Source organism: Actinomycetes bacterium (genome assembly GCA_022599915.1).
Lineage (GTDB): Bacteria > Actinomycetota > Actinomycetes > S36-B12.
The window spans coordinates 1-57,671 of sequence record JAHZLH010000053.1 but is presented as its reverse complement, the minus strand read 5'-3'; the positions used below and the strand labels follow the sequence as shown (position 1 = coordinate 57,671).

53 protein-coding genes and 1 other RNA gene (1 of these 54 running past the window's edge) are annotated in these 57,671 nt (G+C 59.7%); 19 read left to right on the top strand and 35 right to left on the bottom strand.

Features of this window, described 5'->3' with window-relative positions; all coding sequences use genetic code 11:
* The 3 genes in view from K0U62_08965 to K0U62_08955 are tightly spaced (at most 52 nt apart) and all read right to left on the bottom strand, a layout consistent with a single transcriptional unit that may run on beyond the window.
* Positions 1-400 carry the start of a DNA polymerase III subunit alpha gene (locus K0U62_08965; protein MCH9801641.1) on the bottom strand. 3,365 nt of this gene lie to the left of the window's left edge, so only the first 400 of its 3,765 coding nucleotides appear in the window; it begins with the start codon at positions 398-400; its stop codon lies beyond the left edge, outside the window.
* A 5-nt stretch (positions 401-405) separates the two neighbouring features.
* A complete protein-coding gene (locus tag K0U62_08960; GenBank protein MCH9801640.1) occupies positions 406-834 on the bottom strand; it encodes a hypothetical protein in 429 nt (142 codons plus the stop codon).
* A 52-nt stretch (positions 835-886) separates the two neighbouring features.
* Complete coding sequence (locus tag K0U62_08955; protein MCH9801639.1) at positions 887-1,186, bottom strand: hypothetical protein; 300 nt, start codon at positions 1,184-1,186, stop codon at positions 887-889.
* A gap of 264 nt (positions 1,187-1,450) precedes the next feature.
* On the opposite strand from K0U62_08955, the gene K0U62_08950 reads away from it, so the two are divergent.
* The 4 genes from K0U62_08950 to crtI all read left to right on the top strand — a co-directional run bounded on the left by K0U62_08950 (position 1,451) and on the right by crtI (position 5,531).
* Positions 1,451-1,963: a hypothetical protein gene (locus K0U62_08950; protein MCH9801638.1), complete on the top strand. Its 513-nt coding sequence runs from the start codon at positions 1,451-1,453 to the stop codon at positions 1,961-1,963.
* A 50-nt stretch (positions 1,964-2,013) separates the two neighbouring features.
* Complete coding sequence (locus K0U62_08945) at positions 2,014-2,769, top strand: carotenoid biosynthesis protein (protein MCH9801637.1); 756 nt, start codon at positions 2,014-2,016, stop codon at positions 2,767-2,769.
* A complete protein-coding gene (locus tag K0U62_08940; protein ID MCH9801636.1) occupies positions 2,762-3,922 on the top strand; it encodes a glycosyltransferase in 1,161 nt (386 codons plus the stop codon). The genes K0U62_08945 and K0U62_08940 overlap by 8 nt, the downstream gene beginning before the upstream one ends.
* 109 nt (positions 3,923-4,031) lie before the next feature.
* Positions 4,032-5,531, top strand: a complete 1,500-nt coding sequence (gene crtI / locus K0U62_08935; GenBank protein MCH9801635.1) for a phytoene desaturase — start codon at positions 4,032-4,034, stop codon at positions 5,529-5,531.
* Positions 5,532-5,571: 40 nt separating this feature from the next.
* On the opposite strand, the gene K0U62_08930 is transcribed toward crtI, so the two are convergent.
* Together K0U62_08930 and K0U62_08925 are read right to left on the bottom strand one after the other, a co-directional pair.
* Positions 5,572-6,183 (bottom strand): MarC family protein, encoded by a 612-nt coding sequence (locus K0U62_08930; protein MCH9801634.1) that lies wholly within the window; start codon positions 6,181-6,183, stop codon positions 5,572-5,574.
* Positions 6,184-6,302: 119 nt separating this feature from the next.
* Positions 6,303-7,274, bottom strand: a complete 972-nt coding sequence (locus tag K0U62_08925) for an NAD(P)-dependent alcohol dehydrogenase (protein MCH9801633.1) — start codon at positions 7,272-7,274, stop codon at positions 6,303-6,305.
* A gap of 90 nt (positions 7,275-7,364) precedes the next feature.
* Between K0U62_08925 and K0U62_08920 the strand changes: the two genes are divergently transcribed.
* The gene (locus K0U62_08920; GenBank protein MCH9801632.1) at positions 7,365-8,057 is read left to right on the top strand and encodes a TetR/AcrR family transcriptional regulator C-terminal domain-containing protein; all 693 of its coding nucleotides are present in this window, start codon (positions 7,365-7,367) and stop codon (positions 8,055-8,057) included.
* Here K0U62_08920 and K0U62_08915 read toward each other — a convergent pair.
* From K0U62_08915 to K0U62_08880, 8 genes are all read right to left on the bottom strand, one after another.
* Positions 8,054-8,698, bottom strand: a complete 645-nt coding sequence (locus tag K0U62_08915) for a hypothetical protein (protein ID MCH9801631.1) — start codon at positions 8,696-8,698, stop codon at positions 8,054-8,056. The two genes, K0U62_08920 and K0U62_08915, sit on opposite strands and share 4 nt — an antisense overlap.
* Entirely contained in the window at positions 8,688-9,224 is a 537-nt protein-coding gene (locus K0U62_08910; GenBank protein ID MCH9801630.1) for a hypothetical protein, read from the bottom strand. The genes K0U62_08915 and K0U62_08910 overlap by 11 nt, the downstream gene beginning before the upstream one ends.
* A 28-nt stretch (positions 9,225-9,252) precedes the next feature.
* Positions 9,253-10,458 (bottom strand): acyl-CoA dehydrogenase family protein, encoded by a 1,206-nt coding sequence (locus K0U62_08905; protein ID MCH9801629.1) that lies wholly within the window; start codon positions 10,456-10,458, stop codon positions 9,253-9,255.
* A gap of 67 nt (positions 10,459-10,525) precedes the next feature.
* Positions 10,526-11,071, bottom strand: a complete 546-nt coding sequence (locus K0U62_08900) for a hypothetical protein (protein MCH9801628.1) — start codon at positions 11,069-11,071, stop codon at positions 10,526-10,528.
* Positions 11,072-11,170: 99 nt separating this feature from the next.
* Entirely contained in the window at positions 11,171-12,142 is a 972-nt protein-coding gene (locus tag K0U62_08895; GenBank protein ID MCH9801627.1) for a WYL domain-containing protein, read from the bottom strand.
* On the bottom strand, positions 12,139-13,029 hold the full coding sequence (locus tag K0U62_08890) for a WYL domain-containing protein (GenBank protein MCH9801626.1): 891 nt from the start codon (positions 13,027-13,029) through the stop codon (positions 12,139-12,141). The genes K0U62_08895 and K0U62_08890 overlap by 4 nt, the downstream gene beginning before the upstream one ends.
* Positions 13,030-13,349: 320 nt before the next feature.
* Entirely contained in the window at positions 13,350-14,150 is an 801-nt protein-coding gene (locus K0U62_08885) for a hypothetical protein (protein MCH9801625.1), read from the bottom strand.
* Between the two features lie 15 nt (positions 14,151-14,165).
* Positions 14,166-15,581, bottom strand: a complete 1,416-nt coding sequence (locus K0U62_08880; GenBank protein MCH9801624.1) for an amidase — start codon at positions 15,579-15,581, stop codon at positions 14,166-14,168.
* A 115-nt stretch (positions 15,582-15,696) separates the two neighbouring features.
* On the opposite strand from K0U62_08880, the gene K0U62_08875 reads away from it, so the two are divergent.
* Genes K0U62_08875 through K0U62_08865 form a run of 3 tightly spaced genes read left to right on the top strand, consistent with a single transcriptional unit; the run spans position 15,697 to position 18,187 of the window.
* Positions 15,697-16,650: a hypothetical protein gene (locus tag K0U62_08875; protein MCH9801623.1), complete on the top strand. Its 954-nt coding sequence runs from the start codon at positions 15,697-15,699 to the stop codon at positions 16,648-16,650.
* Positions 16,599-17,135: a DUF309 domain-containing protein gene (locus K0U62_08870; GenBank protein MCH9801622.1), complete on the top strand. Its 537-nt coding sequence runs from the start codon at positions 16,599-16,601 to the stop codon at positions 17,133-17,135. The genes K0U62_08875 and K0U62_08870 overlap by 52 nt, the downstream gene beginning before the upstream one ends.
* 29 nt (positions 17,136-17,164) lie before the next feature.
* The gene (locus K0U62_08865) at positions 17,165-18,187 is read left to right on the top strand and encodes a DUF4436 domain-containing protein (GenBank protein ID MCH9801621.1); all 1,023 of its coding nucleotides are present in this window, start codon (positions 17,165-17,167) and stop codon (positions 18,185-18,187) included.
* Here the strand turns inward: K0U62_08865 and K0U62_08860 are convergent.
* The 3 genes from K0U62_08860 to K0U62_08850 form a co-directional block, all read right to left on the bottom strand.
* Positions 18,184-18,990: an alpha/beta hydrolase gene (locus K0U62_08860; GenBank protein MCH9801620.1), complete on the bottom strand. Its 807-nt coding sequence runs from the start codon at positions 18,988-18,990 to the stop codon at positions 18,184-18,186. The two genes, K0U62_08865 and K0U62_08860, sit on opposite strands and share 4 nt — an antisense overlap.
* Positions 18,991-19,076: 86 nt before the next feature.
* The gene (locus K0U62_08855; protein MCH9801619.1) at positions 19,077-20,735 is read right to left on the bottom strand and encodes an ABC transporter permease; all 1,659 of its coding nucleotides are present in this window, start codon (positions 20,733-20,735) and stop codon (positions 19,077-19,079) included.
* Positions 20,735-21,631, bottom strand: a complete 897-nt coding sequence (locus tag K0U62_08850) for an ABC transporter ATP-binding protein (GenBank protein ID MCH9801618.1) — start codon at positions 21,629-21,631, stop codon at positions 20,735-20,737. Before K0U62_08850 ends, K0U62_08855 begins: the two co-directional genes overlap by 1 nt.
* A 204-nt stretch (positions 21,632-21,835) precedes the next feature.
* Here K0U62_08850 and K0U62_08845 point away from each other — a divergent pair, with 204 nt between their 5' ends.
* A complete protein-coding gene (locus tag K0U62_08845; GenBank protein ID MCH9801617.1) occupies positions 21,836-22,828 on the top strand; it encodes a hypothetical protein in 993 nt (330 codons plus the stop codon).
* A gap of 85 nt (positions 22,829-22,913) precedes the next feature.
* On the opposite strand, the gene K0U62_08840 is transcribed toward K0U62_08845, so the two are convergent.
* Positions 22,914-23,417: a hypothetical protein gene (locus K0U62_08840; protein ID MCH9801616.1), complete on the bottom strand. Its 504-nt coding sequence runs from the start codon at positions 23,415-23,417 to the stop codon at positions 22,914-22,916.
* A 437-nt stretch (positions 23,418-23,854) separates the two neighbouring features.
* On the opposite strand from K0U62_08840, the gene heR reads away from it, so the two are divergent.
* On the top strand, positions 23,855-24,637 hold the full coding sequence (heR, locus tag K0U62_08835) for a heliorhodopsin HeR (protein MCH9801615.1): 783 nt from the start codon (positions 23,855-23,857) through the stop codon (positions 24,635-24,637).
* Between the two features lie 92 nt (positions 24,638-24,729).
* Here the strand turns inward: heR and K0U62_08830 are convergent, their stop codons facing one another.
* Positions 24,730-26,907, bottom strand: coding sequence for a fibronectin type III domain-containing protein (locus K0U62_08830; protein MCH9801614.1), 2,178 nt, complete (start codon positions 26,905-26,907; stop codon positions 24,730-24,732).
* Positions 26,908-27,097: 190 nt separating this feature from the next.
* Positions 27,098-27,856, bottom strand: a complete 759-nt coding sequence (locus K0U62_08825) for a pentapeptide repeat-containing protein (GenBank protein MCH9801613.1) — start codon at positions 27,854-27,856, stop codon at positions 27,098-27,100.
* 256 nt (positions 27,857-28,112) lie between these two features.
* Here K0U62_08825 and K0U62_08820 point away from each other — a divergent pair, with 256 nt between their 5' ends.
* The 5 genes from K0U62_08820 to K0U62_08800 all read left to right on the top strand — a co-directional run bounded on the left by K0U62_08820 (position 28,113) and on the right by K0U62_08800 (position 33,804).
* A complete protein-coding gene (locus K0U62_08820; protein MCH9801612.1) occupies positions 28,113-29,129 on the top strand; it encodes a putative sulfate exporter family transporter in 1,017 nt (338 codons plus the stop codon).
* A 206-nt stretch (positions 29,130-29,335) separates the two neighbouring features.
* Entirely contained in the window at positions 29,336-30,037 is a 702-nt protein-coding gene (locus K0U62_08815; GenBank protein ID MCH9801611.1) for a DUF1211 domain-containing protein, read from the top strand.
* Positions 30,038-30,532: 495 nt separating this feature from the next.
* A complete protein-coding gene (locus tag K0U62_08810; protein MCH9801610.1) occupies positions 30,533-30,871 on the top strand; it encodes a hypothetical protein in 339 nt (112 codons plus the stop codon).
* Entirely contained in the window at positions 30,868-31,863 is a 996-nt protein-coding gene (locus K0U62_08805) for a sensor domain-containing diguanylate cyclase (GenBank protein ID MCH9801609.1), read from the top strand. The genes K0U62_08810 and K0U62_08805 overlap by 4 nt, the downstream gene beginning before the upstream one ends.
* A gap of 282 nt (positions 31,864-32,145) precedes the next feature.
* Complete coding sequence (locus tag K0U62_08800; protein ID MCH9801608.1) at positions 32,146-33,804, top strand: DHA2 family efflux MFS transporter permease subunit; 1,659 nt, start codon at positions 32,146-32,148, stop codon at positions 33,802-33,804.
* Between the two features lie 91 nt (positions 33,805-33,895).
* Here the strand turns inward: K0U62_08800 and K0U62_08795 are convergent, their stop codons facing one another.
* From K0U62_08795 to ssrA, 3 genes are all read right to left on the bottom strand, one after another.
* Positions 33,896-34,573: a disulfide bond formation protein B gene (locus K0U62_08795; GenBank protein MCH9801607.1), complete on the bottom strand. Its 678-nt coding sequence runs from the start codon at positions 34,571-34,573 to the stop codon at positions 33,896-33,898.
* Positions 34,567-34,719 (bottom strand): hypothetical protein, encoded by a 153-nt coding sequence (locus K0U62_08790; protein MCH9801606.1) that lies wholly within the window; start codon positions 34,717-34,719, stop codon positions 34,567-34,569. The genes K0U62_08795 and K0U62_08790 overlap by 7 nt, the downstream gene beginning before the upstream one ends.
* A 204-nt stretch (positions 34,720-34,923) precedes the next feature.
* Positions 34,924-35,289, bottom strand: a transfer-messenger RNA (tmRNA) gene (gene ssrA / locus K0U62_08785).
* Positions 35,290-35,591: 302 nt separating this feature from the next.
* Between ssrA and K0U62_08780 the strand changes: the two genes are divergently transcribed.
* Positions 35,592-35,984 carry a VOC family protein gene (locus tag K0U62_08780; GenBank protein MCH9801605.1) on the top strand — a complete coding sequence of 131 codons (393 nt, stop codon included), beginning with the start codon at positions 35,592-35,594 and terminating at the stop codon, positions 35,982-35,984.
* Between the two features lie 200 nt (positions 35,985-36,184).
* Positions 36,185-36,919 carry a hypothetical protein gene (locus K0U62_08775; GenBank protein ID MCH9801604.1) on the top strand — a complete coding sequence of 245 codons (735 nt, stop codon included), beginning with the start codon at positions 36,185-36,187 and terminating at the stop codon, positions 36,917-36,919.
* A 264-nt stretch (positions 36,920-37,183) separates the two neighbouring features.
* Here the strand turns inward: K0U62_08775 and smpB are convergent, their stop codons facing one another.
* The 7 genes from smpB to K0U62_08740 all read right to left on the bottom strand — a co-directional run bounded on the left by smpB (position 37,184) and on the right by K0U62_08740 (position 48,365).
* Positions 37,184-37,660 (bottom strand): SsrA-binding protein SmpB, encoded by a 477-nt coding sequence (smpB, locus tag K0U62_08770; protein ID MCH9801603.1) that lies wholly within the window; start codon positions 37,658-37,660, stop codon positions 37,184-37,186.
* A 46-nt stretch (positions 37,661-37,706) separates the two neighbouring features.
* On the bottom strand, positions 37,707-38,993 hold the full coding sequence (locus tag K0U62_08765; protein MCH9801602.1) for a peptidoglycan DD-metalloendopeptidase family protein: 1,287 nt from the start codon (positions 38,991-38,993) through the stop codon (positions 37,707-37,709).
* Between the two features lie 57 nt (positions 38,994-39,050).
* The gene (gene ftsX / locus K0U62_08760) at positions 39,051-39,959 is read right to left on the bottom strand and encodes a permease-like cell division protein FtsX (protein MCH9801601.1); all 909 of its coding nucleotides are present in this window, start codon (positions 39,957-39,959) and stop codon (positions 39,051-39,053) included.
* Between the two features lie 28 nt (positions 39,960-39,987).
* Positions 39,988-40,677 (bottom strand): cell division ATP-binding protein FtsE, encoded by a 690-nt coding sequence (gene ftsE, locus K0U62_08755; GenBank protein MCH9801600.1) that lies wholly within the window; start codon positions 40,675-40,677, stop codon positions 39,988-39,990.
* Between the two features lie 415 nt (positions 40,678-41,092).
* Positions 41,093-42,205 carry a peptide chain release factor 2 gene (gene prfB / locus K0U62_08750; GenBank protein ID MCH9801599.1) on the bottom strand — a complete coding sequence of 371 codons (1,113 nt, stop codon included), beginning with the start codon at positions 42,203-42,205 and terminating at the stop codon, positions 41,093-41,095.
* 32 nt (positions 42,206-42,237) lie between these two features.
* Positions 42,238-47,121: an NAD-glutamate dehydrogenase gene (locus K0U62_08745; protein MCH9801598.1), complete on the bottom strand. Its 4,884-nt coding sequence runs from the start codon at positions 47,119-47,121 to the stop codon at positions 42,238-42,240.
* 83 nt (positions 47,122-47,204) lie between these two features.
* Positions 47,205-48,365, bottom strand: a complete 1,161-nt coding sequence (locus tag K0U62_08740; protein ID MCH9801597.1) for a hypothetical protein — start codon at positions 48,363-48,365, stop codon at positions 47,205-47,207.
* Positions 48,366-48,599: 234 nt separating this feature from the next.
* Between K0U62_08740 and K0U62_08735 the strand changes: the two genes are divergently transcribed.
* Positions 48,600-49,094 (top strand): DUF2505 domain-containing protein, encoded by a 495-nt coding sequence (locus tag K0U62_08735; GenBank protein ID MCH9801596.1) that lies wholly within the window; start codon positions 48,600-48,602, stop codon positions 49,092-49,094.
* On the opposite strand, the gene K0U62_08730 is transcribed toward K0U62_08735, so the two are convergent.
* The 5 genes from K0U62_08730 to K0U62_08710 form a co-directional block, all read right to left on the bottom strand.
* On the bottom strand, positions 49,081-50,295 hold the full coding sequence (locus tag K0U62_08730; protein MCH9801595.1) for a glycosyltransferase 87 family protein: 1,215 nt from the start codon (positions 50,293-50,295) through the stop codon (positions 49,081-49,083). The two genes, K0U62_08735 and K0U62_08730, sit on opposite strands and share 14 nt — an antisense overlap.
* 50 nt (positions 50,296-50,345) lie before the next feature.
* A complete protein-coding gene (gene pruA, locus K0U62_08725) occupies positions 50,346-51,974 on the bottom strand; it encodes an L-glutamate gamma-semialdehyde dehydrogenase (protein ID MCH9801594.1) in 1,629 nt (542 codons plus the stop codon).
* 176 nt (positions 51,975-52,150) lie between these two features.
* Positions 52,151-53,146 carry a patatin-like phospholipase family protein gene (locus K0U62_08720; GenBank protein MCH9801593.1) on the bottom strand — a complete coding sequence of 332 codons (996 nt, stop codon included), beginning with the start codon at positions 53,144-53,146 and terminating at the stop codon, positions 52,151-52,153.
* Positions 53,147-53,213: 67 nt separating this feature from the next.
* A complete protein-coding gene (locus tag K0U62_08715) occupies positions 53,214-54,632 on the bottom strand; it encodes a wax ester/triacylglycerol synthase family O-acyltransferase (GenBank protein ID MCH9801592.1) in 1,419 nt (472 codons plus the stop codon).
* A gap of 606 nt (positions 54,633-55,238) precedes the next feature.
* On the bottom strand, positions 55,239-56,366 hold the full coding sequence (locus K0U62_08710) for a hypothetical protein (GenBank protein MCH9801591.1): 1,128 nt from the start codon (positions 56,364-56,366) through the stop codon (positions 55,239-55,241).
* Between the two features lie 65 nt (positions 56,367-56,431).
* Here K0U62_08710 and K0U62_08705 point away from each other — a divergent pair, with 65 nt between their 5' ends.
* Entirely contained in the window at positions 56,432-56,650 is a 219-nt protein-coding gene (locus tag K0U62_08705; GenBank protein MCH9801590.1) for a helix-turn-helix domain-containing protein, read from the top strand.
* 39 nt (positions 56,651-56,689) lie between these two features.
* On the opposite strand, the gene K0U62_08700 is transcribed toward K0U62_08705, so the two are convergent.
* Positions 56,690-57,247: a hypothetical protein gene (locus K0U62_08700; GenBank protein MCH9801589.1), complete on the bottom strand. Its 558-nt coding sequence runs from the start codon at positions 57,245-57,247 to the stop codon at positions 56,690-56,692.
* Between the last annotated feature and the right edge of the window lie 424 nt (positions 57,248-57,671).

Below are 57,671 nucleotides of genomic sequence, written 5' to 3'. Positions count from 1 at the left end.
CTCCCCGCTGACCCGATAAATGCGCTGCCGAGACCAACCGGCATAACGATGCCCAGCCCTGTTGCCCTTGGGCGAGCAGCACTACCCGCGGATGATCGGGCTCAACCCAGGCGCCGCCCTTAGCTGGAGTGCGACGTGACGATGGCTGCGGTGTGGATCGACGCAGCAACCCACTGGGGGCGACCGCCAGGTCTACTCCTAGCACCGGCGAAATGTCAGCCGCCATGCACTCAATCGCGAATCGCACTGCACCATATAAGCCGCCTCGGTCAGTCAATGCCAGCAGTGGCTGCCCTAGCTCGGCAGCTCGTTCCACTAACGCTGCGGGCTGAGAGGCGCCATATCGCAGCGAATATGCCGATGCCGTGTGCAGATGCGCGAACGGCTCTCCTACTACCACCGCGATCACACCAATTCGGTGCTACGAGGGCCGCGCGACAGCGTGACCACTACTCGTTCGAGAAACAGGTGGGCATCACGAATCATGTCGTCGGCTTGCCGAGTAGACACCGCATTCAGCACTCCAGCCTCTGCCGCGATGCACACTCCTGCGGTTGCAGTGAAAAACTGTGCCCATTCATTAAGCCCTGGCGCTACTTCCGGCAGTAACTGCCAGACATCACGCGGTCGATGTCCCCGAACTCCCACTGGCTGCGCCCATGCTGCTAAGACCGCAGCCGCAGCTCGACGAGCGGCTAGTTGCGCCCGGGAGTAACGCAACGTTGCAGACGGTTCAACTAATGCCGCTTCCACCTCGTTAACCGCCGAGGTTAGTAACTCCGCACTGGCCAGCGGGATCGCTCGACCAGGCACGGCAGAATCTGGTGCTCTCATCTATTCCTCCTTAGGTAGTTCCGACTAAGTGCTGGTTGTTCATGTGAACTGTTCAATCGAATGCTCGGATGAGAAACCAGGCAGAACCAGGTCGATGACGGAGTTCAAACACGCCAGTGGCGGTGCCCCTACGGGATGCGGCTACTCGCCAGACCATCGCATCGGCAGGAAATCGGTCGGAGCCGTGCTCTGCCCAGCGCCACCACTGTTCCGCCTCAGTCCAACGAGCTAGCACCTCAGTCACTCGGTAGCGGCGACCACGCCAGTGAAAAGACTGCGGCGGTTCCGGTTCGACTGGATCCGCCGGTGGGGAAACCATGACTCGGATTTGGTCGCTATAGCGACGACTCATGACTACCTCCTTTTAGGCATGACGGGTCGATCGGTGGGGCTAGGCCCCGCCGGGGAAGGTCGGCCCAGACGCATGTTCAGTGACTGCATCCGATGGTGATCACCGTGGCGTGATACTTGGTATCTGCCCGATGAGTACCTGGGTTTTATCGAACATATGTTCGATGTAGTGAACGCTACGTCAGTGGTCCGACAACGGTCAAGACCTACTGTCGGGAACACCCGATTGGTCCCTTTTCTCCCCAGTACCCACTACGCTGCGATCATGGATGAGCGGGAGTCAGCCGCGCCACCAGCAGTGGTGACGCGAGTTGTGGCTCGACTGACAGAGCTCGGTTGGCGCGGTGACGCGACACCAATCAGTCAGGCCCGCGAGATTGTCAGCAACTCCCCCGGTCAACTAATAGTGACCAGCCACCTGTTTCACAGCAACGCTGATCACTTCTTTTTAGTGCTACTACCCGAGGGGCACGATGCAGATCCCATCCAACTCAACGGAGTGCTTGGTGAATCAGGCCTTGTCGAAATGACCCCCGAATCAGTCGAGGAACGCACTGGCCACGTCGCCGGTGGAATCGCCCCAGTCGCAACCGAAACCCGCAGTCACGTCGTCTTGGATATTTCACTGTCACGCTCCACCACCATGTGGGTTCCGGCGGGCGACCCCAATTGGGTATTCCCGAGCAACTACGCTCAACTTCTACGCCTTACTGCTGGCACCGCCGCAGAAGTAGGTGACCTACCAACCAACCAGGACCGAACACCACCAGCATCGTGAGCACCACCTCCCCCGCCATCCAGCAGCAGCGATCCCACCGCGGTAAGCGGGTGGGCAGCATTATTGGCTGGACACTGACCGCGCTGTGGGTACTTTCGAACATTCTGTGGATTCTCACCGAGGGCACGACCCGTGATGCGCTAACCATCGCGGGGGTCACACTGCTCTTCGCCGCGTCACTGACCCACAGCCTGAGCAGTCGAGGGGCAGCATGGACGCTGGCCTGCTTCGCGATTGCTTGCAGTTTCGGCTGGACGATTGAGGCACTAGGCACCAATACCGGGTGGCCGTTTGGTGAGTACGAATACACCGATCGATTGGGGCCACACCTAGGCGCTGTGCCGTTACTCATCCCGATGGCGTGGGCGATGATGGCCTACCCCATCCATGCAGTAGTCGAACGTACTGGCTGGAATCGACTGGCACGCATCGCATTGGGTGCCGGACTTCTGGCGACCTGGGACCTGTTTCTCGACCCGCAGATGGTTGCGGAAGGTCACTGGGTATGGAGTAGTACCGAACCAGCGATCCCGGGACTGCCGGGCATCCCGATAAGTAACTACCTGGGCTGGGTCATCGCGGCACTGATTCTCATGTCGCTGCTCACGATGCTGCTCCCGGCGCGACCAGGAGCACCGATCGCGCAACCCATGACCGCGCTGACGTGGGTATATGTCGGAAATGTCATAGCCAACGCCGTATTCCTCGGTCGCCCGGCAGTTGCGCTAGTCGGTGGCGTCGCGCTGGGAATCCCGATGGCGATACTGGTACTGCGACTACGAACCCTGCAACTTGACGATGGCTAGTCGATGGGGCGGGCGCACCGCCGTCGCGTTAATAGCCACTGCCACAGCAGTGGCTAGCGCCGGCCTGCTCCACGCAAGGCGTAACTCGAAGTTGCTGCGACACCTAGCCACTGCGCCGCCCGCAACCACTGCGGAACCGGTCGCAGTTCTTGTCCCCGCTCGCGATGAGGCAACCCACATTGCTGGCTGTATCGAGTCACTGCGCCAGCAGCAAGGGATCGCGAACCTGACTGTTCGAGTACTCGACGATGACTCCAGTGACGGCACTGCCGAACTAGCACGACAGACGGCCGCTGACGATCCCCGTATCAAGATTGAGCGCGGCACCGGGGACCCGCCGGCAGGATGGTTAGGAAAGCCGTGGGCTTGTCACCGACTCGCAGCCACTACTGACGCATCGGTAGTTGTGTTCGTGGACGCAGATGTTCGATTGAAACCCACAGCGGTCGCTGCCGCCGTGGGCGAACTACGGCAACGAGACCTGCAGTTACTATCTGCCTGGCCGCAGCAACAAGCCACCACCCCTCTTGCTCGACTCTTGCAGCCGCTGCAGCAGTGGTCATGGCTCACCACGCTGCCACTGGATCTGGCAGAGTCTCGATCAGATCCCAGCCTGGCCGCAGCTAACGGTCAATTCCTGATCTTTGATGCAGCTGCCTATCACGCCATTGGTGGCCATGCCGCGGTCCGCGGTGAGGTGCTCGATGACATCGAACTCGCCCGAGCAGTGAAGCGCCGCGGCTATCGCGCCGGGCTAGCCGATGCCGCAACGGTCGCTCATTGTTTGATGTATCGCAGCGATGCCGAGGTTGTGGCCGGCTACAGCAAGTCGCTGTGGCGAGCCTTTGGTGGACCGAAACGAGGTCTGGCCGTCAGCGCCGGATTGGTTGCGATCTATGTGCTGCCATTGGCGGGATTGGTGAGCCGCTCTTGGCGACTACAAACGCTGGCAGTCACCGGCTACCTGGCCGGAGTGGCCAATCGGACGATAGCCGCCCAAGCAACCGGTAGCCGCGGCTGGCCAGATGTGGCGCTGCATCCGCTATCGGTGGCCGCATTCGCCGCGCTGACGACCCGTTCAGTACTACAACACCGCCGCGGCACCAATACCTGGCGCGGTCGACCGGTCACGCCACAACCAGTTCCGAACTGAACCAGCAGCACACCGGCAACGCGGCGATCGAGCTGCAGATTACCGGTGTCGCAACTAACCAGACCACCTACACCCAACGGTGCACCGCGCGACCGCCTAGGCTGGCGTCGTGGCAAGAATCTGCGTTGTAGGTGCTGGGGCTGGCGGCTTGGCCGCTGCGGCGCGCCTGGGTGCCAAGGGCCATGCCGTGACCGTACTGGAACGCAGTGATCGGGTTGGCGGCAAACTACACACCTGGTCCGATCAGGGTTTTTCGTTTGACGTCGGACCGAGCCTGTTCACCCTGCCCGCGGTGTATTTGGATTTATTCCTCAAGACCGGTCGACCACTGGAACATGAGGTTGACCTGCAGGAGGTGGAACCAGGCTTCCGTTACGGGTTCACCGATCGCGTACTGCGACTGCCGGGCTCGAGTGTTGGCCGTACTGCGGCTGCGGTCACGGATCAGTTCAGCACTGAGGAAGGCGACGCCTGGCGGACGTTGATGCGTCGTGCCGGTGAGGTCTGGGCCCTGACCCGCGAGGACGTACTGGGTTCCGAGGTGAGCACTCGGCAACTTGCTGGCATGGCGCGTTCCCCGCAACGGCTACGCACGGTGGCACCGTGGCGGTCATTGCATCGCACCGGCCATAAGTATCTGCCCGGCAACCACCTACCGCGCATCCTGGATCGTTACGCCACCTACAGCGGTTCCCAGCCACGCAAAGCACCTGGCGCACTGATCACGATTCCGTTCGTAGAACAGACCTTCGGTTTGTGGCATATCGGCGGCGGACTGGGGCAACTCGCCGCCGCGCTACACCGGCGGGTGGAGCAAGTGGGCTGCACGATTCGCACCAATACCGAGGTGCAGGCCATCGAGCACAACGACGCTGGCGTGACCGGAGTCCGGCTGACCGACGGTGAACTGATCGGCGCTGACATTGTGGTCTCCGACTCGGATGCCCGTGGCCTGCCACAACTGCTGGGTGCCAAACCTCCCCGCACCCGCGATCACTCCTACTCCGGCTTCGCACTACTGCTGGCATTAGACGGAGTTTCGGAAGATCTGCATCACCACAACGTATGGTTGCCGGACAACTACGACGTTGAGTTCACCGATCTCGCCGCTGGTCGTCTGCCGAAGGATCCCGCGATCTACGTGTGCCGACCACCGGACCCGACCATGGCGCCTGCGGGTTGTGAGGCCTGGTTCCTGTTGGTCAATGCGCCGCGGCATGGCGATGGCAGCAGAGACACCTTCGACTACAGCGATCCGGCAACGGTCGAGCAGTACGCCGATCACCTGCTGCAACTACTAGCAGAGCGTGGCTGTGACGTCCGCGATCGCATCCGCTGGCGGAAAGTTCAGACCCCGGTGAACTTGGCCGGTACTGATGGCTCCGGTGATGGCGCGATCTATGGCACGGCTTCCCACGGCGCGATGTCGGTACTGCACCGACCTAGCAATACCGGCGCGATTCCCGGTCTTTACCTCGTGGGCGGTACCGCTCACCCGGGCGGAGGTTTACCACTGGTAGGCATTGGGGCCGAGATTGTGGCCGACAAAATCGGCCGCGGCGATGAGCGGCCACAAACTGAGCCCACCGAGCGTGGCTGCGCCTCGTAGTACCGATCTGCTCAGTGGTCCCGAGCCATTGCCGAGCGGGCTACTCCTGCCATTCCAAAATGAACTCGTGCACCCCATCGGCGATGAGTTGCACGGCAATAGCTGCCAGCAGCATTCCCGCGATGCGCGACAGCACGGTGACACCAGCGGGCCGCAGCACTCGCAGGATTCCGGTCGAGAACCGCAGCGATAGCCAGATCACTAGATGAATCGCCACGATCCCCAAAGTGATAGCCAGGTAGTCGGCTGTCTGATCTGCCGAACGCACAAATAGGATCGCTGCGACAATCGCGCCCGGTCCCGCTAGCAGCGGTGTCCCGAGGGGAACGAGGGCAACGTTGGCAGCGTCATCAGCGTCGACTTTGGCCACCTCGCCGGAGGTGAGTAACCGCAGCGCCACCAGCAACAGCAGCAGTCCACCGGCTACTCGCAGCGCAGGCAGCGAAATGTTCAGGTAGTCGAGAATCCAATCGCCAAAGATCGCAAAAACCGTGATCAGTAACAGCGAGGTCAGCGCTGCCTGCCAGGCCAGCCGCCGCACTTCTCGTTGTGGTCGATTGCCGACCGCACCAAGGAAAACCGGAATGATTCCGATCGGATCCATGATCACGAACAACGTGACGAAAACCGACCCAAAGAGAGCAGCGTCCATCGTCACGCGCTCATGATCAGCGACGATGTTGCTGGCATGACTTCACGGTAGCCGAACCGGGCGGCGACGGTGGCCACTTGCCACCGCCCTGGCTCCATCAATCGAACCACCTAGCAGCGCTAGTTCTGAACGGCCAGGGCAACCTTGCCGTGAACCTGACCCTTCTCCAGCAACTCCATCGCAGCCGGGGCCTGTTCCAGCGGAAGGACTTGGTCCAACTGCGGGGTCACTACACCTTGCTCGACCAGTTCAGCCAGCCGCACCAGGTCCTCGTGTCGCTCGGAAGCGAGGAACATGACGATGTTCTGTTTGATGAAGGGGGAGATCAAAGCGGCCCGCACGGTGCGACCGAAACCGCTGGTCCAGCGATTGTCTCCTTCGCCGCCGACCATCACGATGGTGCCGGTCTTGGTGAGCAACTTACGCAGTTGCCGCACCTTGGTCAGTCCAGCGATATCGATGATGACGTCAAAGGGCTGATCTGCGGTGATGGGACCGGCGGTGTAGTCCAGGACTCGTGTCGCTCCCAGCGAGCGCACGAAGCCGGACTTGCTGCCACTACATACGCCGGTGACCTCCGCCCCAAGGGCAGCCGCCATCTGCACGGCGTAGCTGCCCACGCCACCAGAGGCGCCAGTGATCAGCACTCGCTGGCCGGCTTTGACTTGGGCTTTGTCATGGACCGCCCCTAGGGCAGTGAGCCCAGAGACTCCCAGGGCTGCCGCCGCAGTCGGCTCGATCCCAGCCGGCATCAGTGCCAACTTGCCCGGATCCGCTACCGCGTACTCCGCGAAGGAACCTTTGGCAAAACCGAAAACCGCATCGCCGGCTGCGAAGTCGGTCACCTTCGCGCCGACGGCCGCGACGGTACCAGCGACATCAAGGCCTGGCACTGGCTGTCGTGGACCGCGCATCCCGAATGCGGGACGAATGATGTAGGGCAACCCATGCATGAGATGCCAGGTGCCACGGTCCAATCCGGCAGCCGCTACCTCCAGTAGTACCTCGTTGTCCTTGGGCTGTGGCACTGAGCGCTGCATTAGTTGCATCTGCTCGGCACCGCCGTAGTTTTCCTGAGTGATGGCTCGCATGGTTGTGGTTTCGATAGTAGTTAACATGGCTCCTCCTAGCCTTACGCCGTAAGTCTGACTGCTGCTACAGTAACCTTACGTTGTAAGAAAATGCAAATTGGAGTTGTTGTGAGCCGTACCGCACTCACCCCGGATCGGGCACTGGACGAGGCGATGACCCTGGCAGATGCCGACGGCTTGAGCGGGCTGACCATGCGCAAACTCGCCCGACAGCTTGGCGTCGAGGCAATGTCGCTGTACTACCACTTCCCGAACAAAGACGCGCTGCTGGACGGCATGGTGGACCTGGTCTTCGCCGAGGTGGAACTCCCGCGACCCGGGGAACCGTGGCAGCCAGCGATGCAACGCAGAGCCGAGTCACTGCGAGCGGCCCTACTGCGCCACCCGTGGGCCGTCGAACTGTTGGATTCCCGCAAAACGCCCGGAGCAGCAACGCTGACTCACCACGAGGCGATCATTCGCAATCTGCGCGAAGCCAACTTCAGCTGGTCGATGACCGCGCACGCGTTTTCACTCATCGACGCCTACGTCTTCGGCTTTGTGATTCAAGAGATTCAACTGCCGTTCGACACTCCGGAGGAGAGCCAGGACCTCGCCGAGGACATCATGGCGGGGATGGCGGACATGGCAGCAGCCTTCCCCTACCTCACCGCATTCACCATGGAACACGTCATGCAACCTGGCTATAACTACAGCGAAGAGTTTGTCTACGGCCTGCAGTTGGTGCTGCAGGGATTGCGACGGGATCACACTCCCGCAGAGCCGACTGCCGACTCGCGCTAATCGGCGTGATCGAGCTGCTGCAAGCGTGGCATCAGCGCTCCTCGTGGCAGATCCGCTAATCGATCTGCTTTGCGTACGTCGATGAGACGTAAATCGTCGTGAATCACTGACCAGGTCAACTCCGGCCAACCAACTAGCCACAACCACTCGCCGGCGGCTTCCCCGACATAACTGGTGCGATCGGCGTCCCCCGGCAGTGACCACAGTGGCGTCGGCCAGCCAGCTGCGGTCAGGCTGATCGTGGCTGGCTCCGCGAACAGCCCCTGGTCGGGATCGGGACTAGCAAGGCCCGCTAGTCGTGCTCCTAGCCCGGTTCCCGGTTGTTCGGAGACGATGATGAGGTCTGCCGGCCCGGTCGCCAATGACGTTCCGGTCAGCCCGACAGCCACCGCCCGAATCGGGCCGGAACCGCCACCCACGATTCGCAGGCCAGTAAAGACCCAGGTTGTCGGCAGCGGCCACGGTAACCACGCTGGCACGGCTGCCGATGCCAGTAGGTTGTGCATCTGGTCGGGATCAGGCAGCACTGCTGGCTGCAGTGGCGCCACCTGGCCGTGTTGTCGACAAAGGTAGGACTCGTGCATCACATTGGGCGGCCGCAACAAGTTGCCGCAGCGGGGACATTCTGGCTCAGCGGGCATCCGGTTCCCCTTCCGCTGGGGTATCGAGTGGCTCAGGCAGTGGCGGCGGCCAAACCGACCCCATCCCGAGGATTCGCCGTGCCGCAGCTAGGTGCTCCGACTCACACAGCAGGTCGTACCGACTAGCTTTGAGCGCTTGCCGTGACACGAAGTCACGCTTCCTGCCCGTGAAGGCGTAGGAGACCAGACCGAAAATAATGCCAAACGCCGCCCCGAAGAGCAGCCCGATCAAGACCAGTTGACCAAGTGCGTATTCGTCACTGCCGAAGAAACTGACGAACAGGCCGATCAGTACGCCAAACCAAGCGAAGGTGCCCATACCCGAGAAGGCCGCCCGACCCCAAGACATTCGGCCGATGACGCTTTCGACCAGCTTTAGGTCCACGCCAACGATCGCGACATGTTGCACCGGGAAGTGGGCATCACTTAAGGCGTCCACCGCCTTTTGGGCTTCTTCGTAGCTGTCGTACGAGGTGAGCACCGGGCGCTGGGCGATCTCGTCGCCAACTCGGTTTCGCTCAGCCATACCTCAACGGTACCGCTGAATGGCGAAATCAGAGGCGCAGCTTGTAGTCCTCCAGAAGCCGACGCCCGATGACCATCCGCTGGATGTCCGCCGTACCCTCACCGATCATCAGCATCGGCGCCTCACGGTAGAGCCGCTCGATCTCGTATTCCTTGGAGTAGCCGTAGCCGCCATGAATGCGGAAGGAGTCCTCCACGACCTCTTTGCAGTATTCGCTGGCGAGATACTTGGCCATGCCGGATTCGAGGTCGTTGCGCTCACCGGAATCCTTTTTGCGGGCAGCCATGACCATCATCCGGTGTGCGGCTTCCACCTTGACCGCCATATCAGCCAAGCGGAACTGTACCGCCTGATGCTGTGCGATCGGCTTACCGAAAGTCTCGCGAAGCTGCGCGTAATCCACGCCTAGCTCGAAGGCTCGCAGTGCGACGCCACAGGCGCGGGCCGCCACGTTTACTCGACCGACCTCGACGCCGTCCATCATCTGATAGAAGCCCTTGCCGGTCTTGCCACCCAACACGGCCGACTCGGGGAGCCGTAGGTTCTCCATGATCAGTTCGGTGGTATCGACCCCCTTATAACCCATCTTGTCAATCTTGCCGGGGATAGTCAGGCCAGGGCTGACCTCACCAAAACCAGTGGGCTTCTCGATCAGGAAGGTAGTCATCTTCTGATAGACCGAGGCATTCTCGTCCGCCTCATCATCGGAGCGGACCAGTACCGCGACCAGGGTGGAGGAGCCACCGTTAGTCAGCCACATTTTCTGGCCGTTGAGTACGTAATCGTCACCATCGCGCACAGACTTGGAGCGGATGGCGGCCACGTCCGAGCCGCAACCAGGCTCCGACATGGAGAATGCACCGCGCACCTCGCCGGTGGCCATCCGAGGCAAGTAGTTCTGCTTCTGCTCCTCAGTCCCGTGCTGCATGAGCATGTAAGCCACGATGAAATGAGTGTTGATTACACCTGAGACACTCATCCAGCCGCGGGCAATCTCTTCAACCACTAGCGCATAGGTGAGTAGTGACTCCCCGAGCCCGCCGTACTCTTCCGGGATCATCAGGCCGAATACACCTAATTCCTTAAGCCCTTCCACGATGTCGGTGGGGTATTCGTCAGCGTGTTCCAGGGCATTCGCGTTAGGAATGATCTCCTTTTCGACGAAGTCGCGAACCGCATCCAGGATGTGGCTTTGCACATCGGTCAAGTCTTCGGTCTGTGCCAAACGAGACATCAATAAGTCCTCTCAGGTGGTGACTGACATTAGTATCCCCTGATTGCGCGAATCCGCCCAATCAGGGTTAGTCGCGAAAGGCTTCTCGCAGGGTATTTCGCCACTGCGGGGCAGAAATTTGCAGCAAAAGCAGCCCGATGAGCACCACAACACCGGTTCGGATCCCATCAATCCCCGTCTGACCCCAGCCACCTTCCAGCGGCACCATCGCCACCAACGAGGTGAGCAATCCCACAGACAGCCCGGTGGCAGCCACCCGTCGGGCCGCATCTGGGTGCTTGAGATGACTCGCGGATAGGTGCATAGCACCGGCCACGAGCAACAACGCTGCAGCCAAGCCCGCAGCACACAGGGCGGCGTAAAAGGCCATGTTGTCCACCCCCGGGCCTGCCGGGCCGAGGCTTTCCACCAGCTCGCCGGTTGCGGGGGCGTTGAGAGCCAGTAGGTGCTGCATCTGGCCGGAGTTGGCACTGAGATCTCGTAGACCGCTAGCCAGGGTCACCATCAGCGACACTCCTGCAAGCAAACATGTAATGCCCAATAGCGCCGGAAGCGCCATTCCGCCGCGAGATCGACGAACGTCAGTGGTGGCGACCGTATTCACGGTGGTCATCACTACCTCCTTGCTCGCGACTCCATCAGATGCCCCTGGCCATATTGGTGGAGATGGCCCGGCGCCGTCCCTGGACACGCCGCGGCGAAGAATCACATTTCAGGAACGGTCCGCGAGACCGTGATGCTCCCGCAACCTTTCGGCGAGCTCGGCAGCGGCACCAGCGTGCCTTTCCGGCTTGAGCACACCGGCATCGGGGCCAGCGATGAGTAGCACCAACCCCACGCGTTCGGCCACTGGCGGCAAGAAAAAGGCATCCAAGACCAGGTCGTCGCTGTCGGCATCCACCACTTCGGTGCGCTCCGCGAAGCGATCCGCCACCCAATGACTCCCCTGCGGCAACAGCAGTTGCACCCTCTCCGCACGACGATCCCGCTTCAGTATTCGGTCGACGTCTGACGGGCGTTCGAAGCGCTGGCCCGACTGCAGTTGCAGGGAACGAATCCGACTCAGAATGTAAGTGCGAGCATGACCAGCAACGAACGGACCGGCGTCGAGTTCCCATCCTCGGTTGGTACGCAACAAGGAATAGGGGTGGACGACTCTGGTCCTGACCCCTGGCTGCCATTCTCGGGAATACTCGATCTCGACCGGAATCTGCTCCTCGATAGCCCGGCGAAGGCTCACTACTGCTTCATCAAAAGATTCTGCGGATTCGACGCGAAGCAGTTGGTTGAGTCGCTCAATCCCAGCACTCAACACCTCGTTGTCCGGCTCCATTTCCGCCAGACTGATCGCCGCCTGCAACAACTGCGCCAGATCCTCGTCACTGAATTGATTACCAGCCAGTTCCGCTTCAGCGGCGTCACCCGCCAGTCGCACCACGGGAGCTTCCTGCGGCTCGACCGACTCCCCCTCGGTGGAAATGAACTCGACAACTTCTGGGCGCTGCCCCACCCGAGACTGATCTGCCGGCACGTCCACGCTGTAGTAGTTCAGAATCTCTCGCCGCAAGGTGGGCTCGGCAACCTCCAGTTCCTCGGCCAGGACAGCCAGCGATAAGCCGTCAGGATGCAACGACAAGATGGCGATTACCCGTTGAATTCGAGCCAACGTATCCAATGCGCTCATGTGGGCTCCAACCCGGCAATGTGCGGAAGCAACATCTGGCTGTCTAACTGGGCACGCAGGTCAGCCGGACCCAGCAACCGCACGCGTGGCCCTAACTGCACCAAGCGAGCGAGGAATGGCCATCGATTGACGACTTCTACGGTCATGGGGACCGTAGAAGTCGTGGACTCAGCCAGTGCAGCAGTGGCCCCCAACTGCTGCTCGACATCCGCCACAAACTCCATCGGCACCATGAGGTGGGCGGTTAGCGGCGGATCCACCTGCCAAGTCAGTGGGTCCGGGCTGCCCCGCGCCGGCTGTTCAGTGCGAATGGCTGAACCGGGTTCCTCGAGATGTACCGCTGACATTCGCAACAACAGAAACGTGCGTTCCTCAGAGACGTCCATATCGATCCCCGAGACCATCCATCCAGACGAACCTGGATGCAGAACTGCCACCGACACCCGCCGGGCTTTGCCGTTGTAGTTGAAACACAGCACACATCTAGCGGTCAGCGCCCGTTGCACCAAACCCAGATGCTGCGCTGGAGGCGCCATCTGAACCTGGGGTGCGGAACTGGCAGCTGCTCCCGCTACATCCGACGCTACCGGGCGAGTGACCAGTTCTTGGGCACGCAGCAGTTCTGCCCATTCGTTCTCGGGGAATTCTCGTCTGATTCTGCTGTCGCCCGGCACCAAAATGTATGTGGCTTCACCACCGGGTTCAGCTACGTTACTAATCACGATGCCGAGTTTGCTCAGGGAGCGAACGTCGCGCGCCAGCGCCTCGCGCTTGCTCTCATCCGTTCCCTTGAGTTCAAGTAACTCCGCCAACTCCAGCGCCGAACGACCGGGGCGGGTAACGGGCAGGATGGCCAGCAGCTTTACGTAGCGCTCTTCCGGCTTCACGATTGGGCATCCTCCGTTTACAGCACGCAGAGCCCCAGGCTATGCGACCAGGTGAGCGAACTCACTCCTTGCCGCACCAGAAAAGTTATGCGTATATACACAAATATGTCATGCTGGGAGAGGCGAAAGGAGTACACGATGTACGGCACCAAGATTCTCGGCAACGCGGCGGACAGCAACCAGCAGTCGCTAAACCACAGCGTTTACAAGGCCACTCAGGCCGCAGCCATCAAGGCCAAAAAGCATGTTCCCGAGAAGAAGAAGGCAAAGTAACCCAATACCTACTGACTTCTGGCCCCTGCCGATCGGCGGGGGCCTAGTCATGGCAGGACGGCACCATCTTCGGGTACGGCTGGCTGACAACTGGTGCACCAGTAGGTGACCCGCTGCTGCGGCGCCGCGCCAACTCGACCCTTCTTGATCGCAGCACCGCACACCCGACACGGTTGACCGTTGCGCTCGAAGACCACCAGCCGGGATCGCGACTCCCGCGGAGTAGCGTCGACGGCGGTGAGCATTTCTTTGCGCACATAGCTCAGGCCTCGCTCAAGTTGAGTTAGGTCCAGATCCGTGGCGTATGGATTAGTGCGGATATGGCTGGCAAACTCCGCCGCCCACATGGTTCCGAGTCCGCAGACAATGCGCTGATTCAGCAGCTTGACTACAAGTTGACCATCGTGATCTGCGATGCGGTGAGCGGCAGCCGCCACATCAAAATCTGCCGCGAGAATGTCCGGCCCCAAGTAGCCCACCAGTTGTGCCTCGTCGCGGGTTCGCACCACTTTGACCTCCGCCAATCGCAGCCCGACCGCCTGCTGGGTCGCGTTCACTAACCACATCCGAATCTGATGACCCGGCCCGGCACACGGTTTCGCTCCAGCCTTGCCCATCACCCACCGACCGTCCATACGCATGTGGGAGTGCACGGTCAACTCCTCGTCACCACGCAGCACTCGAGTGAGCAGGTGCTTGCCGACCGTGCCAGTGCCGGTCACCACACCACCGGTCAGATCGACCGTGGCGAACCGTGGCACCCGCAGTTCGGCACGTAGCAACTCTTGCCCTTGCAGCGCCGCATCCAACCGGAGGGCGGCACGTCGGGCGGCGTCGCCTTCAGGCATGGCGAATCACTACGGCTACGCCGCCGGGGTGCGTCGCCATGGGTGCGCCGCTTCCAGTTCGTAGGCCAACTCCAGCAATGTCCGTTCATGGCCTATCGGCGCGACAAACTGTACGCCGATGGGCACACCAGCCTCCGAGCGACCTAACGGCATCGACATGGACGGAGCTCCCGTGACGTTACTCATGGCAGTGAAGCCGGCAAAGCGCAGTAACCGACCCAGGTGAGTAGGAAAGTCCACCTCAGGTCCCAGATAGCCGATGGGCGGCGGCTCATGACCGAGGACCGGAATAAGTAGGGCGTCGTAGGAATCCAAGCCAGCGCCCGGCCGGGCTGCTCGCCGGCGCAACCGCCACAGCGACAACGGAATCCGCTCAGCCATCCCGGCCAACAGCGAACTCAGCCCATTAGTCAATCGCTCCGTTCGACCAGCATCCATGGACACTCCGAACATTTGACTACCGAAATTTTTCATCGAGTAGGCCATCAGCGCCCAGTAGCGCAGAAAATCACGACCGTCCTGGCGACTAAACGGAAACTCGATTTCGTCCACCATGTGCCCCAGCCCCAGCAACAGATTTGTGGTCTCAGTCAGAGCCCCCATTGTGTCCGGAGAAACAAAACGGTCGTCATAATCCAGCACAACCGCAACCCGGAGCCTTCGGGATGAGGCAGTGGCCACTTGCCCCACTGACGGCAACTTCGGATTGGCATATAGCCGCTCGGTTTCCGCAAAGAACCGAGCAGTGTCCCGAACGGTGCGCGTCACCACGCCCTGGGTGACGATGTTGATTGGCAAGCGCTCTAGCTCTGGCGCATCGATAAACCGACCCCGAGATGGCTTCAGCCCAAACAGCCCGCAGCAGGAGGCTGGAATTCGAATGGAGCCACCACCATCATTGGCGTGCGCCACGGGGACTACTCCGGCGGCTACCACCGCGGCTGACCCACCACTGGAGCCACCAGTAGACCGCGAGGTGTTCCACGGATTGCGGGTAGCACCGTGGCGGGTCGACTCGGTAGTCGCGGTCAGCCCAAACTCCGGCATCGTGGTTTTCCCGATCGGCTGCAGCCCCAAGTCCAGCAGTTGCGCGACAAACGGCGCGTCATGCTCTGCTGGTTGCGCAGCCACCGCCATTGAGCCCATCGCGGTGAGTTCTCCTACTAACTGCTCGTTGTCTTTCACCACCGTGGGAATCCCGGCCAATGGCCCACCCACGTTCGCATCAGACCGCGGTTCGGATATCGATACGGTCAGCGCGTTCAGGCTGGCGTCGGCTAGCTGTGCGCGACGTAATGCCGCCGCACGCAACTCAGCCGCATTAACTTCGCGCCGTTCCAACCGATGCAGCAGGTCGGTCATGTCACTATCGCCCAGCGCGTCATCGCAGGTGGTGTCGACGACCTCACCTGTCATCGACCATGAACTCACGGATGGATGCTATCCGAACTTCGATCCCCGCACCCTAGGGAAGGATCGAACGCAGCAGCGCGACCAATCAGGTGGATTTCCACACAAAACACCAATTTCGCAGCACAATATTGCTGTGGCGGGAGGTAGAGCGCACCAACTCCCAGCGATGGCTATCTCGGTGGCGGCGTCGCTGGTCACTGCATCCTGCGCAACTGTCGGGCTGCCGACTGCAGTTCCCAGCCCAACGCTGGCGGAAATGGAAGCACGAGGGCCGTCTGCCGAAGCAGCAGCGCCAGCCGAGCCGCTGGAAGCCCCGCCAGGCATCATCGCATCGGTGAGCAAGCGAGGACTTTTCATCTCCTGGCTTACGGTTGATGGCGCAACTGACGGCTACGTCGTTGCTATCGACGACGCCTGGTACGCCGTGCCCGACACTAAGGTTAGGTTCACATCAATCTTCCCCGGTTTGAACTACGAGATAAAGGTGGCCGCTGTCGCCAATGGCGTCCGTGGACCCACAGTCACAACCACGGTCAAGAAAGGCTCGGGGGCACCGCCCCGCGAAATCATCAAGGGCCGCCCCAAACCTGTCCCTAGTCTTGCCAGTCCGGTAGCGTCGCCAACTCTTAGGGCTAGTCCCAGCCCGACACCAACGCCGAGCGAAACACTCAGCGCGGCACCTACTGCCAGCGGCACGCCAAGCCCCAGCGACAGCAACTCCGCTAGCCCGACGCCGACAGCGGCTGACCGAGAAATTGTCACCACTCGCGGCAATGGCTGTGGCTTTACCACCAACGGTGTGGTGGACCTGCGGATCACAGTTCGCCTTGCCAAGGGAGATGGCCGGGCGCCAGTCGCCCTCGTTGACACTCGCGGCCGACGTTACGACCCAGACCCCGAAGCAGGAACAATTAACAAAATCGTCTTTGCTCCAGTAGCAACTGAAGAGCCACCGGGTGGGGCTGCGGTGACTATCGCTCGTTACAGCGGTGAGAACGCAGACACCACTAATGACGTGGAAATCACCCCCGTGGAATGGGGCTACCAACTGTGCGATCAACCGATCGAGAATCCGCGCTGGGAGTGACTACCGAGCGAGACCGCGACGGCAGCGGCAGACCAGAACAATCTCGACCCCGAGACGCATTGGGTCGACCCCTCCCCTACGGTGCCACCGGAGTGCCGCCGCTTCCGGAGCCACTTCCCAGGAAACCCGCTGCTGCCGTGGGGCTAGCCCAGTCCCTTCTCGATCAGGGGCGACCGTTTCAAGCGCACGAGGTCTTGGAGGAGATGTGGCACACCTGCCCACCAGCGCAACGCGACGGCTGGCAGGGTCTGGCCCAACTGGCAGTCGCCATCACCCACGACGGTCGCGGAAACCGGCACGGCACTGAACGACTCCTCCAGCGAGCAACGAGTCGGCTGGTCGATGGCGGGGTGGCGCTACCACCCCCAGTAGATGCGGCAGCGATACTGGACTGGTTGTCTCAGGCTCGCATGTGTGTTGCCCAGGGAGAACCGCTACCAGCCGGACCAGTTATCGTCGGGCAGGCGCCACCCCAAACCACCTGAGCTGGCCCCGAGTTCGCTAAGTTGAGGCCGTGGCACCCCCGGTCGACCAACCAAAGCGAAGACGAAGGGCCCGTGCCGTCCGGGTAACCCTCATTGCCGTTGGTGTGGTCTACCTTCTGGGAATCATTGGCTACGGCCTCAACGTCCGAGACTACGACGAGCTAGATGTTTTCCTTGATACTTACGGCACCGAAGATGCCAGCGACTTCATTCCACCAAACCCCGGTGAAATTTGGCTAGGTCTGATACCCAGATCGCTTGACCCCAACCAAAACTTGGTTGTGCTGGACGTCGTGGTCAAGTTGCCAGAAGAGGAACTTGTTGACGGCCTCCGTCTCCGTCGAACCATTGAGATCTATATCGAACCAACGGACAGTTCGACACTGGTGCTAGAGCCAGGCGAAATAAATCCAGTGCCAGAGTTGCGATTGCGCCCGGTCCCGGCGATCTCCTACTTTGACTATCCGCTCGACGGCACTCGCATCGCTATCACGGCAATCGCCAGCGCAGTCGATGAGGACGGCAGCCGCACCCCGCTGAAGGTATCCATGGACGGCTTTGAATCTGCACCAGGATTCCGGGTGACTTTTGATGAGAAGACACAATCCCAGCAATCAGAATTTGTCGCCATTGAAATCGCAACCATCAACCGCTCCGCCTCAGTGATCGCCGTGGTGTTACTACTCCTCGCGGCCATGGCCCTGCTCGCGATCTTGGCAATCCTCGTGGCCCGATCAGTGGTCCTGCGACGGCGGCAAGTCGAGGCCACAATGGCTGGCTGGTTCGCTGCCATGATGTTCGCCATCATCCCGCTGCGCACCAACATGCCGGGAGCGCCACCCATTGGGGTGTGGATCGACTTTCTAGTGGTGCTGTGGGTAGAACTGCTGCTGATGTTTGCCTTGGCCGCATTCATCATGACGTGGCTGCGCTACGGACCGCCGCCGGTCACGAGCGACAGTTCGCCCGACCCCGAATCTCCGGGTCAGTCCGACCTCGCCTCCGACGGCGCAAACGGCCAACGCGAGCAGAGCGAGTCGTCGACAACCTAGTTGTGTGACAGGAATCGCTCCAGTGCAGCGGTCACCTGTGCTGGATCTTCTATCGGGCTACTGTGACCCACACCAGGCAGCTCCACGTAACTCGAACCAGTGATCAGTCCCTGCATCTGCTGCGAGTGTTCTGGTGGCAGCGATACGTCGGCACCGCCAGCAATGATCATCGTGGGAACAGTGATAGCCGGAAGGTACGGGCGGAAATCATCCCGTTTCATCATCGATGTCAGGGTGTTCACCAGCCCGGATCGATCGCCGGAACTCCACCGCCGCCGCCACAGATCACGCAGTTGAACGCTGTCGGGATCAGTGCGGAAAGCTTCGCCGTACATTTCCTCTTCCGCCCCGTCCAAGACTGGCGGCAAACCCAGTCCGGCGACGCGAGCCACCCCAGCCAGCGCAAGCTGCTTCGGAATCTTGGCGCGGTCGTGAGGAGCAGCGCTACTGTTCACCAGGGTCAGCGACTTCAGCAGGTCAGGTCGACGCGCCGCTATGCGCATCGCGGCGAACCCACCCATCGACAGTCCCACGAGATGCACCGGGCCCAACTCCGACTGCTGCAACGCCAACGCCATCAGTGCGCTCAAGTTTTCGGTGCTGTACCCAACGGTTGATCGCCCAGATCGGCCTTGTCCTGGGAAGTCGATGGTGACGCAGCGATAGTGATCCGATAGTGCCGCGATCTGTGCATCGAATTGGCGTCCGTCGTAGAGGAAACCGTGCAGAAAAACGACCGGTGGTAGGTCGCCGCCAGTGTCAGTAACAAACAACCTCGAATCTTTGACTTCGATTTCCGCCATGGTGTCCACTCCTACCGTGATCTTCAGCCGCCACTGCCTTGTCAGTTGCCGGTCTCGCAACGTTGCCTGCGGCTATTCAACCGCAGCTAGTCGTGTTCGCGCAGATCGCGCCGATTAAAGGCTGGCACGGACAATGCGATCAACACTGCGGAAATGACCGTCAGCACCGCAGCACTACCCCAGTCCATGCCGGTGAGCAGTGGGTCGGTCGAGAGGTAGTAGTGATTGGGCAGCCACCGAGCCAGATCAGCGAAGCCCTCGCTGAACGGCAGGAACGCTTCTCCCAGATGGGACAGTAGCGCTAAACCCACGGCGGTCCAGATTGCGATTCGACTGCGGCCCGTAGCGGCTCCCACTAGTAGTGCCACTGCACCAAACACGATGCCCATCAACGCAACCAGGAAACTCGTGGCGGCGATGTTACCGATGTTCATATCGAGTTGACCGAGCGCATCACCTGCGGCCACGCCGAGAAAGGTAATAAGTCCGATCGCGAGACCGAACAGCACCATGACGAATGCCTTTTCCAACAGCACCCGCGAGCGCGGAACCGGATTGGCCAGCAGCAGGCCCATCGTGCGGCGCTGTTCTTCCCCCGCAACCGCTCGCGCACCGATCAGGATGGTCGCGATCATGACTGCGATCGGGGCCATCAAGCCGAAGGTCTCCAGCTGGTAGTAACCCTCAATGGTCGACAGGTCTCCGCCACCGAACAGCGCCAGTAGCTCCGCAGGGAAACTGTCGCCGAGCGCCAACAGTTCATCGTCGAGTTGGGAATACATGACTCCGATCAGGACGCCCATCACCAGGAACATGGACAGACCCACGATCAGCAACAGGGCCTGGTACTCAGCGGCGGTCTTGATCCAGATCGCCGACACTCGCGCCGAACCCGCTAACCGATTCATCACCGCTTTCGTGGCAGGCAGCACACGGAGCCGATCGAGCAACGTGACGCCGGTAGAACTCTGCCGCAGGTCACGGCGTCGTACCCCGACCACTGCAAGTGTCAGGAGGCTCGCAGCACCAAAGCCGAGAACAGCCAAGTGTCCGGCATCGATTCCGTTAGCCAGTGGATCGCTACTGCTGAAGTAATACCAGGGAAATACTCGGGCCAACTCCGCGTAGTCGGAAAACAACGGCAGGAAGCCAACCGCGAAGAACGACAGCACCATGACGCCTGCAGATACCCCGATGGCAGCCCCGGTGCTCCCTGTCCACGCTCCCACCGCGAGCGCAAGAAAACCGAAGAACAGTGCGCCAGCGAACATGTGCAGCATCAGCGCACCGATATCTTGCCCAGCTATGCCCACATCGAGTAACTGCGGCACCAACAGCCCACCGAGCCAGAGCAAGCCAATGCCGACCGCCAGCAGCAGCGCTAGCGAGGCTGCCTTGGCCAGCAGCACCCCGGTTCGGCTGGTTGGGTTGGCTAGCAGCAGACCGATGGTGCCTTTGCGTTCCTCTCCGGCAATGGCTGCCGATCCCATCGCCAGCGCCAGTGAAAACATCACCAACGCCCCGTAGGAGGAGTACACCGCGCTGTAGGCGAGACTGCCCACGTCAGTGGTCTCATCAATCCCCACCACCGACCGAAAGACTTCCGGCAAGTCCGTGTAGATGGATAGATCGATGTCCCGGTAGACGGCCATAGCCATCCACAAAAACAGCACCATGGTGACGGCACCGATCACGACACCTCGCCACCGGTCAACGGTGGTTTTGGTGAAGACGTTGGCCCACATTAGCCAGCCGCCTCGTCGTGATAGTAGGTCAGGAAGATTTCTTCCAGATCGGCGTCTTCGGTGCTGATGTCGCGCAGTCGGTGGCCGTCCACCGCCCCCAAAAGATCAGTCATTTCGCCATCAAACGAGATGATGGCTCGCTCGCCGTCGACCTCGATCTCACCCACCCCACGTACGGCAGCAAGCTCGTCGCGGGGCACACCATCGAAGAACTCCAACTCGATGCGACGAATCGCCTTGTGTCGCAGATCGGCCACCGTCTCCAAAGCGATGAGTTTGCCGTGACGGATGATGCCGACTCGGTCGGCGACGCGCTGCACTTCCGACAGCGTGTGGCTGGAGAGAAAGACGGTGCGACCGGCCTCGGCGACCTCGCGCATCATGGTTTGAAACTCCCGCTGCACCAAGGGATCGAGCCCAGTGCTGGGCTCATCCAGCACCAGCAATTCTGGCTGATTCATGAAGGCCTGAATGATGCCGACCTTCTGCCGATTGCCGGTGGACAGATCGCCAGATTTGCGGTCCAGGTCTACGCCGAGCCGCTCTTGCAGTTCCGCGACGTAGTTCCAATCGACACCACCGCGCAGGTTGGCGAAGTAAGTGAGTACATCTCGACCGGTGAGATTCGGATAGAGCACGAGGTCACCGGGAAGATAGCCAATGTGGCCACGGATCTCGACACTTTCGCGGTGGGTATCCATTCCCAAGATCTGGGCAGTACCCGAGGTGGGTCGAATCTCATCCAGAATCGTGCGAATCATGGTGGTCTTGCCGGCACCATTGGGCCCCAAGAAACCGAAAACCTCACCCGGACCGACCGCAATATCCAGGTCGACCAATGCAGCTACATCACCGTAATGCTTCGTAAGCCGCTGAGTACTGATTGCCACCGTCATAACGTCACCTCCGCATCGGGGCGAGCCGTCATGCAGCGCCGCAATGCTCCACTTCCAGAGTAGACCTGTGAGGGCTCGCGGTCACCAAGACCCACCATGGCAACGGGGTTTGCAGCTGGTGCGTGGAGATTAGTACCTCAACGGCCCTGCAAAAAAGTCATAGCTGGACTTTTCCAGTGTCTGGCTGACGCCTAAACTCGCGGTATGAACAAAGCGGTCGCTGCCTCCGCCACCGCTGCTTTGATCCTGGGAATGATGGCCGCAAGCGCCAGCTCAGCCCAGGCGGGTTCCAACAACTGGGGGGATAACGGTTTCGGTGCCTGCACTTCCTTAGGGAACTCCACATTCTCCGACCAAAGTTTCGGAGCTTGCGTTCAGTCGCTGTCTGGCTGGGTCTCGGTGAAGCCGTGGACTATCTACAACGCCACCCCCACCTGCGAGGACACCCTCGACGGGCCGTATCCGGTGTCCTCGCTTTACCCCACCTGGGCGAACACCGATGAGCCTCAGTGGGTCTTTTCCGGACAAGCTTGGTACAACGGCGCCGGCATGGACCAGTCCGTTGCCGCAGCGCTAGGCGGTGCGGGAGCAGCCTGGCAGGGCAACGGGATTGACTCCGACATGGCCGAGGACATCGACGCCTTCTACGGCAACTGGGACGGAAACTTAGCGGTGACTCCCAGTTGGGGAACCGGAATCACTGCCTTCGGGAATCCCGACTTGTTCGAGACTCACACCGCACAGTACGCACTTGCCTGTTTGGAGGCGCAGTCCGTAGGCGTCCAGCCCTACGGCACCTACGCCAGTTCGTTGTCCGTGGCAGCGCTCGGTCAACCGACGTTGCGGGTTTCCCATAATCCCCGCCCTGCTGAACGCAAGCACACCGTGAAGGTGAGTAAAGCTTCCGATGATCACGTCATGCAGTGGCGACGCATCACCCTGGTCCCCAAGGACAAGCGCAAAGTCACGGTCAAGTGCCCCGCCGGCTACGAGCGCTTAGGGCACATCCAACTAACTCCCGAGCATGCGCCCAAGAACATGAAAGCTCCTACTAAGAAGAAGATCAAGAAGAACAAGGTCAAACTCACCTCTCGTGCTCACAAAGGAAAGAAAGCGGTCTTCACCGTCAAGACCAAGAAATTGAGCATGACCACCATGGTCAACGCCCACCTACGCTGCAGCGCAGTCAAGAACTAGCACGCGGGGTAGCCGGGGCTATCCCCCTTTCGGCAGCACTGAGGCTGCCGCAGCCGCGGTCAGTTGGCGGTGGGACGCCCTCGCGTCAGGCCGGTAGTCCACACAGGTCGATGTCGGCGTCAACGAGGTCAGCCTCAGTGAGCGGAAGCACCAAGGTGGCAACAGACCCACCCATCGCTTCCCGTTGGCCGTATCGCTCGTAATAGACATCGTGCTGGAACACTCGCCATCCACTTCTTTCGTTGTACGGCACGAGTTCGGGACGACAGATCAACAGCGCGAAATCACAGTCATTCTGCTTGGCGAAATCCACTCGAGCTCGCTGTAGCATGAGCCCGCGGCCAGGGGTGGTCCGATAAGCAGGGTCCACATACATCCCGCCGAACAAAGCAATCCTGATCGCTCCGGCTTCAGTCACTGCCTCTCGAAGAGCCACGCCACCAATGGCTACTAATCGATCATCCTCAATCCCCAACGCGTAGGCGTCAAACTTTGCCCATCTGTCCTGCCAAGCATGAACGACAGCCAACCAAGACCGCAGCTGCACTCTTCCCCAGGCAGGAAGTTCACCCCCCCTAACCATATGCACGGCCCATGATTCTCCCTGCGTAACAAGGCGACCATCGGAGGCCTTCACTTCGGGTGGTGCTGTACGCCAAAGTTTGTCGACTTGCCGATAGAACCTTGGGTAGAACTCTCGATACCACCGTCTGGTCAAACGATCGAACGGTTTCATCCGCTGGTCTGCCATTTCTCAAGTGTCCTATCTTGCTTTGTCGATGCAATCAGGGCCCTGACCCAACCTTATTTCACCAAGGATCCCGTAACCTCGATTCTCGTCTAGGTTGCGGCCCCGCAAGCCCACCAAGAAGCCTGGTCCCTAAGAATTAGCACGCGGGGTAGCCGGGGCTATCCCCCCTTCGGCAGCACTGACGGGGCAACGATTTCGGCGAATTGTTATACGGTCGACCACACCGCTGTTGACGCTTCCGTGCAAACGGTCCTCAAAATCATCACACTGTGCTCATGGCTACCACCGTTGACACCATCCCTGACACCACGCTGAGCAAGCTACGGCGGCTCAACTTCATCGCGGGGATTTTCCACCTCGTCCAGATGATTCTGATTCTAGTGTTGGCGACTGACTTCACCTTGCCGGTGACTGCGACCTACATGGAAGGACCACCCGGAAGCACGTTCACCGACCCGGTCACGCTAGTTGATGTGCGGGTCGCCTGGGGAGTCGCAGCTTTCTTTGGTCTGTCAGCACTGTTCCACTTCCTGGTCGCCAGCCCCTGGTTCTACCCGCGGTACGCGGCAGGATTGCAGGAGCGCCACAATTACTTCCGCTGGGTGGAGTACTCACTCAGTTCCTCGATCATGATTGTGCTGATCGCACAGATTTGTGGCATCAGCGATGTGGCTGCAATCATTGCGATCTTCGGCGTGAACGTGGCCATGATTCTATTCGGCTGGCTGCAGGAAAAATACGTCAGTCCGGGCGGCGGCCTCACCGCATTCTGGTTTGGCTGCATCGCCGGCATCGTGCCGTGGATCATCATCGCAATCCTGCTGATTGCCCCCAACTCGCCCGTCGGCGTCGAGACACCAGGATTCGTTTACGGCATCGTGTTCTCGCTGTTCGTGCTGTTCAACTGCTTCGCGCTGGTGCAGTACCTGCAATACAAGCCGGCCAGAAAGTGGACCGAATACCTGCGCGGCGAGAAGACCTACATAGTGTTGAGCTTGGTCGCCAAAACCGCACTTGCCTGGCAGGTCTTTGCGGGCACACTCGTTCCGCCCAACTGAGCGAAACTCCGGAAACTTATCCGGTGTGGCAACCTCGACTCTCGGCTGAGCCTTGGGCCGTGCTGCTAGGCCTGCGATCTCTCTGACCCCACCTAGCCGTTGGCGGGAAGCGTGGCCGCGCGAGTGGCTGGCTTCAGCCGCACCGAACTCATCGGCCCATCGCCAGCAGCATTGACGCCACGCACCTGCAGTTTAACCGGTGAGTTGTCGGCGAACTTGCCGGTCAGCGCTTTGCGCACCTTGCCGGCATCAGCGAAGTCCAGTCGCACTCGCTGAGCACTTGGCGCCACCGCGACTGAACGCCAACTAGCCCAACCATTCTTGGCCCGCTGTTTGTTCTGCGATCCCGCCATCTTGAATCGCCACCGAATCTCGGTCGGACGCGCGTTGGCATCACCACCCAGTTTCAGTTTCAACCGCAACAGCTTCGCACTATCCCGACCCTGCTTCAGCTGCCGCTTCAACTTGGTCAGCACTTTTTGCGCGTTAAGCAGCACGAGCGGTGCCGCAATCGCCGGCTGCGACGGCGTGGAAGCCTCCGGCGCAGGCGCAGCCGATGCAGGCGCAGCCGGTGCAGCAGGTGCAGGTGCAGGTGCAGCGGGCGTAACGTTCACGCTGTTCGACGCCGCACCATTTCCGGCTGAGTTCACTGCCCGCACCTCGACCGCATAGGTGGTGTCGTTGGTCAAACCTGTGACGGTCGCCGAAGTCCCCGTGGTCGAAAGTGATGTCCAGCCTCCGGACCCATCCAACCGGTACTCATAGTCAGTGATATCCGCACCACCATCAGACGTTGGCGCAGTCCACGACAACACCGCCGAGGAATCACCAGCGGTCACCGAATCCAACACCGGCGCACCCGGCAGCGTCGCCACCGGCGTGAAATTCACACTGTTGGATGCTGCCCCGCTGCCTTCGCCATTCACCGCTCGGATTTCCACCGCATAGGTGGTGTCGTTGGTCAAACCTGTGAGGGTCGCCGAAGTCCCCGTGGTCGATAGTGATGTCCAGCCTCCGGACCCATCCAACCGGTACTCATAGTCAGTGATATCCGCACCACCATCAGACGTTGGCGCAGTCCACGACAACACCGCAGCGGAATCACCAGCGGTCACCGAATCCAACACCGGCGCAAGCGGCGGCGCGGCGGAGTTCAGTCGCATCAAATAATGGGAGCTCAAACTGGAAGAAAGGTTGCTTCCGCCGACCAGGATTTGCCCATCGGCTTGCGTCGCAAGCGTCTTCACACTCTTAATGCTCTGGGCCGCAACGTTGCCGTTGAACGTCGTGTCAGGCGTGCCGTCAGAGTTGAACCGATACACGCCGTCACTGTTGCCGGCCAGCACCTTCCCATCGGCCTGAACAGCAAGTGCCTGCACCTTGCTACTAAACGTGGAACCGACGTTGCCGTTGAACGTAGTATCGGTAGCACCCGCATCAGTGAACCGCGCTATTCGCACCCCAGGGCTAGTGAAATGACCGCCCACGATGACATCATTATTCGGTGTGGCAACGACGTACTTTTTGTAAATAGTATCCCGCGCACCTTCGACGTCATCGTTGAACGTCGTGTCAGGGGTTCCGTCGGAGTTGAACTGTGCAATACCGTCGGCTGGGAGCGAGAACGCGCCCGACACAGCAATCTTGCCGTTGGGCTTCACGGCCACGTCCCACACGTAGCTATTAAAGACGCCCGTAGCGAAGTGATTATTGAACCCAGCATCGGAGTTTCCATCTTTGTCCAAGCGAGCAAGTTTCTGACCAGGGCTAGTGAAATGACCGCCCGCGAGGATGTTCCCGCTGGCATCCTGAGCCAGAGTCATTACCTCATTGTTCACTGACTCAGTGAACGATAAGTCGCGCGTCCCATCAGGATTCAGACGCATCAAAGACTCCTGTGAATCCGTAAGTTTATATCCCCCCACAACAATCTTGCCGTCATCTTGCACCAATATCGCCGACGGGTACGGGCCTTGGCCTGAAGAACCGGTGATTGCATTGGCCGCATTGGTATTAAAATCATCATCCGGCGTGCCATCGGCCTTAAACCGCGCAACTCTATTACTGAACCACCCGCCCGCGAGCACCTTGCCATCCTCCTGCTCCGCTACGTCCACCACGGCGGCATTAAGGGTGGTGCCCACCTTCGTATCGAACGCAGTATCAGCAGTGCCATCCGTCGCCGCAGCCCGAGCCGGTGAAACCCCCACCGCAGTCAACAACGCAACAGCCAAAGCGGCCACCAACGACAAGGAACTTATCTTCTTCATCAACATCGCGTCATCTCTCGTTTGGCCCGGTACTGTGACGCGCATCAACGTCGACGAAATGGCTACCGAGCGTGGCTATGACTTGACGTTAGGTACATGCCCGTTGCGGAGCAATCTCTCATGGCAAATCTTGAGGTGGCCTTGAGGTTTCGTGACATATTCCGCTGCCGGAGGCGCGTCAGCTCACACGTCAGCAGGTGTCATTCGTTGCGGTGCCATCTGGACAGACGGTGTTGCTAAATGTGGCGCCACTGAAATCAGCGGGCAGTTCCGCTGAGATCTCGGCACCGGTGAGATTAGCATCGCTGAGGTCTGCGTCGCGGAAACTCGTGCCAGTGAGCACCGCATTCCTGAGGTCTGCTCCGCTGAGGTTACTGAGCATCATCTCGGCGAACATAAGGTTGGCGCCATTGAAGTTCGCGCCATAGCCACTAGCGCTACTGAATATCGCGTACTCAGCAGTCGCTCCGGTGAACGTTGTCTGCGTCAGCGATGCTCCAGCGAAGTCGGCATTAGTTAGATCAGCATCGGTCATATTGGCCTGATCCAAGTTGGCGGCGGGACAGTACGGCGGACAAGCATCCGAGGAGACATTTGTTCGGCCCGCGCTCTTGGCGCTGCTGCCAAATTTCGTTTTGCGCAGATTGGCAGCCGTGAAGTTTACGTACCTCATTTTGGCTCCGGCGAACTTGGACTTCTTCAGGTCGGCGCCGCGAAAGTCAGCTCCTTTTAGCTTGGCTGCCTGAAACTTGGCCTTGTTCGCCTTGCCGTGAAATACAGCCGACCATTTGTGTGAAACGTTGCGGCAATCGGCTTTGTTCTTCATCACACAAATCTTGGCCCCTTTGCCGATGGTGACGTGACCTCCTGCTTGCCCCACCATCGGAACCGCCAAAGCGGCGGCAGCCACACAAGAAACGAGGAACGCCGGTAAGAATCTGCTCGACATGGTCGCAGCCTAGCTGCGTCGTCGCTCCGCGTCTGTCCGAAAGACCGGCCCCGACGTCTAACGCTTACACGGCACTGCGACATTTCGGAACTCAGCCATGTAAGCGCCAGCGATTCCAGACCAAACCAGCAGTTCTCTCGGTGCGGCACCCGGGGCCCGGAGACAGTTTTCAACGGATCCAGGTAATCGCTGCCGAGGGAGAAGTCATTCACCCAACACGACACGACACAGCCGACCAGTCCAGTAGGGTGCCGAAGTGTCCACTGCCCGAACCTATGCGCCGGGATTGCTGTTAACAACAGCGGCAGTTGCGCTTTCGATCGCATTGTCATGGGCCTTGGGTCCCGCTCTCGGCCCACTCACGGTGGCCATTCTTTTGGGTGTTGCTATTGCCAACGTTTTTCCGCTACCGGAATCAATGCGACCGGGCTTACGGTTTTGCGCCAAAAAATTGCTGCGGGTTGGTGTGGTCCTGCTGGGTTTGTCGGTGACGTTCTCGGAGGTGGCGCAACTCGGCTGGGACGGTCTGCTGCTGCTGATCGCCGTGGTGTCGTTGACTTTTCTGGCAGGTATGGCTGCGGCTCGAGTGTTTCGACTGCAACGTGCGGCCGGGATTCTGCTCGCTACCGGTACCGCAATCTGCGGTGCCAGTGCGATTGCGGCGATGTCAGCGGTACTACCGGACAAGGAAGAAGATGTGGATGACGGCGCCACCGTGGCGGTTGCCTCCATCACTTTGTACGGCACGCTAGCGCTGCTGATCATGCCACTACTCGCAGTGCCACTGGGTCTGTCCGATATCGCCTACGGCGCCTGGGTCGGCGCCTCAGTTCACGAAGTTGGACAGGTGGTCGCAGCTGCTGCACCCGTCGGAGACACCGCAGCCAGCGCAGCCATCATCGTAAAACTGACCAGAGTGCTGCTGTTGGCACCGCTGGTGATCTTGGTGAGTCTCATGGTGCGCGCAGAAGTGAACGAGCACACCACCGCCACCGAGAACCAGAACGGTTGGACCACCCTACTGCCACCCTTCCTGCTGGGATTTGTGGCACTCGTGCTTCTCGGATCGGTGTTGGCGCTTCCAGAGTGGCTGCTGGATTCTGCTGCGATAGCCAAAGACATCCTGCTGGCCGCGGCGATGTTCGGTTTGGGCACCGGCGTGGTCCTCAAAAAGCTGGCAAAGCAGGGTCTACCGGCCCTCGCGGTCGGCGGCATCGTCACGATCGTCATGGCGGTACTGGCACTTATCGCGGTACAGATCGCAGTCAGTTAGCCCACACGTCGCGACCACTCGGTGATCCGCTACTGGCAGGGGAACTCAGCAATCGACCAACCAGAGGGCACCAGATTCTCAAGTCTTGGCGGTAACAATCTGCACCACCTTTGGACCCAAATCCGACTATGCTGACGTCTGTCGTTACCACCTGACCAGAGGACAAGATTGATGTTGCGATGACTGAGGGATCATCAGGTTCTGATATGAGCGTTGCCGAACCCAGAGGTGACATAACCCGGCTCACCTACCTCACCGATGCTGCCGTGGCGATATCGCTCACGCTGCTCTTCTTACCCACCGTGGAAACTATCCGCCGGTACCCGCTGGACGACTGGAGCACGATCCTCACTGAGCGAAATGCCGACCTCACCTGGGTGATCACCACGTTCATCGTTCTAGTAGTTTGTTGGCGCTATCACCACGTATTGTTTGAGTACTTGCGTGATTACGACCGAATCATCATCTGGCTGAACTTTCTCTGGCTGTTCTGCATTGTTTCGCTTCCCGTTCTCACCCTCGCGAATCTTCCGTCCGCAGAAGAACGGCCACCGTTGCAGGGGGCCTTCGATTTCACGCTGCGGGTTTTCATGGTCCGGGGCGACGATGGCTATAACCTGCAGAATTTCGTCATTTACTGGCTTGTCCTGGCCCTGTCCTTTGCCGCCCTCTTTGCCATAGCAAAACGAGCTGCTCACAAACCAGGAAGGCTCTGCAAGACTGGCGACGACTACCGGCTGGCAGGCAGGGTGTACCTCCGCCCGGCCTTGGTCTGTTTGGAAACCGGCATCCTAGGTGGTTTGTTCTACGAATACACCCACTGGTTCCTCTGGATCGGCATACTGATCGCCGCGATTGTTTCGCTCAGAGACGAGCGCAAGAATTCCACCACCGAAATGGCTGCGTAAGCTGGATCGGACCGCTATCACCGACAAAAGACTCGGAAGTGTCGGGGTAGACCGCCAGCCCGACCGATCGGTCTCTGAACTTCCTCGGTAGTGGGCTCAAAACATGGCATTGCCTTGTCGGTGAAGTCAGCGTCCTCCGAGAGATAACCCTCAACTTCGCTAGGGAGACCCTCGCAATAATGGAGCCTTCTAGCAGGTTGCACCCAGACCACCCCTACCGCATGCTGGTAGCGGGAGGGAGAAGCACATGGTTTCTCTACGGGTAAAGTACAAAGCGAAAATCCTCACGCCCCTCATTGGCGCGAGGGGAACACCAGCAAAAAACGTCAGTTGCCACGCCACTGAAATTCGCTTCATCTCTGGACCGGGCGATTTCTCCGCGACTGCCCCACACTGGGCCATAATCACAGGTTGAGACCGCGATGTCGGATTCTGATCGCGACGGGGAGCCTCTCTCATCAGGAGTTAGCCAAGCTAGAGTCGCGCGTCTCGGTGGTGTCTGATCGCATTGTCATGATGAGGGAAGTGTCGGATGCCACCCCGCAGAGCGTCAGCGCTGAGTGGGAACGGGTGAGGAAACTAGCCGCAAAATGGTATTCCTTCGTCGTAGTGGCCGATTTACGGGCTGCCAGGCGCCCCAGTCCTGATGTAAGACGTGCATTGACCCACGAGATTGACGCCGCCAAAAACAAGCTACTCGCGCTAGTGGCTTTCGCGGATACCAACATGGCTCTTCGGGCCGCAGCTCGGTTCGTTTTGGGCAGGAGTGGTGTGCGCGTTGAGGTCGTTGCCAGTGAGAATGAGGCCCTCGCGATAGCCCGAGCATCCCTATGACCAATATTCGTCTTTACGCTCAAGGAACGATCTCGCACGAGGAGTCGTCCCGACTACTTGAGCTAATGCTGGCAGTTGAGATGAACAAACTGTCGATAAGCGATGAAGATCTCGCCGAGGAGCCTAATCCAAGAATGCAGGAGCTCATGGCGGGGCTCATTTTCTTAGATGAGGACCTAAAAGATCGTGAAAGAGAACTGAAGAAGACCCAAGAAAACCTTGAGACTCTCATCGACACCGTGAGTTCCGGAGTTGGCGTATGTGATCATGACGGCCAGATCATCTGGGCCAATCACACTGCTACCGAGTTGTACCCAGCAGTGCAGGAAGGCGAACGGTTCAACTCTTCGGCCATACCCAATCCGATAGCTGCTGGAGCATACGAGTTGTCGCTAACTACGCCCGGACCGACGCTCACCATCACATTTTCGGAAACTGTGTGGGGTGACCAAGAGAGTTTCATCTTCTGGATTCACGATTCCTCAGCGGTGGAAGACTTGCGAAGAGGCGCGATCAACGATCCACTCACCTCGCTTCCCAACCGAGTTCTTTTCTTCGACCAACTTGCGGCGGCGCTCGAGAGCGACAAGAGGAACAATCAGCATTTAGCAATCCTGTTTATGGACCTCAACGACTTCAAGGGACTCAATGACAACCATGGGCATTTGGTGGGCGACGAAGTTCTTCGGGTCGTCGCCCAGCGGATCCAGTCCCAGATCAGAAGCGGTGACACCGTGGCACGCCTCGGTGGTGACGAGTTCGCGATGGTCGCCTCAAATACCACTCCGGCTGAAGCCGCTAAACTCGCTGCGCGAATCGTCGGCGCAGTGTCGCAACCTATCCGGGTTCGTGGTCTTTCTCTTGAAGTGACGATCAGTGTGGGGGTGGCCCACGCTGATTTGAAAGATGGGCTTAACCCTGACGAAATCCTTGCACTCGCCGATCAGGCAATGTACGTGGAGAAATCTCGAAAACGACCAGGGACGCCGTAGCAGCACCGTGGACTACCACCAACTCTGCTGCAGGCCTTAGGACTTCGACCTACCATTCAGCTCTCTGGTATTCGGCCGCCCCGATTGGTTCTCCCGCCCGATAGCGCACTGCCTGGATACCGCCTACAGAACCACGATCCCCACAGTCTCTTGCCATCCGCACCACGTATTCGATCGACACCTCGGTAGGTATACGACATCGAGAATGAGTGCACTTCGTCCGTAGCAAGAGTTCATCAAGACATAAGGCCACTGGGCTCGACCACCACTAGGGTGCTTGTTATGGCCACTGAGAAGTCTGCTGACTCCACCAAAAACGAGGAGCCCACAAGCACCAAGATTGCTCACCCGTGGTGGGCTCTTGTCGCGTTGTTAATCGGCGTGAGCATGATCGTCATTGACGGCAGCCTCGTTAATGTCCTGCTACCCGACATGGTCGATGACCTCAGCTTGAATGCGACGGAGACACAATGGGTCAACAGCATCTATGCCTTAGTCTTTGCGGCTTTGTTAATCACCATCGGTCTCCTCGCTGACAGATTCGGTCGCCGGCTGTTGTTCCTTTCTGGTGTGGTGATTTTTGCTCTCGGGTCCCTGGCAAGCGGTGTCGCTCAAGACCCGTCATTCCTCATTGCCGCTCGCGCGGTACAAGCTATCGGTGGGGCCATGATGCTGCCCTCCTCCATCGCAGTCATCAACGTTCTCTTCACTGGCCGAAATCGGGCCGTGGCCTTCGGCTTGTGGGGTGCGATTTTCGCTGGCGCTGCTGCCATCGGTCCCCTGCTTGGCGGTTTTCTGGCGGAATACTTCAGTTGGCGCTGGGCCTTCCTGATCAACATCCCCATCGGCCTTATCTCCGCAATCATGGTGTTGCGCTTTGTGCCGGAAAATAAGGGCCCGAAGGTAGCAGGCCTCGATCCGGTGGGAGTGATTCTTTCCGCTAGTGGCCTTGGTCTCATCGTGTATGCACTCATCGAAGGTCAGCAGTTTGGCTGGTGGACGGCAATCGCGGAGTTCGATCTGGGACCCATCACGATCCCGGTAGGTGGCCTCTCGGTCGTACCCATTGCTCTCGTGACCGGTTGCGTTCTGTTGCTACTTCTCGTCACATGGGAAAAGCGGCGAAGCGAACTCGGTAAAGCCAGTCTGTTGGACCTATCTTTGTTCCGCATCAGGCGTTACGGATTCGGCAATATTGTTGCTCTCGTCGTGAGCCTGGGTGAGTTTGGCGTGCTCTTCGTATTGCCACTGTGGATTCAGTCGGTGCATGGCTTGAATCCGCTCGAGACGGGAGCAATTCTGGCTTTCCTCGCAGTAGGCGCAATCGTCTCCGGCGGCCTCGCCCGAAAAGCATCAGCACTACTGGGCCCAACTCGCGTCGTGCGGCTGGGCATGGTGCTGGAAGTCGTCGGAATCGTTTGGGTTGGCCTGACTTTGGGAGTCGACCGCAACCCATGGTTGCTCGCTATCCCCCTTGTGGTTTACGGACTTGGCGTTGGCTTTGCTTCTGCACAACTCACGAATGTGGTTCTTGCCGACGTGCCACCGATAAAGTCTGGGCAGGCGTCAGCCGTGACTTCTACGTTCCGCCAGGTGGGGACAGCACTCGGTTCCGCCGTTATTGGCGCGGTTCTCTTTACCGGGTTAGGCACAATTCTGGACAAGACGTTGGCTGAAGAAGCCGGGATCACTGACGAACAGCGACAAAAGATAGTCGATGAGGTGCAGGGGTCTGCCGGACAGGCTATTCGTGGTCTAGAAGAGATTCCCGGGCTCACAGTAGTGGTTAAGGACGCCAAGGAGTCCTACACCGAGGCCGCACGAAATGCCGCGTGGGTCGCCGGCGGACTCGTCTTCTTCGGACTTCTTGTTTCCTTCGCTCTGCCGAGAGATCGCAAAGAGGACTACGAAGGTAAACAGGAAGCCACCTCGGACGCATAGCCTGTCCCTCGTCGAGGCGACGCTTCAGCTCACACCAGAGCCAATCGAAGCCGACGCCACGAAGACCTCGGCAAGTGAATCCTCGCTAGTCCTAGAAGGGCGAGAAGGGGTAGTTGGTGGGTGGTGTGTCTGGACAAATCCCAGGGCCACACTCAAGAACGACTGACACTACATCCAAACCGATAACGATGAAGGCGATGACGAAAGCCGCGATCAACAGCCCAGATGCTTTCTTACTTGGTCGGTGTTCCTTCATACGGCTGAGCTCAAACTGCCGATCCCACAGCAGCATGATGACCAGAGCAATCCCACCGATGATCGCGATAACCAGTGACCAGCCATACATGTGCAGCCCTAGCGCCTTGGGACCCCACCCCGGAAGGTTTTGATTCGCGATGCGAACCATCATGTCCAGAGCGACAGCACCCAAGAAGAATGCACCCGCCAGGCTGATGCCATAGTGACTTGGCCGAAAGCCAAACCTCAGGTTCAGTGCTGGGCCCAGAGCAAGCATGAAGTAGCCCAGTCTTTGCATGTTGCAGTGCGAACAAGGTAGGTCGTCTTCGATGACTTGATATCCCATGGCGGTTAGCACCACGAGCATGGGAACGATCAAGCCAAAGTAGTTGAAAAACCTGAAGAGGCTGTTGGCCTGACTATCGGAAAGCAGTTCAAACTTCTTGTTGTCGCTGAAAAGAGCTGACAGGCTGCGTTCGCCGGACTGACTATTTTCGTTACTCCCGGCCGAGGCCACTTCGTCGTTCACCATGGCCAGTCCACTTCATAGTTATGCAGATAGTAGAAAGCAATGCAGACCCCCATGAGCACCACTGCTATCGCGATAGCGGGCTTGCGGCGACCGGATAGGACCAATCCGAACGCCACGAGAAAACCGACAACGGCGAGGGCAAACATCTACCGCCTCCTCTGTTGCTGCCGACGATAGCGACCGAGGAATACGTTTGAGGCCGTTTCGACTATTCCGGCCGCAGTGAGCGAAGCCAGCTCTCGGCAGTTGAAACTTAGGCGTGCGGCAAGTCGCGCTCTTCAGGGACAACCACCCGAAAAACAAACCCAAACAACACCAAACCCCCAGGGGAACACCCTGGGGGTTTGTCGTTGTGGAGGTGCCGGGAATCGAACCCGGGTCCAACGGTGCAGATTCGGGACTTCTCCGAGCGCAGTCGGCGTAGCGCGTTCTCGACCTCTCTGCTTCTTACGACTCCGCAGAGAACGCGGTCTCAGCCACTAAAAATGTTCCGCCGACCCGGGTGGCCCGGGCCTTTGGTGAGTCCCCTCACGACGCCCGACGGTGCGGGGACAATTCCCGCCGAACGCGTCACTTTTCGCTGTTAGGCAGCGAGAGCGACGGTGCCCTTGTTTTGTTTGGCACCTATAGTTTTCCACCGAAGGTTTACGAGATCACAGTGGTTTCTCGGCTCGCTTCTCCCGTCTCGACATTCGTTGTCGAAACCTGTCACCCCCTTGACGGAGTGAATCCGCTGTTCAGTTGTTTTCTCCCAGCCAGGCAAGTAGGTGACCGCTCCATACGGAACGCCGCTCCTTCTTGCGAACCACTGAACTCATCCGAGTCGAGGTTCTCCCAGCGGGGCACTCCCCAGCATAAACGTACCGACCGACAACTGTGTTCCCAAACAGCCCACGAAATAGCGGAGGGTGTCGATGAGATCGCGGTCGGTCATATTGCTACGGCTTTTTTGAGCGACTTCCTTGCCCAGCGCAACTCCGATGCCATCGAGGCGTAGGTTCGGGCTAGGAGGCACAACATGTTCAAAGTAAAGAGTTACACGGCAACGTTGGCGGTATCGGATATCGACCGGGCTAAGGAGTTCTACACGACTCAACTCGGCTGCGACATCATCAACGAAGACGACAACGGCGTGGCCTTGAGCGTTCCCGGAAGTGGTGAGATGTTAGCCATCTATCCGTCGTCCTTCGCTGGAACGAATCAGGCAACAGTGCTGTCTTTCCGAGTCGAAGATGTGGCCGAGGCGGTGCGGGCGCTGACCGCAACCGGGATCACGATGGAGGAGTACGACTTCCCCGGGCTGAAAACCGAAAACGGTGTTGCAACCTTGCCTGATGGCCAACACGTCGGTTGGTTCAAGGACCCCGACGGAAATATCCTCGCCATCAGCGATAACAACTGGTCTGAGTAGCGAGTCATTCACAACGCGTGACTGTTCTCGATCATCGATTTGCGAAGGTTGCTCCGGTCGAGCGAATCGGGTGGGAAATTCTGCAATCAGGTCACCTCGGCGACTAAACCAGAACAAGGCGCAGGCGGTGGCACCAGCGACGTTCACGTGACTTTCGAGTGCAATCTGAGTTGCTAGCTGCATACTCGTTGGGAGGACGTATGGGTGCACAGACGACTGGTGAATGTCGCTTCTGTTTCGCGACACGATTGCCCACGGACTTAGATCCTCCCGCGGACTCCGACACTCCTTATCTGGTCGCGCGCATCGACGGCTTTCTCGTCATGTGCGATCGCACGCCGCTGGCACCTGGCCACACACTGCTCGTCCCGGAAGAACACGTGTCGTCATACTCGCTGCTATCCGGCCAACGACTACGTCAAGCAGAACAACTTGCGGTGCGGATTGCCGACGGTTTCTATGAAATCGCCAATAGCACCACCCTGCTCGTCGAGAACGGCAGCGAGCGGGCCAGCGGTCAGCATGCTGCGCTACACCTGATTCCCGCCGAAGGAGATGTCACTCGATGGTTTCGGCAACAGAGATTACGTCGCTTGGCCGAAGTCTGGAACCTGAGCGATCTGCATAACCTGAGCGGCAATCCCTACGTCTTTGCCCAACAGTTCGCCCGAACTGGAGCGGTGTGGGATGCCGCCGATCTACCAGAACACTGGCTGGATCGGATGATCAACGATCAGCTTGGCGATGACGAATGGAGTTGGCGGGACCGACTGGAAACTCAGGGACCAGACATCAGATCTGATGCCATTCGCGCGAATCTGGCTATCGTGTTCGCCGCAGTCGGCATTTGGGCGGACGCGCCCCCGGCGCAAACGCTTGTTCCGCCGCCACAGCGACGGATGAGGGAAACGACCTCAACTCGGCTGCCCAGCTAATCCAGTTAGCCCTAGCTCTGCTCGCAGCGGGAGAACATGGTGGTCACTAGGCTTTCACTCCCACCACTGGTGAGCACCCCGCAGGTTCCCGGTGCTGCGGATCCCTGCAGCAAATCCCGGGTCAGCGCGAGTATTTAGTCCTCGGACCTCGTTGCCGAGGGGCCCGTATCCCATTGCAGTACGTTGGCGTGACCGCAAGGGCCAGCAACCGGCAGTGAGATCATTGAAGTCGGCCACCGGAATCAACTTTTTTCGGTGGGAGGACTACTCCATCCCCTTGGCCCGTCGGCCTATCGCTCGCTCAGCCTCGCGCTTCGCCTCCCGCTCAGCAATCACGTGCCGCTTGTCTACAGCTCGACGACCGCGTGCCAGGGCCAGTTCCACCTTCGCGTAGCCATCAGAAAAATACAGCGACAGCGGAATCAAGGTGGCCCCAGACTGCTTGGTCTTTCCGATCAACTTGTTAATCTCCGTCCGGTGCAACAGCAGTTTCCGGGCTCGGCGCGGTTCATGATTGGTCCAAGAGCCGTGTTCATATTCCGGGATGTGTACCCCGTAGAGCCAGACTTCGCCATCGCGAATCGTGGCGTAACCGTCGACAATCGTGGCTCGTCCCGCCCGCAACGACTTGACCTCGGTTCCGGTCAGCACCATGCCGGCCTCGTAGGTGCTGTCAATGAAATAGTCGTGGCGTGCCTTGCGGTTAGCCGCAATCAGTTTGCGACCTGGCTCCTTCGACATTTGCCTAGTGTCTCCAACACGGGTGCCATCCCGCGCGCCGGGTGGCCTAGACGCAGACCGGGTTCTTGCCGCCCTGACCAAACCAGCCGCGTGGCGAATACGGCTGACCATTGATCCGAGCCTCAAAGTGCAGATGTGGCCCAGTGGACAGTCCGGTAGAACCGACCGCACCCAGATGCTGTCCCCGCTCTACTCGCTGGCCCACCTTCACGCCAATCTGCGACAAGTGCGCATAACTTGAAGTGAGGCCACCCCCATGGGCCACCGTTACGAAGTTTCCGTAGCCACCGTTCCAGCCAGCGATCGCCACCACACCGCTATCGGCGGCTCGAATCGAGGTGCCGGTGGGGGCACTGACGTCGGCACCCGCGTGGCAACGGGTGTAGTTCAAAATCGGGTGCAGTCGCCAACCCGCGTCCGACCCAATCGAATAGCCAGGAAGCGGGAAGGTCCAGGTGCCATTCGGCGTGCCGGTGGCAATGCCCGTCTGACGCTCCAACTTCGCCACCGCCCGCGCAATCTGCTGCTGCAATCGGGCCTGTTCCGTGGCCAGTTGGTCGTACCGCTGTTTGACCTGGTTGCGATGCTTTTGGGCGGCCGCGAGTGCCTGCTCCTCCTGCCGAACCAGACGTTGCACCACCTGCTTAGCGGCTACCGCGCCACGGGCAGCTTCTTCGGCTTTTTGCACCAGCTGTTCCGCCTCGGCCTTGGCCTGTTTGGCCTTTCGTCGCAACTTGGCAAGCGCGACCCTGGCTTGGTCCAACTCAATCTGCTTGTTCCCCATCCGGGATAGTTGGGCATTATTCGCGGCCGAAACAGATCGGATGGCGGCCAACCGCTCGGTGAACTCTGACGGGTCCTTGGCTTCGAGTACGATCTCGATCTCGGCGAACGGACCCATTTGATAGGCACGCCGGGCGAAGTCGCCCACCTCCAACTCCAACTGGGCGATCCGAGCTTCCAACTCAACAATCCGCTGCTCCATCCGCAGGACTGCCGCTACCGCCTCATCCAATTCTTTCTTGGCGGCTGCGTCGGCGGCTTCTGCCGTGGCCTGTTCTTCTCTGGCCTTGGCCAGATTTGCCCGCGCAGCGGGAAGTTGTCCCCGCGCGTCCATAACCTGCCGGGTTGCTCGAGCAACCTTCTTGTTGTAGGCCAGCACTTCTTCGTGCGCGTCATCGACCCGTTGATCAACCCGAGACTTTTGAGCCCGCTTTTGGTCCAAATCGTTGCCCGACGCCGGAGCGCCCGCGATGAGACCCATACCTAGCGCTGTCGCTACTAGTAGGGCCGCCGGGGCGGTACGCCCGGCAAGGCGCGCACGTCCGCTCATTGCGTCAGTCCTCCCACTCCACTGACTTCATCGGCACATCCGATGCCGATCTGGAGTTCAGACCTTCAGGTACCGCCGCAACGACAGCAGCGCTGCCAAGGCGGACAGCAGAATGCCGAGCGCGATAATCACGCCTGACACCTGCCAGACCACGTCCCAGCCCACAAATGGCGTGAACTGGAACGAAGGTTCCAAGAACCTATCGACCAGCACCATCTTGACCCCCACAAGGGCCCCAATGGCGAGCGACGCGCCGAGAAGGGCCGCAATTACGCTTTCCAGCACGAACGGCAACTGGATATAGAACTTCGATGCCCCGACCAAACGCATAATTCCGGTCTCTCTGCGGCGACTATGTGCGGCTAGGCGCATGGTATTGCCCACCAGCAACACCGTCACAACCAACATCGTGACCGCTATGCCGAGCGCAATGGCCTGCAGACCGTCGAGCAGTCGGAAGAGCTTGTCGAGCACTTGCTTTTGGTCATCGACCCGCTCAACCCCAGGAATACCGGTGAAGGCGTTGGTTATCACCGCGTATTCATCTGGGTCATACAACTTCACGCGATATGACTCACCCAGGTCCTCCGGTGTCGCCGATTCCGCGATCGGCGAGCCAGCAAACTGCTCCTGGAACCGCTCGTAGGCCTCCTGGGAGGTCTCGAAATAAACCTCCTCCACCAAATCGGTCTGCAGCGTCTCCAACTGAGCGGAAATCTGCTCCTTTTGCTCAGTGGTGGCCGCACCGGTACACGAGGGCTCTTGCGAGTTCTTGGTGCAAAGGAAGATGGAGACCTCAACCTTGTCGAACCAGAATCCCTTCATCTGCGCAACCTGCTGCCGCACGAGGAGTCCAGCACCAAACAAAGCCAGCGAAACCGCGATGGTGATGATCAGCGCAATCGTCATCGTCAGGTTGCGGCGCAGCCCGTTCCAGACTTCACCGAGAACGAATCGGATTCTCATCGACTACTCCTTGCCTGACCCGTCTCAGTCACAACGACACCCCATAGACACCACGGGCTTCATCACGCACAACCGAGCCATCGGCGAGTTCCACAACTCGTTTCCGCACTTGGTCCACGATGTGGGAATCGTGAGTCGCCATGACGATAGTGGTTCCAGTGCGGTTGATCCGATCCAGCAGCTTCATGATGCCGATGCTGGTGTTGGGATCCAGGTTGCCGGTGGGCTCGTCTGCGATCAGGATTTCTGGGCGATTGACGAAGGCCCGTGCGATGGCGACGCGCTGCTGCTCACCGCCGGACAATTCGTGGGGCAACCGCTTCTCTTTCCCTTCCAGCCCGACCATCTCCAGCACTTCCGGGACAACTTTGCGGATGTGAGTGCGAGGCTTACCGATGACTTCAAGGGCAAAGGCAACGTTTTGGGCGACGGTCTTGTTGGGCAAGAGCCGGAAATCCTGGAACACCGTTCCGATCTGGCGTCGCAGTTTCGGCACCTTTCGCGACGAAAGTTTCCCCACGTTCTTCCCGGCCACCCAGACGGTGCCCGAGGTCGGCTTGTCCTCCTTCAGACACAGCCGCAGAAAGGTAGTTTTGCCCGATCCTGACGGACCCACTAGGAAAACAAAATCACCACGGTCAATCTCAACATTCACTTTTTCGAGCGCTGGCCGAAGCTCACTGGTGTAGAGCTTGCTCACGTTGTCAAATCGGATCATCCGTCACCTCTTTTGCCTTACCCCGGCGGGGCCGAGGAGCGCTTCAGTGTATGCCGCAGCAGGTAATAGAAATGCGTGACTCGTGGTTTTCCCCGTGATTTCTGAAAACCCCAGCGCGGCCTCACCAGCGCTCAAGATCCTTTTCGTTATCAAAACGTTACAATAAGGTGATGCGAGTCACGGGCGTACGAGGCATGATGAAAACACCCAACGGGCCGTCGGGTATATCCCCCCCAACCCCGCACGGCCGCGCCGCTAGACGGCGCAACACCCTCCAGGTGAGAGGCCCCGGGAAATCCCCCCCCTTCCCGGGGCCTCTATTTGGGCCCACACCAGACCATTCCCGCTAGCAGCGAGCCAGTCGGCTACCCCTCAGGCGGCACGCAGTGGCCGCGAGGGCAGGAAACCTCCCCGGCTAGGCCTCGGCCGCTTCGGTACGGCGCCAACGAATGCCGGACTCTACGAAATCGTCAAGCTCGCCATCCAGAATCTGAGAGGTATTCCCGGTTTCGGTTCCAGTACGCAAGTCCTTGACCATTTGATACGGATGAAGAACATACGAACGCATTTGATCGCCCCAGGAACCACTGGCGTCTCCCTTGAGTGCGTCCAGTTCCGCCTTTTCTTGCTGCCGCCGCAGTTCGAGCAATCGAGACTGCAACACCCGTAGCGCAGCAGCTCGGTTTTGAATCTGGGACTTCTCGTTTTGGCAGGAGACCACGATCCCAGAAGGCACATGGGTGATCCGCACTGCCGAATCGGTCGTATTGACGCTCTGCCCACCTGGGCCGGAGGAACGGAAAACGTCGATGCGGATGTCGCTCTCCGGGATATCAATATGGTCAGTCTGCTCGGTCACCGGCAACACTTCGACGCGAGCAAATGACGTCTGTCGGCGGCCCTGGTTGTCGAACGGCGAAATTCGCACCAGCCGATGAGTGCCCTGCTCCACGCTCAGCGTGCCGTAGGCGTACGGCGCGTCCACCTGGAAGGTCGCGGATTTGATCCCCGCCTCTTCCGCATAGGACACATCCAGCACCTCATGCTTCCAACCGTGCCGCTCACAGTACCGGGTGTACATCCGCAACAGCATCTGTGCCCAGTCAGCGGCGTCCACACCCCCGGCTCCGGAATGAACGTGCACTAAGGCACCACGCTGGTCATAGTCGCCCGACAGCAGCGTGCGCACCTCCATCTCCGAGATCTCCTCGGCAATGGAATCCAGTTCCGCACGTGCTTCGCTAGCCGTCCCTTCGTCATTCTCTGCCTCTGCCAGTTCAAAGAGCACCACTACATCATCTAGCTGGCTTCGTAGTTCCTCGACGCGGCGCACTTCATTCTGTAAAAAGGACAGCCGAGAGGTCACCTGCTGGGCTCGCTCTTGGTCGTCCCACAGATTCGGGTCGGAGGCCTGCTGCTCTAGCTCGGCGATCTCCCGCCGTGCCGCATCCAGGTCAAGCACATCAATGATCGAAGTGAGGGTTGCAGAGAGCGCGCTGATACGAGCGCTGTAATCGGGGTCGGCCACGTAGATCAGGGTACGTCAGATAGCTAGCACCACTAAGACCGCGACTGGGCAACCAAGGTACGTAGCGCTCGTAAGGCAACGCTTAATGACGCGATATCGTGCTGCTCCAACAGTGAGATCTCGTGCAGCGTGGCCCGGACCCGGGACACTTCGGCTTGATTGCTCAACTCCCAATCGTCCAGTCGGTCTGCTGCGGCCCGATCTTCGGCGCTGCCGCGAACAATCTGGGCGGTCAGAGCTGCCAGCACCTGGTAGAGATCACTCCGCATGGCCTGTCGAGCCAGTGATTCCCACCGGCCCTCGCGCGGTAGTCCAGATATCCGGGTCAAGAACTCGTCAATCTCATAGCGCTCGCTGACCACGAAATACAACTCAGCGACTGCCGCCGGCGAAGACTCGAATCGATCTGCAATCCGCACGACGTCCAACAGACTAAAGAGGTAGAGCAGCGAGGCCGCTCGAAAGGCAAGTTCGTCTGGGATGCCCCGGCCGTTCAGCCGAAGAGCAATGGATTCCCAACGCGCCAGTTCACCCCCGCGCAACATCTGTGGCAGTTGCGACTCCAGTTCAGCCACTATCGGCTGGAATCGGGCCACCTCAGCGGTTAAGTCCACCTCCGACCCGTGGGTCTGCACCATCCAACGAGTACCGCGGTCCAACAGCCGACGAACTTCCAGCAGTACTGCGTTCTGCGCCGCAGTCGGCACCAGGTTGTCTAAGGACGCGGTGTCGCGCCAGATTTCCGGTAGTTGAAAGACGTCCCTGGTGAACACGTAACCGCGCACCACCTCGAGCGGCTTGGCGACAGTTTCCTCCCGTGCCCGAAAGATGAACGCAATACCGCCATTGTTGATGGTGTCGTTGACTACCTCAGTCCGGATGATGTCTGCCGCCAGCGGATGATTACCAACGCGCCCACCAAATTGATCGGTCAACTGGTCGGGAAAGTAGTCCTGCAACACCGGCTGGAAGTACGGATCGCTACTTACCCCAGTTCCCCGGAGCTCCTCCGCCAGCGTCATCTTGGCATAGGCCAGCAGCACACTCAGTTCCGGCGAGGTTAGTCCCTCACCGACCGCTGCTCGTTCGTCGAGTTGTTCGTCAGCTGGGAGGAACTCCAACTCCCGATCCAACTCACCGTCTGCAACAAACTGCTGAATCATGCGCCGGTGGACCGGCAACATGGCGGAGGCTTGCGCCCGGGCCACCCCGAGCACCCGATTCTGGGCATAGTTATCGCGCAAGACCAGGTCAGCGACCGTAGGAGTCATCTCCCGCAACAGATTGTTGCGTTGCTTCACGGTCAAATCGCCCGCCTCGATCACCTCACTCAGCAGGATCTTGATATTGACCTCGTGGTCGGAGGTATCTACCCCAGCAGAGTTGTCAATGGCGTCGGTATTGAGCCGCACACCGGTCAATGCGGCCTCGATCCGACCCAGTTGGGTGAAGCCGAGATTGCCACCCTCCCCCACTACCTCACATCGCAACTCCCGACCGTTTACCCGCACCGCATCGTTGGCCTTGTCGCCCACTTCGAGGTCGGTCTCTGATCGTGACTTGACGTAGGTACCGATACCGCCGTTCCACAGCAACTGCACTTGAGCACGCAGCACTGCTCGGATTAAATCGGCTGGACTCATTTCGGCAGCACTACTAGTGATGGCCAGTGCGGTGCGGATCTCATCACTGATCGGGATCGACTTGGCCGTCCGCGGAAAAACATCACCGCCGGCGGATAGCAGCTCGCGGTTGTAATCGTCCCAGGATGAACGCGGCAACTCGAAAAGTCGTTGCCGCTCAGCGAAGGAGGTTTCGGCATCGGGATCCGGATCCAGGAAGATGTGTCGGTGGTCAAAAGCCGCAATCAACCGAATGTGACGGCTCAACAACATGCCATTCCCGAAAACATCACCGCTCATGTCACCAACGCCGACACAGGTGAAGTCTTCGGTTTGCGTGTCGATACCGAGTTCTCGGAAATGTCGTTTGACCGACTCCCACGCGCCACGGGCGGTGATGCCCATACCTTTGTGGTCGTAGCCCTCTGACCCGCCTGAGGCGAAGGCATCACCGAGCCAGAACCCGTATTCCGCGCAGACACTATTTGCTAGATCAGAGAAGGTTGCGGTGCCTTTGTCTGCAGCCACCACCAAGTAGGGATCGTCCTCGTCGTAGCGGACCACATCCGGCGGTGGCACGATCTCGCCGGCCACCCGATTGTCAGTCAGATTTAGCAACCCGGAAATGAATCTGACATAAGCATGGCGCCCAGCGGCGGCGAAACCCTCGCGATCTTGGGGGCTGGGCAACTGTTTAGCGATGAAGCCACCCTTAGCCCCAGCCGGAACGATGACCGTGTTCTTGACTTCCTGGGCCTTTACCAACCCGAGGATTTCAGTACGGAAATCCTCCCGTCGGTCACTCCACCGCAACCCGCCTCGCGCTACCGCCGCATAGCGCAGATGTACTCCCTCCACGACCGGGGAGTACACCCAAATCTCGAACATCGGTCGTGGCTCTGGCAGCCCGGTGATGTCACGAGGTAAAAACTTGAACGAAATCTGGAAGGGCACCTCCCCGTCGTAACGCTGGAAGTAGCTGGTGCGGACGCAGTGGGTGATGAGCGAAAGCAGCATTCGCAGAATTCGGTCCGCATCCAGCGCCGCAATGTCATCGATGCGCCGCAGGACTTCACCGTGCAGCAACTCCGCCTCATCGCCACCCTGCGGAGCCGCCGGATCGAATCGCGCGCGGAATAACGCAACGAGACAAGCGGTGAGATCGGGATTATGGATCAAGACTTCCTCGATGTAGGACAACGAGAACGAAGGCTTCACTTGTCGCAGATATTTGGCAAACGCCCGCAACAGCACCACTTGCTGCCAGTCCAGTGCTGCATGGAGCACAAGCGAGTTGAAGCCGTCATTTTCTGCCAGCCCAGACCACACCGCCAAGAAGCACTCTTCGAATCGGTGCTTGAGGGATTCATCGTCGACACGGGGGTCATTCGGTAGCTCCAGACCGAGATCATAGATCCGGTAAGGCCCACCGTGATCGGTAGCCAGGGTGAAGGGCCGCTCATCGATGACGTGGACTCCCATATTTTGCAGAATCGGCAAAATCAACGACAACGACAGCGCGTCCCCGGATCGGTAAATCTTCAGCCGTCGGTAGTGCTCCCCCACTTCGTAAGGCCGATACAGGTTCAACACCATGTCGCCATCCGCCAGTGCATCTAACTGGCGAACATCAGCGACCCCGGTGCGGGCGGGAAAAGCCTCCTTGTACGCCTCGGGGATAGCGTGCCGAAAAACACTTGCCAGTCGGGCACCGTCTTCCTCACCGACCGCCTCGGTCAACTCTTCATCGAAGGAGTCTTCCCACGATCGAACCACCGCAGCAATTTCGCGTTCCAACAGATGCTGGTCGGGATGAGACAACGTGGCACCAGCACGCACCCGAATCACGTAGTGCAGTCTGGCGAGTACACTTTCGGAGACTCGGGTCTGATACTCAACCGAGTCACCATTCAGTGCCTCGCGCAATAGCCGTTCCACCCGCAATCTGATCCCAGTGGTGTAGCGGTCACGCGGTAGATAGACCAAACACGACATGAATCGCCCGTAGGGGTCTGCCCGGAGGAACAACCGAACTCGACGTCGTTCCTGCAACTGCAAGACCGCTAGCGCGGTGTCGTACAGTTCCGGGACATCGATCTGGAACAACTCATCACGCGGGTAGGTCTCGAGGAACAGCTGCAAATCTTTACCGCTGTGGGAATCCGGGCTGAAGCCAGACAGCCGGGTAACCTCCGCCACCTTCGCCCGCAAAACCGGAATACCTTCCACACTGTGGGTGTAGGCCGCAGCCGCATACAACCCGAGGAACCGGTGCTCGCCCACCACCGCGCCGGAGTCATCGAAGATCTTCAGGCCGACATAGTCCAAATAGGCAGCACGATGCACTCGGGATTTCGAGTTGGCTTTGGTCAGCAGTAAGGGTGCCGCCTCGCGAGCTCGTTCCCGAACTGCTTCCGGGAACTGAACGAGAAGTCGACGGCGATCATCACCACCGCGGGTGATTCCTAACCCGCTGCCGGCAGCAACTGCGAGCTCCTCCCCCTCCTCCCCCGTCACTAGGTCGTAGCGACGGTAACCGAGGAAGGTGAAGTTCCCGACGGCCAACCAGCGCAGGAAATCAGCAGCCTCCCGACGTGCGGCATCCGACACCCCAGGAATAACCGTGGCCGCTAGCTGATCTGCGACGGCTGTCGACTGATCCCGCATCAGAACCCAGTCCTCCACCGCAGCTCGCACATCGGCCAAGACCGATTCCAATTCGCTGGCTAACTGAACCAACTCGTCAGCATCAGATTCTCGGTCGATGTCGATATGAATCCAAGACTCCAGCAGCCGGTCGTCCGGTTTCGGTTCGGCCCACTCGGCTCGGACCGCCTCCACCAAGTCACCTGCATCGTTTCGGCGAACCGAGAAGCGGGGATGAATCACCAAGTGAATCGCTCGTCCGCGCTGGGAAAGCGCAGCGGACAAGGAGTCGACCAAGAACGGCATGTCGTCGGAGACGACCTCCACCACGGTGTGCCCGTTGGACCAGCCGTTTTCTTCGACTGTCGGGTTGTAGACCCGCAGCAGCGTTTCGTTGGGCCCGCGGGTATGACCCAGCTGTCGGTTGGACAACGCAGTACCCAAAAGGTCGATCGGATCACTAGCCTGCAGGTCTTCAGCCGAAACGTTGTCAAAGTAGTCGGCGAGGTATTCCGTGAGATCCTCGACGGCCTGTCCACCCAGCGCCCGACTGTGCGCGACCGCCGCAGTGAGGACATCAGCCCGCACTCGCTTCTCCGTGCTGTTATTGGCAGCACCGGCCTCGGAATCCAGCGAACGGCTGGTCATAGTGCGAGCGTATCGCCGCAGCGGTGCGGTTCGCCCGGATTGGCGGGGATCATCTGCCGGACTAGCTATCGCCAGTTGCGGATCTATTTCGCGGGGAGCAAACCCTTACGCTCGATCAGCGCACTCACCGACGACGCAATCTGCTCATGGCCAGCAGCGCTGGGATGCACACCCAAATCAGCGGAGATGATCCAACGCTTGGGAGACGGGCAGAAACTGTCGGTCTGGCTGTTTCGGAAGCGCTGCTGAGTAATCGTGGACTGCACACTGGCGCCGTCCACTAGACCTACCTCCGGCCGACTAGGACATTCCACCTTGCCAGGTGCCATGCCGTAGGGGAACAGTGGTGGCTTGGAAACGAACACTCGCTTGCGAAACTCCGGCTGTTGCTTCGCTGCCTTAACGACTCGGTTATTGACCATCTTCAGCACCTTAAGAATTCGGTTAGGTGATCCGATGGCGGTACTGGGCAATACCGTCGGGTACTTCGACAGCACCACTGTGTTATCGGGGACATCTAGCAACCGATCGATGATCTGAGATACCCGAGGAGTCACCTGCTCCGAAGCGATGAGTTTCGCTGAGCAGGTGCGGAACTTCGTATTTCGCTTCGCCAGCAGACACTTCGTACCCTCCCCGGCGAGAAAGTCACCCAACAGCGGATTAGCACCAATGGTCATCAACGTCAGGTCCGGCTGATCAGCAACCGTATCCTCCAAGAGTTGTTGCAATTGCCCACTCTCGGTCGCAGGATCAACAGCCAGCAGGTCCTTGGGGTCGGCACCAGTTACTGCTCGGTTGGCATAGTCGACGTCATCGGTGATCCCCAGTTGCTCGGTTACTTGAGCTGGCCAGGCAATGCCGTTACTTAAGCCGTAGTCAGGCAGAAAAGTCACCGGATCTCGGTCACCTTTACCCAATGAGGAGTTGGAGGAACAACGATCATTGAGGTTGGGGTAGTCAATCGTGCCGCAGCGGGCCAGGTCCTTGAGTTTCATGGGGTCGCCGGAGCCGTAGAAACCATAGCCTGCGGTAATGGAATCTCCTAGGGCTCGCACGACTACTGGGTCGCCCGGGGCCGCACGAGAGGCAGTCACTCCGCTGAAGAACTGCAACAGTGCCGCGGACAGCCCCAGGACAAGAAGGACGACCACGATCAACCGCCGCGGCTCGCGGGACATGAAGCGCTGTCGGTAGGTGGGCTTTGCGGCAACTGCCGGTGGCGCATGAGAGGTGCTAGTCACGAGTCTCTCCGATCAGAAAACCGACGCAGCAAGTTCTGATTCGGCACAAAATGTTAACCCGCAAGAGTCAATTTCTCACAACCTGGCGCTCAGTCGCCGCAACGTTAGACCGAACTGACTCATCGCCACTGGCCGCATGATTCACACCAGGTGGCGCCACCCGTCGTGGTGCACGCGCAATCTTCGCTAAGTTGCGGCATGCTATCCCTCAGCACAACCGACCTTGGAGGACGTGTGGCGAAGAAGCTCGACAAGACGCAGCACTACGACGCAACCAGCGAGCAGGTCTGGGACATGTTGTTGAACACCGAGTTCGTGGAGACAAAACTGCACGCGGCTGGGGCGACCGATGCCTCCGCCGAGACGATGCGCGAGGGTGACGCCACTACCTTGGTCTCTCGCCGAGTACTCCCGGCAGATTTACCCGCATTCGTACGCAAGTTCACTGGTGATGAGTTGACTTTGATCGAAACCCAACGGTGGCAGGATCCCGATGGGGAGACTCGATCGGCTGATTTCATCGTGGACTTCGGAGATCAACCCATCTCGCTGAAGGGCAAGATCAAGATCGAGCCAGACGGGAACGGAGCTCAGGTCCACACCACGGGACAGGTGAAATGCACCGTGCCGTTCGCAGGGGGAAAGATCGAGTCAGTTGCCGTGGAGTGGACTGAGAAGTACTTGGACAAGGAAAACAAAGTTGGCAACGAGTGGCTCAGCGACCATTGACCACAGCGGAGGGTCGGGAGTTGGTTTCAGCCGGCTCGCCAGTCCGGTGTTCCGCCGGACGTGATATCCGCACCACTGCTATCACTCCGGCAGCAACCACCAGTCCAACCCGAAGCAACTGTGCCGCAACAAAGAACCAGTTACCGCTTAGGAACTCGCCATATCCGATGGGATAGACCACCTGGGCTGGGACAGCGGCGGCCGCGACCAGTACAACCGGAAGTAGCATTCGCGAGCGAGTCACGGCGAGACAGATCGAGCCCAACGCCAACAGCCACACCGAGTACTGCGGCGAAAACACTCGAGAAAAAATCACACTTGCCAGCACAAAAGTGAAGGCGACATCCGCTGGCGGGTGCGTGGCCAAAACACCACGCCACCAGCACCACCCCAGCCACGCCAGCACCGTCAGCAGACCTACGGTGAGCGCAGCAGCCGCAAGGCCAGTGCCGGCACTAGCCACTTCCATTGCGCCATAGCGATAGCTGATCTCGACTTCTAAACCGGCAGCGTTGGCGACCATGAACGGTAGTGCAGCTACCGATTCCACCTGTAGACCGCGATCCCGTTGTCCGGTCAAGAAGCCGCCCAGATCAACAAACACCACCGAGCATCCCGCAAGGACTGCCAAGGACGTGACTGCGAAGGCAACAGCACCGCGCAGCAATTCTCGTCGCGGCAGTATCGCCAGCAGCAGGACCGGCCACACTTTGGCAGCGGCACCCAGCGCCGCCCATACGCCGACACGAACCGGTCGACCCGCTGCGAGGACTGCCAGCGCAGCAAAAAGCGCAGGCACAACGTCGAACCGGAACACCAACACCGGGCCAATCAGAACGCCCGCTGCAACCCAAAACCATCCGGACAGTCGACTGTGCCGGTAGAGCACCGCCGTCAACAGCGCATCCGTCAACAGGATTCCCACCAGCAGGGCAAGCTGGGGATTCGATCCCCACAGTCCGATCGAAAAGAAAAAGGCTGCCGCAGGTGGGTACTGCCACATGTCGTCGGTGGGCAGCGCACCCGACTCGATGACGGGCAGCCATTCGGCGTAGACATCCAAATCTGCTTGCACGATGGTGCCGCCGGGATACCACGACACCGCAACAACCCCTAGGAAGATCAACAGTCCCCGGGTGGCCAGCCACGAGAGCAGCAACCACACCGCATCTCGCCAGTCCCAGCGTTGACTAGCCGCCATGGCGACTTCCAAGGTGGGCTGGAACACCGGGCCTTGACTGGCTAGCTCGACTAGTCCATATGGGGATAATGGTGATCCGTCGGCGGATCGAACGTCTCCTTGATCGAGCGAGTGCTGCTCCACCGCAGTAGGTTCTGGGCAGCACCTGCCTTGTCATTCGTTCCCGAGGCGCGGGCGCCGCCGAACGGCTGCTGCCCCACCACGGCTCCAGTCGGCTTGTCATTGATGTAAAAGTTACCGGCTGCGAACCGAAGCCGGTGCATCGCGTCGGCAACCGCGGCGCGATCCTGGGCAATTATTGACCCGGTAAGCGCGTAGGGAGCAATACTCTCCATCTGATTCACGACTTGGTCATAGTCAGCATCATCAAAGACATGGACCCCGAGGAACGGACCGAAGTACTCGGTGGTGAAGTATTCCGCGGTTGGGTCGGCGCACTCCACGACGGTTGGCCGAACAAAGAAACCCTCGCTGTCGTCGGCTGTGCCGCCTGCGAGCACGGTAGCGCTGTCATCCGCCGCTGCTCGTTGCTGCACCGCAGCCAGTTTGTCGAAGGCACGTCTGTCGATCACCGCGGACATGAAGTTGCTGAAATCCATCACGTTCCCCATGGGCAATGAATCAGTTGTCCCAACAACCTCATCGCGAATCTGATTCCAGATACTGCGCGGGATGTAGGCCCGCGAGGCTGCCGAGCACTTCTGGCCCTGATACTCGAAGGCACCGCGAATCATGGCGGTAGCTACTACCGCAGGATCCGCACTGGGATGCACCATGATGAAGTCCTTGCCACCGGTTTCACCCACGATGCGCGGGTAACTACGGTAGCGGTCAATGTTGTTCCCTACGCTTCGCCACAGCATTTGGAATACCGGGGTTGACCCCGTGAAGTGGATCCCGGCGAGATCTGAGTGATCCAGTAACACCTCGGACGTGGGCGGGCCGAAGCCCGTGACCATGTTGATGACGCCAGGCGGCAGCCCAGCCTCATGTAGTAACTCCATTAACAGCGAAGCCGCGAACTGTTGAGTAGGCGCCGGTTTCCAAATAACGGTATTGCCCATCAGCGCTGGGGCCGTAGGAAGATTGCCGGCGATCGCGGTGAAATTGAACGGCGTAACTGCGTAGACAAACCCTTCCAAGGGGCGATGATCGGTACGGTTCCACACCCCCCGGGAGGAGATCGGCTGCTCAGCCAGAATGTCGCGAGCGAATGCGACGTTGAAGCGCCAAAAGTCAATCAGCTCGCAGGCTGAGTCAATCTCGGCCTGAATCGCGGTCTTGGACTGACCCAGCATGGTTGCTGCGTTGAGGGTGTCGCGCCACGGCCCGGAAAGCAGGTCGGCGGCTTTCAATAAGATTCCGGCTCGGTCATCGAAATCCATGTCTCGCCAGTCGGGAGCAGCAGCAGTTGCCGCCGCAACTGCGGCCTCTGCGTCGGAGTGCATAGTTTCCCGACCGACACCGAGCACGCCAGCATGCCGGTGCGGCTGTACGACCTCAAACTCCTCGCCTTTGGCCGCTCGCCATTCCCCGGCGATGTACTGGGGGAAGTCGCGCGCAGCTTCCCCATCCAACTCGCTTAGCCGCTGCTGGAGAGATTCTCGGTGCGGGCTACCCGGTTCGTAGTTGCGAATCGGCTCATTGACCGGTCGCGGGGTGTTGCTGACAGCGTCCACCTGTTCCTCCGTACTCGCTTTTCGTTCATCCTTGCATCGACACGGGTTGGAACGCACGGTGTCGGCATGCGTATCGCAGATCGCCATCAGAAATCCTGTGGGCTCGGCGAGTCGCGGCTGTGAACTGGTGATAACGCACCCGACAGATGACACCCAGGGACATGCGAGTGGGTGGGCTAGCCAACCTCAGAAAGGTGATCTGGACCGACGTTCTCCGGATCTCGCAGCGACTGCACACTCGTCTTTAGCGAGGTCTCTAGGACCTGAATCCGCCGGGGAAGGTCCATCACGTTGCCACCCATGGCTTCTAAATCTTCCGGACCCGGACCAATCAAGGTCACATTGCATCCACCAGAGCGGACTTTTTCGGCCTCACGCAGAGTTCGCTTGGTGACCTGAAGTCGCCAGCGACGCTCCAACCGCGTCAGCAACTGCTGCGGTCGATCAAGGTGGAAGGAGACCATCGGCGCTAAGACGAACACTTCATCGAGACCCTGCCCGACGAGCAGATCCAGGTTGGTCGCTGACCAGGTGCCACCGTCCACATACTCCCGCTGCCCAATGCGGACCGGGCTGAACCATCCGGGGATGGCGCACGAGGCCATGACGGCATCCGATAGTGGAGCCACCGGTGCGCCCGGCTGACCAAACGCCACCCGCCGGCCATCGGAGTAGTCCATAGCCACCGTCCAGACATTAGGGTGCGGTGACCATTCATCCATGGGCGTGACCGCTTCGATCAAATGTCCAACTCTGGCAAGTGAGCCCGTCCCGAGCGGCACAAAGCCACTGAGCACTGCGGTCGGAGGCATTGTCCGAACCCGCCGCAGACTTGCACCGATCATTTTGGCGGAGCCGGGTCCCAGGAGTTTCGGTCGGCCCGGGCGACTGCCGCCGGTGGCTTTTTCATAGTCAAAGGAATAACCGGTGAGCGGTCCTTCGGTAATCGGATGGCCACGCTGATGGTCCAGCATTTGCTCAACCGAGACCCCAGCACCCAAGAGGGCAGCGAGAACCGAGCCAGCCGAAGTGCCCACCAGGATGTCGCTATCGCGCGGATCAAAGCCATGAACATCACGTAGCGCGTTGAGCGCACCGACCATCCACGCGGCGCCGAGGACTCCGCCGCCTCCTAGGACGAGGCCGCGACGTCGCGGGCGGTAATTCGCCATGACTTCACCTTACGCTCATGTTCCACCCCAGTGCGTGACAATAGGACACGAAGCGCACTGCGCTAGCTCATGCTTTTACGGTACGCCTCCGCCCGCTGGGCGTGGTGGTATCCAGCAATTCGGACAAAGCTGCGACAATGCAGTCCGCCAGAACATCGACGTCAGGCATCGCGTCTCGATCCGCGTTCAACCCGTAGTAGACACCGCCATCGTAAGAAGTCAGTCCCACGCTTACCGCCTGATTCTTCGCCAGTGGGACGACCGGGTAGGCCGCTATCATCTTCGAACCGCCTGCATACAGGGCGAATTGCGGCCCAGGAACGTTGGTAACCACCAGATTCCATACCCGGCGGGTCAGCGAACTCGCCGCTCGCGCCCCGGCGGCGTGCAATGTCGGCGGAGCGAATCCGGTCAAACCCACTAATGCTTGCGCGCCCATGGCCTGGCCGCTGGATTTGAGCTGACCCATCTCGAAAGCGACTCGCTGCAACCGCACAATCGGATCTGGCTCACCGACCGGCAAATCGCACAAAAATGCTGCAATGTGGTTGCCCTCGGCCGTAGGGGTCTCCGGCCGCACACTGACCGGCACCAAGGCCCGCAAGGTGCTGCGCTGCGTCAAATTCTCGCCGCGAGTCATCAACCATTCACGTAATGCTCCCGCGATAACCGCTAGCACTACATCGTTGATGGTGCCCCCATGTGCCTTGCGAATCCGTTTGTAGTCGTCGAGGTCGGTGTCAGCGGTGCCGTACCGACGCTGTTCACCAATCTCAACGTTGAGCGGACTGCCGTCAGGTGGTCGGACCACCGTGGCGGCTGCACTCAGCACACCAGCCACGTTGCGCCCTAGACCCACCGCGCTCTCGCGGACATCTCCCAGACCAGAACGCATCGTCTCCACCAGTCCAGCGGGGGAACGGATCGCATCGGCTACCCCGCCAGCCAACAGTTCAAAGGACGTGGGCTCCCGGGCAGGCCGCCACACATCGGTCCCCATCGGCCGCGGCTCTGGCGTCACATCCAAGATCACCTGTCCGATATCGACCGCAGCCATCCCGTCCACCATGGCGTGGTGGCTCTTGGTCAGGATTGCGAATCTGCCGTCCTCCAGACCCTCGATCAGGTACATCTCCCACAGCGGCCGTTTCATGTCCAACGGCCGAGACATGATGCGGGCAACGAGTTCCCGCAACTGCGCTTCGGTACCCGGCCGAGGCAGCGCCGAGCGCCGCACGTGATAGGTCACATCGAAATGTTCGTCATCAACCCATACTGGATTGGCGATACGACCTGGCACGGAACGCACGCGTTGTCGATAGCGCGGCACGAACGCAATGCGCGTCCTAATCAACTGCACCAACCGGTCATGATCGAAGCCGCCGTCGGGCGCCTCGAAGACGGCGACGCTGCCGACATGCATCGGCGTCGTCGACTCCTCCAGATATAGGAACGACGCATCAAGTGGACTCAGCCGATCTGCCACAGCGATCCTCCTGTCTTTTCGACCCCTAATGCTGTCACGCCCACCGGTAACTCCTCACGTGGGCATCGATTCTGGCGGAATCTGCGGATTCCGGATCGGCATAACGGGTGAATCCACTCGTTTCCTGGTCTTCCGCATTGCTTCCGAGGGCCTATCCGAGCACCGTTGAGTTGACCTCATCGATCGCAGCCCCGACACCCATCTCCAGGCCCGATCGAGAGGACGACAAGTTCATAGTGCAACGCCCGCAGAGCACGATATGGCTCCTGCCTTGGGCCGACTGATCACTAAGCCGACGGTCCTGTGAACATGTCCCGGAAGAAATGGTGACTCTCAACAGATACCGGGATCGCAGGATGATCAGGTAGCCAGAGAAGGCAATCGAGGCCACGCTGCAGTCTTGCGCTAGCGAACGATTCCCGTAGCGGGAGTTCCCGCTGCACTGAGGCCGGAGCCCTCCTGCCCGTAGAATGGGGGCTCCGGTTTCGGCTTTTCTGACACTGAGTCAGTGACGAACTCAGGCTGAACCTGCCGATACCAGCGTTGCCGCCTTTCGTCAGACTCACCGCCTTAGATGGTCCGCCGACCCGACGCGCGGGCTTGTGGTCAACTCGCCTTGACACGCTTGTCGGGCCTAGTTGGTCGCTGGAGTTCTATCGAGAGTTCCCGAATCTCGCGGCGCAGTTGCGAACGGGGCGCCACCTGTCGAAGTGGCCCGCGCTCCCGATTCATCGCTACCGCCGCGTCATCGTCTTCAGCCACGTACGTCGTTGCGACATCGCCAGCGGTCAGTGTCGCGGCCTGGCGCAGTCGCTGCGTTGGGTCTTCCCCTAAGGCAGCACTGCCTAGTCCGCCTAGCCGATTCCACCCTAGGAGGACCCGACCGCCCAACACCGAGTCATGCCGAGACCACCAACGGGTCAGCCGCTGCACTCCCAGCGCAGTGGGCAGCGCAACCACAACGACCGCATCAGCCGTCGCCACCGTTCCGCTGAGCCAGTCCGGCAGATCGCCGCTGCCGCAGTCCACCACGGTATGTCTCGCGGTGTGACGACTAACGTCTACAACTACTGGCAACCCGCCTGCGACTGCCGATAATGCCGACGGATCCGTTGCCCCGGTGGCCAGTTGCAGATCCCTGGCTATCGATACCTGACTGGCTGACCACCCTGCTTCATCGATGGTGCCTACCTGAGCTTGTGCGAGAGCCGCTAGCAGCCCCGCTGGCTCGTCTTGCGCTCCCAGTAGGAAAGATTGCGATGCGGCTCTGGGATCGGCGTCTATCAAGCTTGTGAGTTCGGGCAGCTCGGCGGCGAGGTTGGCGGCAATCGTGGAGACCCCGGGCGAGCCGGTCGGGCCACACACGGCAATCACCTCACCCGAGCCGTGGCGGGCGGAGGTTGAAGCCTGGAGTAACTGCCGCAACTCAGGCGTTTCACCACTACTGAGCAATAGGCCCCACTCTCGGGCGATCAGCGCATTGGCCGCTGAGTCAGCACCGACTGCGACACACCGGCCGCCGGCGGCCGCTAGCCGGGCGATCAGCGACGGTGAGCCACCGCGAAACGAGGTATCGAGTAACACTGCCCGCGGACGAAGCGTTTCAACTTGGGCGGCTAGGTCTACCGGATCGGCAACTTCGTGCAAGATCAGGAAGCCAGAATCGGACTTACGCAGCGCTAGCAGCCACTCGGGCTCCCCCGCTACCGCGACTACTACTGGAACTGGTCGCATGAGCGATCTCCTCCAAACCGCCTCAGAATCCACCACCAAACAGATTCACCTGTCAGCATTAGAACGTGGTCGATCGATTTCTGACGCTGGCGGATGTTGCGGATGTGCTCAACATCTCAGCGGACCAGGCCTATGCCCTAGTCCGCAGCGGTGAACTGCGAGCCATCAAGGTAGGAGGCCGTGGTCAATGGCGGGTTGGTGAAACTGACCTCGAGGACTACATCCAGCGGATGTATGCCCAAACCCAAGAAAGCATCGCTGAAGAGGCGCGCAAGTCGCAGTAGTTGCCTGTCGGCCTCGCCCATAATGCACTCGCGGGACGATCAATTCATTGATTGATCCGGTGCCGCAGGCGGCGCAGTTTCGCGCCATCCCAACCAACGCAGTTGATCGGTGGGAATGAGTTCGATTCCACCCTCCCGCTGGGCCGATAATGACTCAACGGCAATGTAATCTCGCCCCACTGCCACGAGAACCCCGACGATACTGCGGTCACCATCTAGTTCCACCCGCACGGCCGCTCCCAGACGTGCCCGCACGATGGCTCGAATCCCAGTTCGCTCCAACCCCCGAGCGGGGAGCGCACTCGGTAACTGTGCGACGGCCAGTGACACCACTGCCGGGGCTGGAATCAAACGATGGTCGTCGCCATCGGCAAGCACCAGACACTCGTCGGTGGCCAGTTCGACGGTCCCGGACAGCTCAGTTCCGCCCAAGACCCGAACCGAGACCGGGTGCCCAGTCGCACCTCGGGCGCGATCGGCTAGCGTCACCCCCGCCTGGGCTACCGCGGCCGCTAGCTGTACCTGCTCCTCGGATTCGGCGATCTCAGCTGCCTGGCGATAGGCCGCCAACTCCCACAGCTGTGGCAACTCAGTCATGGCTACCTCCCCCCCTCCAGCATCCGCCGTCGCCGAGCCTGCCTGACGTCGCCCACACTCACTGGTGATCCGGAACACAGCATCTGGGGCTTGACGGGAACGCGGAGGCTAGATGTAGTCTCTCGAATCAAGGTAAATCGGATCAAATCGGATCAAATCGCATAGTTTGGCTGGCGCGGCCACTCCATGCGGTGCGTGATTGGGATCAGATGTGGGAGGAAAATATGACCAAACGTGCAGTGGAACAGCCGTTGTCGTTGGAATGGCGAAAACAAGAACTCGAGACGGTACCCCAGCAAGCGGGGCCCGCCGTGACTTCGAGGACGCAGTACTGTTGATGACCCAGTTGTCTCAGGGGATAGTCGAAGTCGCCGCCGGCCTACGACCGCCGAATCATCTGCACACGGTGGTGTCCCCGCGAGTG

Coding starts and splice junctions, on each gene's coding strand:
- K0U62_08960 (MCH9801640.1), bottom strand. CDS start 834: ATGAGAGCACCAGATTCTGCCGTGCCTGGTCGAGCGATCCCGCTGGCC.
- K0U62_08955 (MCH9801639.1), bottom strand. CDS start 1,186: ATGAGTCGTCGCTATAGCGACCAAATCCGAGTCATGGTTTCCCCACCG.
- K0U62_08950 (MCH9801638.1), top strand. CDS start 1,451: ATGGATGAGCGGGAGTCAGCCGCGCCACCAGCAGTGGTGACGCGAGTT.
- K0U62_08940 (MCH9801636.1), top strand. CDS start 2,762: ATGGCTAGTCGATGGGGCGGGCGCACCGCCGTCGCGTTAATAGCCACT.
- K0U62_08930 (MCH9801634.1), bottom strand. CDS start 6,183: ATGGACGCTGCTCTCTTTGGGTCGGTTTTCGTCACGTTGTTCGTGATC.
- K0U62_08925 (MCH9801633.1), bottom strand. CDS start 7,274: ATGCGAGCCATCACTCAGGAAAACTACGGCGGTGCCGAGCAGATGCAA.
- K0U62_08920 (MCH9801632.1), top strand. CDS start 7,365: ATGCAAATTGGAGTTGTTGTGAGCCGTACCGCACTCACCCCGGATCGG.
- K0U62_08915 (MCH9801631.1), bottom strand. CDS start 8,698: ATGCCCGCTGAGCCAGAATGTCCCCGCTGCGGCAACTTGTTGCGGCCG.
- K0U62_08910 (MCH9801630.1), bottom strand. CDS start 9,224: ATGGCTGAGCGAAACCGAGTTGGCGACGAGATCGCCCAGCGCCCGGTG.
- K0U62_08905 (MCH9801629.1), bottom strand. CDS start 10,458: ATGTCTCGTTTGGCACAGACCGAAGACTTGACCGATGTGCAAAGCCAC.
- K0U62_08900 (MCH9801628.1), bottom strand. CDS start 11,071: ATGACCACCGTGAATACGGTCGCCACCACTGACGTTCGTCGATCTCGC.
- K0U62_08895 (MCH9801627.1), bottom strand. CDS start 12,142: ATGAGCGCATTGGATACGTTGGCTCGAATTCAACGGGTAATCGCCATC.
- K0U62_08885 (MCH9801625.1), bottom strand. CDS start 14,150: ATGCCTGAAGGCGACGCCGCCCGACGTGCCGCCCTCCGGTTGGATGCG.
- K0U62_08870 (MCH9801622.1), top strand. CDS start 16,599: ATGGGGCTACCAACTGTGCGATCAACCGATCGAGAATCCGCGCTGGGA.
- K0U62_08860 (MCH9801620.1), bottom strand. CDS start 18,990: ATGGCGGAAATCGAAGTCAAAGATTCGAGGTTGTTTGTTACTGACACT.
- K0U62_08855 (MCH9801619.1), bottom strand. CDS start 20,735: ATGTGGGCCAACGTCTTCACCAAAACCACCGTTGACCGGTGGCGAGGT.
- K0U62_08850 (MCH9801618.1), bottom strand. CDS start 21,631: ATGACGGTGGCAATCAGTACTCAGCGGCTTACGAAGCATTACGGTGAT.
- K0U62_08845 (MCH9801617.1), top strand. CDS start 21,836: ATGAACAAAGCGGTCGCTGCCTCCGCCACCGCTGCTTTGATCCTGGGA.
- heR (MCH9801615.1), top strand. CDS start 23,855: ATGGCTACCACCGTTGACACCATCCCTGACACCACGCTGAGCAAGCTA.
- K0U62_08830 (MCH9801614.1), bottom strand. CDS start 26,907: ATGAAGAAGATAAGTTCCTTGTCGTTGGTGGCCGCTTTGGCTGTTGCG.
- K0U62_08825 (MCH9801613.1), bottom strand. CDS start 27,856: ATGTCGAGCAGATTCTTACCGGCGTTCCTCGTTTCTTGTGTGGCTGCC.
- K0U62_08815 (MCH9801611.1), top strand. CDS start 29,336: ATGAGCGTTGCCGAACCCAGAGGTGACATAACCCGGCTCACCTACCTC.
- K0U62_08805 (MCH9801609.1), top strand. CDS start 30,868: ATGACCAATATTCGTCTTTACGCTCAAGGAACGATCTCGCACGAGGAG.
- K0U62_08800 (MCH9801608.1), top strand. CDS start 32,146: ATGGCCACTGAGAAGTCTGCTGACTCCACCAAAAACGAGGAGCCCACA.
- K0U62_08795 (MCH9801607.1), bottom strand. CDS start 34,573: ATGGTGAACGACGAAGTGGCCTCGGCCGGGAGTAACGAAAATAGTCAG.
- K0U62_08790 (MCH9801606.1), bottom strand. CDS start 34,719: ATGTTTGCCCTCGCCGTTGTCGGTTTTCTCGTGGCGTTCGGATTGGTC.
- K0U62_08780 (MCH9801605.1), top strand. CDS start 35,592: ATGTTCAAAGTAAAGAGTTACACGGCAACGTTGGCGGTATCGGATATC.
- K0U62_08775 (MCH9801604.1), top strand. CDS start 36,185: ATGGGTGCACAGACGACTGGTGAATGTCGCTTCTGTTTCGCGACACGA.
- smpB (MCH9801603.1), bottom strand. CDS start 37,660: ATGTCGAAGGAGCCAGGTCGCAAACTGATTGCGGCTAACCGCAAGGCA.
- K0U62_08765 (MCH9801602.1), bottom strand. CDS start 38,993: ATGAGCGGACGTGCGCGCCTTGCCGGGCGTACCGCCCCGGCGGCCCTA.
- ftsX (MCH9801601.1), bottom strand. CDS start 39,959: ATGAGAATCCGATTCGTTCTCGGTGAAGTCTGGAACGGGCTGCGCCGC.
- ftsE (MCH9801600.1), bottom strand. CDS start 40,677: ATGATCCGATTTGACAACGTGAGCAAGCTCTACACCAGTGAGCTTCGG.
- K0U62_08745 (MCH9801598.1), bottom strand. CDS start 47,121: ATGACCAGCCGTTCGCTGGATTCCGAGGCCGGTGCTGCCAATAACAGC.
- K0U62_08730 (MCH9801595.1), bottom strand. CDS start 50,295: ATGGCGGCTAGTCAACGCTGGGACTGGCGAGATGCGGTGTGGTTGCTG.
- K0U62_08720 (MCH9801593.1), bottom strand. CDS start 53,146: ATGGCGAATTACCGCCCGCGACGTCGCGGCCTCGTCCTAGGAGGCGGC.
- K0U62_08710 (MCH9801591.1), bottom strand. CDS start 56,366: ATGCGACCAGTTCCAGTAGTAGTCGCGGTAGCGGGGGAGCCCGAGTGG.
- K0U62_08700 (MCH9801589.1), bottom strand. CDS start 57,247: ATGACTGAGTTGCCACAGCTGTGGGAGTTGGCGGCCTATCGCCAGGCA.